General features: G+C 45.8%; 57 protein-coding genes and 1 other annotated feature (1 of these 58 running past the window's edge). Of the genes, 47 read left to right on the forward strand and 10 right to left on the reverse strand.

The features are described from left to right. Positions 1–97: 97 nt before the first annotated feature. A complete protein-coding gene (locus tag J2Z28_RS27470) occupies positions 98–616 on the reverse strand; it encodes a MogA/MoaB family molybdenum cofactor biosynthesis protein (RefSeq protein WP_211085319.1) in 519 nt (172 codons plus the stop codon). A 171-nt stretch (positions 617–787) separates the two neighbouring features. Between J2Z28_RS27470 and J2Z28_RS27475 the strand changes: the two genes are divergently transcribed. From J2Z28_RS27475 to J2Z28_RS27505, 7 genes are all read left to right on the forward strand, one after another. Then, positions 788–1,900, forward strand: coding sequence for a CobW family GTP-binding protein (locus J2Z28_RS27475; protein ID WP_211085320.1), 1,113 nt, complete (start codon positions 788–790; stop codon positions 1,898–1,900). A gap of 73 nt (positions 1,901–1,973) precedes the next feature. Beyond that, entirely contained in the window at positions 1,974–2,309 is a 336-nt protein-coding gene (locus J2Z28_RS27480; protein ID WP_036609230.1) for a four-helix bundle copper-binding protein, read from the forward strand. 179 nt (positions 2,310–2,488) lie between these two features. Beyond that, positions 2,489–2,780 (forward strand) — a binding site (T-box leader). 63 nt (positions 2,781–2,843) lie between these two features. Beyond that, positions 2,844–4,574, forward strand: coding sequence for an arginine--tRNA ligase (gene argS, locus J2Z28_RS27485; protein WP_211085321.1), 1,731 nt, complete (start codon positions 2,844–2,846; stop codon positions 4,572–4,574). 6 nt (positions 4,575–4,580) lie between these two features. Further along, positions 4,581–5,636 (forward strand): ATP-binding cassette domain-containing protein, encoded by a 1,056-nt coding sequence (locus tag J2Z28_RS27490; protein WP_211085322.1) that lies wholly within the window; start codon positions 4,581–4,583, stop codon positions 5,634–5,636. Beyond that, positions 5,633–6,343, forward strand: a complete 711-nt coding sequence (locus J2Z28_RS27495; RefSeq protein WP_211085323.1) for a hypothetical protein — start codon at positions 5,633–5,635, stop codon at positions 6,341–6,343. Before J2Z28_RS27490 ends, J2Z28_RS27495 begins: the two co-directional genes overlap by 4 nt. A 99-nt stretch (positions 6,344–6,442) precedes the next feature. Beyond that, positions 6,443–6,988 (forward strand): hypothetical protein, encoded by a 546-nt coding sequence (locus tag J2Z28_RS27500; RefSeq protein ID WP_074094604.1) that lies wholly within the window; start codon positions 6,443–6,445, stop codon positions 6,986–6,988. Then, positions 6,985–7,605 (forward strand): YdcF family protein, encoded by a 621-nt coding sequence (locus J2Z28_RS27505; RefSeq protein WP_074094605.1) that lies wholly within the window; start codon positions 6,985–6,987, stop codon positions 7,603–7,605. The genes J2Z28_RS27500 and J2Z28_RS27505 overlap by 4 nt, the downstream gene beginning before the upstream one ends. A gap of 191 nt (positions 7,606–7,796) precedes the next feature. On the opposite strand, the gene J2Z28_RS27510 is transcribed toward J2Z28_RS27505, so the two are convergent. Continuing rightward, positions 7,797–9,887, reverse strand: coding sequence for an ABC transporter ATP-binding protein (locus tag J2Z28_RS27510; protein WP_210107807.1), 2,091 nt, complete (start codon positions 9,885–9,887; stop codon positions 7,797–7,799). Positions 9,888–9,899: 12 nt separating this feature from the next. Further along, a complete protein-coding gene (locus J2Z28_RS27515; protein WP_017689087.1) occupies positions 9,900–11,645 on the reverse strand; it encodes an ABC transporter ATP-binding protein in 1,746 nt (581 codons plus the stop codon). Positions 11,646–12,130: 485 nt separating this feature from the next. Here J2Z28_RS27515 and J2Z28_RS27520 point away from each other — a divergent pair, with 485 nt between their 5' ends. Continuing rightward, on the forward strand, positions 12,131–12,427 hold the full coding sequence (locus J2Z28_RS27520) for a HesB/YadR/YfhF family protein (protein ID WP_036609218.1): 297 nt from the start codon (positions 12,131–12,133) through the stop codon (positions 12,425–12,427). Between the two features lie 56 nt (positions 12,428–12,483). Beyond that, positions 12,484–12,933 carry an NUDIX domain-containing protein gene (locus J2Z28_RS27525; RefSeq protein ID WP_211085324.1) on the forward strand — a complete coding sequence of 150 codons (450 nt, stop codon included), beginning with the start codon at positions 12,484–12,486 and terminating at the stop codon, positions 12,931–12,933. 99 nt (positions 12,934–13,032) lie between these two features. On the opposite strand, the gene J2Z28_RS27530 is transcribed toward J2Z28_RS27525, so the two are convergent. The 3 genes from J2Z28_RS27530 to J2Z28_RS27540 form a co-directional block, all read right to left on the reverse strand. Beyond that, positions 13,033–13,545, reverse strand: a complete 513-nt coding sequence (locus tag J2Z28_RS27530) for a hypothetical protein (protein ID WP_036609214.1) — start codon at positions 13,543–13,545, stop codon at positions 13,033–13,035. A gap of 192 nt (positions 13,546–13,737) precedes the next feature. Then, positions 13,738–14,181, reverse strand: a complete 444-nt coding sequence (locus J2Z28_RS27535; RefSeq protein WP_036609212.1) for a DUF441 domain-containing protein — start codon at positions 14,179–14,181, stop codon at positions 13,738–13,740. A gap of 5 nt (positions 14,182–14,186) precedes the next feature. Next, positions 14,187–15,185, reverse strand: a complete 999-nt coding sequence (locus J2Z28_RS27540; protein WP_211085325.1) for a YpdA family putative bacillithiol disulfide reductase — start codon at positions 15,183–15,185, stop codon at positions 14,187–14,189. Positions 15,186–15,363: 178 nt separating this feature from the next. Between J2Z28_RS27540 and J2Z28_RS27545 the strand changes: the two genes are divergently transcribed. The 6 genes from J2Z28_RS27545 to J2Z28_RS27570 all read left to right on the forward strand — a co-directional run bounded on the left by J2Z28_RS27545 (position 15,364) and on the right by J2Z28_RS27570 (position 20,605). Continuing rightward, a complete protein-coding gene (locus tag J2Z28_RS27545) occupies positions 15,364–15,957 on the forward strand; it encodes a DUF2087 domain-containing protein (protein WP_211085360.1) in 594 nt (197 codons plus the stop codon). 448 nt (positions 15,958–16,405) lie between these two features. Beyond that, the gene (rsgA, locus tag J2Z28_RS27550; protein ID WP_211085326.1) at positions 16,406–17,515 is read left to right on the forward strand and encodes a ribosome small subunit-dependent GTPase A; all 1,110 of its coding nucleotides are present in this window, start codon (positions 16,406–16,408) and stop codon (positions 17,513–17,515) included. 56 nt (positions 17,516–17,571) lie between these two features. Continuing rightward, positions 17,572–17,910, forward strand: coding sequence for a L,D-transpeptidase (locus J2Z28_RS27555; protein WP_211085327.1), 339 nt, complete (start codon positions 17,572–17,574; stop codon positions 17,908–17,910). 112 nt (positions 17,911–18,022) lie between these two features. Beyond that, complete coding sequence (locus tag J2Z28_RS27560) at positions 18,023–18,559, forward strand: GNAT family N-acetyltransferase (protein ID WP_244988573.1); 537 nt, start codon at positions 18,023–18,025, stop codon at positions 18,557–18,559. A gap of 172 nt (positions 18,560–18,731) precedes the next feature. After that, positions 18,732–20,207, forward strand: coding sequence for an aldehyde dehydrogenase family protein (locus tag J2Z28_RS27565; RefSeq protein WP_211085329.1), 1,476 nt, complete (start codon positions 18,732–18,734; stop codon positions 20,205–20,207). Between the two features lie 245 nt (positions 20,208–20,452). Beyond that, the gene (locus J2Z28_RS27570; RefSeq protein ID WP_164783094.1) at positions 20,453–20,605 is read left to right on the forward strand and encodes a hypothetical protein; all 153 of its coding nucleotides are present in this window, start codon (positions 20,453–20,455) and stop codon (positions 20,603–20,605) included. 122 nt (positions 20,606–20,727) lie between these two features. Here J2Z28_RS27570 and J2Z28_RS31400 read toward each other — a convergent pair whose 3' ends face one another. Beyond that, a complete protein-coding gene (locus tag J2Z28_RS31400; RefSeq protein WP_074094612.1) occupies positions 20,728–20,967 on the reverse strand; it encodes a hypothetical protein in 240 nt (79 codons plus the stop codon). Between the two features lie 422 nt (positions 20,968–21,389). On the opposite strand from J2Z28_RS31400, the gene J2Z28_RS27575 reads away from it, so the two are divergent. The 11 genes from J2Z28_RS27575 (at position 21,390) to J2Z28_RS27625 (ending at position 36,635) form a co-directional block, all read left to right on the forward strand. Further along, the gene (locus J2Z28_RS27575; RefSeq protein ID WP_074094613.1) at positions 21,390–21,710 is read left to right on the forward strand and encodes a hypothetical protein; all 321 of its coding nucleotides are present in this window, start codon (positions 21,390–21,392) and stop codon (positions 21,708–21,710) included. 54 nt (positions 21,711–21,764) lie between these two features. Next, on the forward strand, positions 21,765–25,769 hold the full coding sequence (gene essC, locus J2Z28_RS27580) for a type VII secretion protein EssC (protein WP_211085330.1): 4,005 nt from the start codon (positions 21,765–21,767) through the stop codon (positions 25,767–25,769). 16 nt (positions 25,770–25,785) lie between these two features. After that, entirely contained in the window at positions 25,786–26,616 is an 831-nt protein-coding gene (locus J2Z28_RS27585; protein WP_047842537.1) for a hypothetical protein, read from the forward strand. A 6-nt stretch (positions 26,617–26,622) separates the two neighbouring features. Then, entirely contained in the window at positions 26,623–27,171 is a 549-nt protein-coding gene (locus tag J2Z28_RS27590; RefSeq protein WP_017689072.1) for a WXG100 family type VII secretion target, read from the forward strand. Between the two features lie 186 nt (positions 27,172–27,357). Beyond that, complete coding sequence (locus J2Z28_RS27595; protein WP_017689071.1) at positions 27,358–27,633, forward strand: WXG100 family type VII secretion target; 276 nt, start codon at positions 27,358–27,360, stop codon at positions 27,631–27,633. Positions 27,634–27,791: 158 nt separating this feature from the next. Further along, on the forward strand, positions 27,792–29,867 hold the full coding sequence (locus tag J2Z28_RS27600; protein WP_211085331.1) for a protein kinase family protein: 2,076 nt from the start codon (positions 27,792–27,794) through the stop codon (positions 29,865–29,867). 35 nt (positions 29,868–29,902) lie between these two features. After that, a complete protein-coding gene (locus J2Z28_RS27605; protein WP_211085332.1) occupies positions 29,903–30,655 on the forward strand; it encodes a vWA domain-containing protein in 753 nt (250 codons plus the stop codon). Between the two features lie 10 nt (positions 30,656–30,665). Next, positions 30,666–31,508: a protein phosphatase 2C domain-containing protein gene (locus J2Z28_RS27610; RefSeq protein WP_211085333.1), complete on the forward strand. Its 843-nt coding sequence runs from the start codon at positions 30,666–30,668 to the stop codon at positions 31,506–31,508. Between the two features lie 189 nt (positions 31,509–31,697). Continuing rightward, positions 31,698–32,504, forward strand: coding sequence for an SDR family oxidoreductase (locus J2Z28_RS27615; RefSeq protein WP_211085334.1), 807 nt, complete (start codon positions 31,698–31,700; stop codon positions 32,502–32,504). A gap of 155 nt (positions 32,505–32,659) precedes the next feature. Continuing rightward, positions 32,660–35,179 carry an ATP-dependent helicase HrpB gene (gene hrpB / locus J2Z28_RS27620; RefSeq protein WP_211085335.1) on the forward strand — a complete coding sequence of 840 codons (2,520 nt, stop codon included), beginning with the start codon at positions 32,660–32,662 and terminating at the stop codon, positions 35,177–35,179. 850 nt (positions 35,180–36,029) lie between these two features. Then, positions 36,030–36,635, forward strand: coding sequence for a general stress protein (locus J2Z28_RS27625; protein WP_211085336.1), 606 nt, complete (start codon positions 36,030–36,032; stop codon positions 36,633–36,635). A 177-nt stretch (positions 36,636–36,812) separates the two neighbouring features. On the opposite strand, the gene J2Z28_RS27630 is transcribed toward J2Z28_RS27625, so the two are convergent. Continuing rightward, positions 36,813–37,205 carry a YidH family protein gene (locus tag J2Z28_RS27630; RefSeq protein WP_017689063.1) on the reverse strand — a complete coding sequence of 131 codons (393 nt, stop codon included), beginning with the start codon at positions 37,203–37,205 and terminating at the stop codon, positions 36,813–36,815. Positions 37,206–37,279: 74 nt separating this feature from the next. Between J2Z28_RS27630 and J2Z28_RS27635 the strand changes: the two genes are divergently transcribed. The 7 genes from J2Z28_RS27635 to J2Z28_RS27665 all read left to right on the forward strand — a co-directional run bounded on the left by J2Z28_RS27635 (position 37,280) and on the right by J2Z28_RS27665 (position 43,694). Further along, on the forward strand, positions 37,280–38,428 hold the full coding sequence (locus tag J2Z28_RS27635; RefSeq protein WP_211085337.1) for an acyltransferase: 1,149 nt from the start codon (positions 37,280–37,282) through the stop codon (positions 38,426–38,428). Positions 38,429–38,934: 506 nt separating this feature from the next. Then, positions 38,935–39,309 carry a replication termination protein gene (locus J2Z28_RS27640; protein WP_036609188.1) on the forward strand — a complete coding sequence of 125 codons (375 nt, stop codon included), beginning with the start codon at positions 38,935–38,937 and terminating at the stop codon, positions 39,307–39,309. Between the two features lie 2 nt (positions 39,310–39,311). Further along, on the forward strand, positions 39,312–40,319 hold the full coding sequence (locus J2Z28_RS27645; protein ID WP_211085338.1) for a Gfo/Idh/MocA family protein: 1,008 nt from the start codon (positions 39,312–39,314) through the stop codon (positions 40,317–40,319). A gap of 270 nt (positions 40,320–40,589) precedes the next feature. Continuing rightward, positions 40,590–41,030 (forward strand): ribonuclease, encoded by a 441-nt coding sequence (locus J2Z28_RS27650; protein ID WP_017689059.1) that lies wholly within the window; start codon positions 40,590–40,592, stop codon positions 41,028–41,030. 14 nt (positions 41,031–41,044) lie between these two features. After that, entirely contained in the window at positions 41,045–41,320 is a 276-nt protein-coding gene (locus J2Z28_RS27655) for a barstar family protein (protein WP_211085339.1), read from the forward strand. Positions 41,321–41,578: 258 nt separating this feature from the next. Then, positions 41,579–42,868 (forward strand): MFS transporter, encoded by a 1,290-nt coding sequence (locus J2Z28_RS27660; protein ID WP_211085340.1) that lies wholly within the window; start codon positions 41,579–41,581, stop codon positions 42,866–42,868. 133 nt (positions 42,869–43,001) lie between these two features. After that, positions 43,002–43,694, forward strand: coding sequence for an ArsR/SmtB family transcription factor (locus tag J2Z28_RS27665; protein WP_211085341.1), 693 nt, complete (start codon positions 43,002–43,004; stop codon positions 43,692–43,694). A 191-nt stretch (positions 43,695–43,885) separates the two neighbouring features. On the opposite strand, the gene J2Z28_RS27670 is transcribed toward J2Z28_RS27665, so the two are convergent. Continuing rightward, complete coding sequence (locus tag J2Z28_RS27670; RefSeq protein WP_211085342.1) at positions 43,886–44,452, reverse strand: TraR/DksA C4-type zinc finger protein; 567 nt, start codon at positions 44,450–44,452, stop codon at positions 43,886–43,888. Positions 44,453–44,651: 199 nt separating this feature from the next. Between J2Z28_RS27670 and J2Z28_RS27675 the strand changes: the two genes are divergently transcribed. From J2Z28_RS27675 to J2Z28_RS27700, 6 genes are all read left to right on the forward strand, one after another. After that, positions 44,652–45,029, forward strand: coding sequence for a DivIVA domain-containing protein (locus J2Z28_RS27675; RefSeq protein ID WP_017689054.1), 378 nt, complete (start codon positions 44,652–44,654; stop codon positions 45,027–45,029). 42 nt (positions 45,030–45,071) lie between these two features. Further along, the gene (locus J2Z28_RS27680; protein ID WP_211085343.1) at positions 45,072–45,506 is read left to right on the forward strand and encodes an Rrf2 family transcriptional regulator; all 435 of its coding nucleotides are present in this window, start codon (positions 45,072–45,074) and stop codon (positions 45,504–45,506) included. A 245-nt stretch (positions 45,507–45,751) separates the two neighbouring features. Further along, a complete protein-coding gene (locus J2Z28_RS27685; RefSeq protein WP_211085344.1) occupies positions 45,752–46,249 on the forward strand; it encodes a metallophosphoesterase family protein in 498 nt (165 codons plus the stop codon). A 345-nt stretch (positions 46,250–46,594) separates the two neighbouring features. Further along, complete coding sequence (locus tag J2Z28_RS27690; protein WP_211085361.1) at positions 46,595–47,509, forward strand: sugar phosphate isomerase/epimerase family protein; 915 nt, start codon at positions 46,595–46,597, stop codon at positions 47,507–47,509. After that, complete coding sequence (locus J2Z28_RS27695) at positions 47,506–48,678, forward strand: Gfo/Idh/MocA family protein (RefSeq protein ID WP_076330735.1); 1,173 nt, start codon at positions 47,506–47,508, stop codon at positions 48,676–48,678. Before J2Z28_RS27690 ends, J2Z28_RS27695 begins: the two co-directional genes overlap by 4 nt. A 61-nt stretch (positions 48,679–48,739) precedes the next feature. Further along, positions 48,740–49,837: a Gfo/Idh/MocA family protein gene (locus J2Z28_RS27700; protein ID WP_036609170.1), complete on the forward strand. Its 1,098-nt coding sequence runs from the start codon at positions 48,740–48,742 to the stop codon at positions 49,835–49,837. A 774-nt stretch (positions 49,838–50,611) separates the two neighbouring features. Here the strand turns inward: J2Z28_RS27700 and J2Z28_RS31405 are convergent. Further along, complete coding sequence (locus tag J2Z28_RS31405) at positions 50,612–50,899, reverse strand: hypothetical protein (RefSeq protein ID WP_244988569.1); 288 nt, start codon at positions 50,897–50,899, stop codon at positions 50,612–50,614. Between the two features lie 171 nt (positions 50,900–51,070). Between J2Z28_RS31405 and J2Z28_RS27705 the strand changes: the two genes are divergently transcribed. The 8 genes from J2Z28_RS27705 to J2Z28_RS27740 all read left to right on the forward strand — a co-directional run. Further along, positions 51,071–51,274, forward strand: coding sequence for a helix-turn-helix domain-containing protein (locus tag J2Z28_RS27705; protein ID WP_211085345.1), 204 nt, complete (start codon positions 51,071–51,073; stop codon positions 51,272–51,274). Between the two features lie 182 nt (positions 51,275–51,456). Beyond that, the gene (locus tag J2Z28_RS27710; protein WP_211085346.1) at positions 51,457–52,686 is read left to right on the forward strand and encodes a DUF5677 domain-containing protein; all 1,230 of its coding nucleotides are present in this window, start codon (positions 51,457–51,459) and stop codon (positions 52,684–52,686) included. 545 nt (positions 52,687–53,231) lie between these two features. Next, a complete protein-coding gene (locus J2Z28_RS27715) occupies positions 53,232–53,657 on the forward strand; it encodes a GNAT family N-acetyltransferase (RefSeq protein WP_211085347.1) in 426 nt (141 codons plus the stop codon). A gap of 229 nt (positions 53,658–53,886) precedes the next feature. After that, entirely contained in the window at positions 53,887–54,381 is a 495-nt protein-coding gene (locus J2Z28_RS27720) for a hypothetical protein (RefSeq protein ID WP_211085348.1), read from the forward strand. Between the two features lie 158 nt (positions 54,382–54,539). Continuing rightward, complete coding sequence (locus J2Z28_RS27725) at positions 54,540–55,424, forward strand: GNAT family N-acetyltransferase (RefSeq protein WP_211085349.1); 885 nt, start codon at positions 54,540–54,542, stop codon at positions 55,422–55,424. A 383-nt stretch (positions 55,425–55,807) separates the two neighbouring features. Further along, entirely contained in the window at positions 55,808–56,446 is a 639-nt protein-coding gene (locus J2Z28_RS27730) for a GNAT family N-acetyltransferase (protein WP_342357560.1), read from the forward strand. A gap of 174 nt (positions 56,447–56,620) precedes the next feature. Beyond that, on the forward strand, positions 56,621–57,340 hold the full coding sequence (locus tag J2Z28_RS27735) for a ferritin-like domain-containing protein (RefSeq protein ID WP_211085350.1): 720 nt from the start codon (positions 56,621–56,623) through the stop codon (positions 57,338–57,340). A gap of 239 nt (positions 57,341–57,579) precedes the next feature. Continuing rightward, positions 57,580–57,671, forward strand: the start of a protein-coding gene (locus J2Z28_RS27740) for an HAD hydrolase-like protein (protein WP_211085351.1). It continues 568 nt past the right edge of the window; 92 of the gene's 660 nt are visible here — the first part of the coding sequence; the start codon lies at positions 57,580–57,582; the stop codon falls past the right edge of the window.

Raw genomic sequence — 57,671 nt, forward strand, 5'->3', positions numbered from 1 at the left:
CATTTCCGCTCCAACATCGTTTTTTTTCATTATAAACAAAATACCCTATAAGATGGACTTTTTTCAAAGTGTCCATCTTATAGGGTACATTTTACTTTCAGACGGGTTTATATATTTCACGCATCACATGCCGCAGCTCGGGCAAAATGAGTTTTTCCATGGCCAATTTGACGGCTCCTTTGGAACCCGGCATGGAGAATACGGCTGTTCGTCCAATCGTTCCAGCGACGGCTCTGCTCAGGATGGCAGCGGAACCGATATCTTCGGTGTAACTGAGAAAACGGAAGATCTCACCAAAGCCCGGGAGTTCCTTGTCCAGTAGTGAGGACACCGCTTCGTAGGTTGTATCTCGGGGTGCAATCCCTGTTCCGCCGCTAAGCAGCACGGCTTCAATATCATCACGAACAGCTGCATCTTGCAGGATGCTTCGAATGTTCTCCGTTTCATCTGGTGTGATGATGTATTCTACGATCTGATAACCCGCTTCATTCAGAAGCTGGTGCATGAGCCGGCCACTGGCATCGGTGTCTTTAGTTCGTGTGTCAGACACTGTAACAATCATGCACGATACCGTGGTTGGAGCTTCCTGGCGATGTTGTTCCACTGAATTAGTCATGAAACTTCCTCCTTCAATCAACATGTCCTCATAGCATAGACCATCCGGTAGAATCAGGCAATGTACTGGTGAAGAGTTGAACGTTATTGCACAACGAATGCGGGATGGTGTACACTCGCTAGATATAGATAGACTAGGTTACAAGAAGGACAATCAGAGAGGTGTATACGCATGAATGAAACGATTTTAAAAGAACAATCCATACCTGTATATATACTGTCAGGTTTTTTGGGGAGTGGCAAAACAACACTGCTTGTTCAGTTGATTGAACATTGGCAACAGCAGGGTTTGCGTCCTGCAGTGGTTATGAATGAGTTGGGCGAAGTCAATCTGGATGGTCAGATTGTGGATTCCACCGTTCCGATGACAGAGATGTTAGGTGGATGTATCTGTTGTACCGTACGTGGTGACTTGGGATTGCAACTTGCTGATCTCGTTCAGGAGGAATCACCTGATGTTATCATCATTGAAGCAACTGGTGCGGCGAATCCAATGGAGATTCTGGATGCGGTAACGGAGACTTCACTTTACATGCGGTTGGAACTGAAAAGTCTCATTACCGTTGTGGATGCAGCACATCTATCTGGTCTGTATCAGGAGCAGAAGGGGCAGACCTTCAAGCTAATGCAGGAGCAGATTCGTTGTGCGTCTGTGCTTCTCTTGAATAAAACGGATCGGGTGAGTGCACAGGAACTGAAGGATCTGGAGCAGCTTTTGGCAAAATGGAATGGCTTCGCACCTGTAATTCCTACAGTGAAATGTGAGGTGGAGATGGATCTGCTGCTTCGCAGCGGGGCAGACGTACACGTGCGTGATTCAGCTTCTGAAGCAGGTAAGCCGGCTCACCAAGAGCATCATGAGCATACGGAAGCTTGTGGTACACATGGCTGCAATCATGGTCATGAACATACAGATCATACAGTCCAAGGCGATGATACTAATACTGACGCATCCCATAGCCATGCCCACGGTCACGAGCATTCCGCTCCTCATGCATCACACGAACATGTCATGGTGTATACGCATTATTTCAGTCATCCGGTGAACAGCGAAGCATTTGAACAATTTGTATCTGCTTTGCCACGGGATGTATATCGAGCAAAAGGCATCTTATCGTTTAGTGACACGGCGAGCCGTTTCTGGTTCCAGTATGCCTACCGTGAATCGGATTACATGAAGATCACACCTCAGGGAGAGGTCCCTAATGTTGCTGTGTTTATAGGTGAACATTTTGACCAAACTGTCATTCGTGACCAATTACTGGAATTGGAAGCGATAAAGTAGGTTAGATGATTCAATATTCCTCCGAACTGGGTATTAAGATGCATAGCAAACTTTGCCTGGGAGGTAACTTTAAATGACACAACAACAATATCAACAATGTATCGATGCTTGCCTGGAGTGCATGAATGCATGCAACGTATGTTACATATCGAGTCTGAAAGAATATGATCTGGCGATGCTGCGTGATTGCATTCGTTTGAATCGGGAATGTGCGGAGATCTGCAGTTTTGCTGCACAAGCGATGACACGTGGAAGTGATTTCATTGCTGAAATATGCGAATTGTGTGTGAAAGCTTGTGAAGCTTGCGCCGCTGAGTGTGGCAAACACCACCATGATCACTGCCAAGCATGTGCAGAGGCTTGCCGCAGATGTGCAGAAGCTTGCCGGTTGATGGCAGCAGTAGCGTAAATATTATTTCACTGGAATATATAAATAAAACCGATAATGACCGTTGTCCCCTAAGGGAAGGCAGTGAACACAAGCATCTGAGACGATGTGCCTATGTGTTGCCTTTCAGTAGGGGATTTTTAATGCAGGTTGCCAAGTCTGATCGTGGTATGTATAATGATGGCAATGAATTGAATCGAAGAATATCAATGATCGGGAGAGTAGCCAGATCCATACATGACAGCGAGCCGGGAGAGGTGGAAGCCGGTATGACATGACCTGAGTGAAACGCACCCGTGAGATGGTTATCCGAAAAGATGTACGTATCCCGATTGGGATAGGCCATATCTGTCTGAGGGTAACCCGGCTTGCGACCGTTATACGCATCGAGCGGAACAGGTTCTACTGGTATGCATGTTGATGCATATTAAGAGTAAGCTGTTCACTTAGAGTGGTACCGCGGGAACTGTTAAGTCAGCTCTCGTCTCTTATTTAGAGACGAGAGCTTTTTTGTGTTTATTTTCAGCCAATAATGAATTATAAGGAGTGTTCGACATGTTGATGAAGCAGGCTGCGGCCGATATTGCCCCTTTAACGGGATTGAATGAAGAAGAGGTTCTGAGATTACTGGAAGTCCCACCACAGGCGGAGATGGGTGATGCAGCATTCCCTTGTTTTGCATTAGCGAAGTCATTAAAGAAAGCACCGGCAGTCATTGCAACTGATCTCGCAACGGGATTGCAGGCATCTGGAATTGAAGCGACTCCCGCCGGTCCGTATGTAAATATCCGTTTTAACCGGGAGAAGCTCGCGCCGAATCTGCTGAAAGAACTGGGGAATGCGGCATTTGGTAAGCTTCAGCTTGGTCAAGGTTCACGTGTTGTGATTGATATGTCTTCCCCTAACATCGCAAAACCCTTCGGAATCGGGCATTTGCGTTCTACTGTAATCGGTGCAGCACTGTATCGGTTGTATAACGAAGCGGGTTATACCTCCGTAAGTGTGAATCATCTGGGAGACTGGGGAACCCAGTTTGGCAAGCAGATCGCAGCGTATAAACGGTGGGGCAATGATGAAGCGTTGCAGGCAGACCCGATCCGTACTTCTCTGGAGCTGTATGTGCGCTTCCACGATGAGGCGGAGAACGATCCTTCACTGGAGATTGAGGCACGCGAGTGGTTCCGCAAGCTGGAGCAGGGAGATGATGAAGCACAGCGGTTATGGGCGTTTTTTGTGGAAGTGAGCATGAAGGAATTCAACCGGATGTATGAACGTCTGAATGTACAGTTCGACCATACACTGGGGGAGAGCTTTTACAATGACAAGATGGGTGCAGTGGTTGAAGAACTCAAGGCAAAAGGTTTACTTGAAGAGAGTGAAGGAGCACTTGTGGTACGTCTGGAAGATGAGAACATGCCCCCGTGCCTGATTATCAAAAAAGACGGAACAACAATCTATCCTACACGGGATTTGGCTACGGCAGTCTATCGTCATGAGGTGATGAAGGCAGATCGGTTGTTATACGTGGTCGGAGGCGAGCAGAAGTTACATTTCCGGCAGGTATTCACGGTCCTATCCCGTATGGGGCATGAATGGTCTGCGAAGTGTGAACATATCCCGTTTGGCTTAATGCGTTTTGAGGGAAGGAAAATGTCTACCCGCCGCGGTAAAGTCGTCTTTTTGCAGGAAGTGTTGGATGAGGCAGTTGCTCGTGCACTACAGATTATTCAGGAGAAAAACCCGAATCTGGAGAACCCTCAGAAGGTGGCTGAGGCGGTCGGTGTAGGTGCCATTGTCTTCGGTGATCTGCGTAATAATCGGTTAAACGATGTGGACTTCTCATTGGAAGATGCGGTGAGTTTTGAAGGGGAGACCGGACCTTATGTGCAATATACCCATGCCCGGATTCAAAGTGTACTTGCCAAGGCAGAAGAGGCGATCCGCGTGGAAAATGAAAACACTCTGACTAACGGCACGATTGCAGATGATGTAAATGACACAGGGACTACTTCATCCAGTATCGGAGATACCTCATGGGCATTGCTGAAACTGCTCGGTGAATATCCCGAGTATCTTGAAAAAGCAATTCATCGGAATGAGCCTTCGGTCATTGCCAAATATACAATAGATGTCGCTCAGGCGTTCAACCGCTTCTATCACGCCGAACGGATTGCGGATGCGTCATCTGATGTAAGATCCTTCCGGGTGGCATTGGCCAAACGTACTGCCGAACGCCTAGCGTACAGTTTACATTTGCTGGGTGTGCAAGCTCCAGAGCGGATGTGATCCCAGGTGATAAGGAGTAAACGTGGACTTTTCAAGAAAGCCAATCAAGATGTACCAGACTCATTAGGTCGAGGTATGTTGCTTCAACAAGTGAGCAAGCGAATAGGTAATGCTCAAGTACTTGATGAAATTAATCTGGAAGTGAAGCAGGGAGAATGTGCTGTACTTGTTGGCAGAAACGGTTCTGGCAAAAGTACGTTGCTACGTATGTTGGCAGGTATTTTGTTACCCGATACAGGATCGATCCAGCGCACAATGAAGGGTTCTGATGGGTATGCAGTAGATGGCCTGCCACGTTTACCCTTTACCTCCGGAGAGTATTTGTGGGACATGGGTCGAATTCGGGGCATTCGCCCCGAGATACTGCGTGAGCGGATTAGAGAACTTAGTGAACTTTTATATCTGGATACCGCGATCGATCAGAAGTTACCCTTATTATCGAAGGGCACACTGCAAAAAGTAAATTTGATTCAGGCCCTGTTACCTGGACCGGGTGGTCTTTTGCTACTGGATGAACCTTTATCGGGCTTGGATATTCCAGCTCAAGAGGGCATTGTATCCTTATTGCGACAATGGAAGGATGAAGGGACATCCATTGTTACAGCTTGTCATGAACCGTTGCTTATTGAACGTTTGGCAGACCAGGTGATTGTGTTGAAGAAAGGCGGCGTGCTCCGCTACTGGAGTCGTGAAGATATACTACAAGCTGGCGAACCCGTTGTACGTATTCAAAGTCTGACGAAAGCTGGAGAGGATCTGGCTAACGATCTATCGATTGTACAACAACCGGGAGTACTGTCTTTAGTTCGTAATACAAGCTCGGAGATATCCAATGCTTGGTTGTGGGATTGGAAAGTGGTTCAACAATCAACATATGATGTCCTCAGAATGATTCTGGCATCCGGAGGTTCGGTTGTGTCTGTACAACAGGAAGAAAGTCAATTACATATGGAAAGTCTGCTGGAAGGACAACATCCAGCTGTACATGCGAGGCGTGGAGGTGTCACAGAATCTGTGGACTTAAGCTCTTCCATGGATGATGCGGGGGGAGAAGCCAAATGATCTATCAGACCCGATATTTGTTAAGGCATCACATTCGCTCACAGAAATATATTGCACCGGTTATCTTTTATATCATCGCCATGCTGCTGATCTATTCCTACAAACCCAACCCTATTGCGGACAGTTACAGTGTTACGGCTATGCTGTTATTTCTGGCAGCTGCTTGGCTCGGAGTAATGGTGATGAATACCGAACCTGCTAAGCAGTATCAATTACTTGTCCTTCATACAGGAAGCAGGCGTAAGGTTGTAACAAGTCAACTCATCTGTGCCTGGATCATGCAATTCATGCTCACCGTAATCACTGTGCTGTATCCCGTGTTCGCAGGAATGTTTGAGAGACAACCCACAGGTGAGGAGTGGATGATGACTTGGTTAGGACATCTGGGGTTATCGTTGCTGGGATTGGGCATCAGTGTATTTTTTCAAAAATCGTACATTCCCTTGCTTAGTCGCAGTATGCCTGCCCTCATTATTGTATTATTACTATCGTTTATCCAAGGTTCCTTAAGTGAACGTTTGCCTGAATCGTTAGAATGGCTTGGCCGCATTCTTCCGCCAGCTTTTTATCTGGTTCGTGAGATGATGTTATTTGATGAATCAAAGATGGACTCTTTTGTTTCGGTTATGCTGTGGACTGTGCTCTATGCATTAGGGTTACTAATCATCCATGTGTGGCTGTCCGGAAGAAGAGATCTGCGGAGTTAGAAGACGCGCTTCCCGATAACTTGAATGTTGCTCTTGGTTTGGTTAGGATAGAGGGACATGGAATGGTTAACATTGTACGGTTGAAGGGGGCGCTCGCATATGCAAAATACAGATATCCAGAATGGTGACATGCTGGACAGCGAACACTCCAGGGAATTGTTTGCCTATTACGGATTGGCAGTGTACTACGGGCAGGCGCTTGAACAGCAGCTGGTCAATCTGATTTTATTAATGAAAATGTCTCAGGGCAAAGCTGTGTCTGAAGAGGATCTGGAAGATCTGTACGAACGAAAGATGAGCAGTTCACTGGGGCAGCTCATTCACGAAGTGCGCCATCATTTTACATTCTCTGAGGAAGAGACTCGCCAGTTGAATGAGTTATGGCAGCAACGTAACCGTATCGTACATCATTATTTCAAGGAACGAATTCACGAGACATTCAGTCCGGAAGGACGATCACGCATGATTAAGGAATTGGAGGATTTCAAAGACCGTGCACAGGAGTTGGAGATCCGTCTTCAGCAATATACGGGTGCCTGGATTGCAGAGCTTGGTCTGGATGCCGAATCGGCAGCAGCTCTGCAAACGCTGGAGCGTATGCATACCGAGAGTATGCAAGCAAGGGATTTGGAAGAGGATGAATGACAAGCAAACGGATAACGAAACGCTGGATATTAATGACGGTTCTGGCTGTAGTATTAGTTGGAATCCTGTGGACTGTGGTTACCGCAATTCGTATATCAGCATATACGGATGAGGATTCATCCAGGATATCGGATGCAGCAATCATTCTGGGCGCAGCCGTGGCGGGGGATAACCCTTCACCTGTATTTCGCGAACGTATTGAACACGGGATTGAACTATACCGTCAGGGTACCGTTCGTAATCTGCTTTTCACAGGTGGATCAAGTGGTGATGGAGAACATACGGAAGCTGAAGTGGGTCAGAAGTATGCCATCGCACATGGAGTAGATCCTGCGGACATTCGCATTGAGACCACATCCAGAATTACCGAGGAGAATCTGGTCAATTCAATTCCAATCGGTGAACAGGCCGGTTATCAAACGTATACGATTGTGAGTGATCCTTTACATATGAAACGAGCCATGAAGCTGGCTGCTGGACTGGGTATGGATGCCGTACCCTCTCCGACACGAACGACGGCGTATCGAACCTGGCGCAGCAAGTTTCCTTTTCTCGCAAGAGAGACCGTGATGTACATGGGATATACAATCAAAGGATGGATAGACAATCCGCAGTAGCCCATGAGGTTGCACGCGGATTGTTTTTTTGTCTGGACGAAATAAACAGTAACGGAACATGAATCCCGATGAAAATACAAAAAACCGATCTACACCGCAAACCCTGAGGTAGCTGTGTAGATCGGTTTTTGTTTTGCCGTCAAGTACATCATTTTTGACTGGTTACTTAAAGAGTTTTCTGTTTTACTCTGTTATGCATTGCCTCCGGCAAAGGAGGTTGAGGTTGGAATGATCTCACCCGACGGATTCTCGCTGGTTGCACTCGCTGCTGCTTGCGCACCTTGCTGGAGCTGATACATTTTATAATAGCGGCCTTTAAGCTCCATCAGTTCATCATGTGCACCTTGCTCAACGATACGCCCACGATGCAGAACCAGAATTTGATCTGCCGAACGAATAGTGGAGAGACGGTGAGCAATGATGAAGGTGGTACGTCCTTTTTTGAGGACTTCGAGTGCATTCTGAATCAATGCTTCCGTTTCCGTATCAATATTGGCAGTCGCTTCATCCAGAATGAGGATGGCCGGATCAAACGCCAGTGCCCGAGCAAAGGAGATCAATTGACGCTGTCCAGCGGACAATGTACTTCCTTTTTCGATGACAGGTTCGTCAAAGCCTTGAGGCAAATGAGCCAGGATACGTTCAGCGCCTACATCACGCAGCGCCTGTTCAATTCGTTCACGGGAAATCTTCTCATCGCCGAGACTGACGTTGGAAGCAATGGTGCCTGTGAACAGATACGGGTCCTGCAATACAATCCCCATATGCTCGCGAATCCACTGTTTAGGCAGATCTTTGACGTTCTGACCGTCAATCGTGATCTTGCCTTTTTGCGGATCATAGAACCGGAACAGCAGGTTGATGATTGAGCTTTTACCCGAACCAGTATGACCGACCAGAGCGACTGTCTGACCTTGGGATGCTTTAAACGAGATATTGTTGAGCACATAATCCTTTTTATAGGCAAAGGATACATCGTCGAAGACAACATTCCCTTTGTATCTTGGCATGGAGCCATCGGTTACGGCTTCTCCTTTTTCATCCATCAGCTCAAAGACGCGACCAGCGGATACGAGGGAGGAGTCTAGGTTGGCGAGCTGATTTACCATGCCGGTAATCGGCTGGAACAAGCGGCCCAGGACATCGACGAAGGCATATAGAACACCTAATGAGATAATACTTGTGCCATCCAACACGCTGGAACCGAAGTACCACAGGACAACCGCAAAGGCGATATTCCGTAATACGTTCACCAGGTTGTGTGAGGTGAAGGCATTCAGGTTCAGCATTTTGTTCTGGTGTTTCATATAGTCATCATTCAGATCTTCGAATTCCTGTTTGGTTTGTTTCTGATGGCGGAATACGCGGATAATGGACATCCCCTGAATGGACTCGTTAATGATTGCATTGATCTCACTCAGTCGGGATCGAATGATCGTGTTGTAACGAGTGGCGAATTTGCGATAGAGCACAATCCATGTAATGAGCATCGGCACAACGAATAATGAGATTAGACCCAGGCGAACATCAAGCAGGAAGAGTGCGACATACACACCTGTAATCGTGATGATTCCTGAGAAAAAGTTCGAAAGAACAGCAACGAACAGATCTTTTACGGCTTCTGTATCGTTTGTGACCCGAGATACAACTTTACCTGCGGGCAGGTTATCAAAAAAGTGCACCGGCAGTCGCTGAATATGGGCATACACATCGTTACGCAGTCTTTGAATGACCTTGTTGGCCGAGGATTGCAGCCAGAATGTTTTACCAAACTCCATAATGACCGAGATCACGAGGAAGATCATGTAATACACAATTAATTGATAGATGCTGGGCATCTCCGGTTTGTAAAAAGCAAACAGTTCACCAGCGGACAGGGGTGTTGCCGCATATTGGCCTGTTACCTCACCTGCGCGTGTAACCGTGAGGGTTCCATCCGTATATGTGCGGTCCCCGTCAGGTGCATTGACTGGTTCATTTACAAAATAAAAACTTCTGCCGGCTTGTAATACCCGCACTTCGGAACCTTTGTTTTCATCCGGTTCGAACAAGCCTTCGCGTTTGTAATTCTTACCGTTGTAGACTGCGGCTTCATCTGAAGCTGTCGTCTCATAGAAAGGCTGCTCAATCGCGAGCAAGTGATTGTCGATCATGGATTTGGCGATGAACGGCCCGGCAAGCTCGGCCGCAACACCAATAGTAAGCATAATTAATGCAGCGATAAATGTTCCTTTGGCTTTCAAGGCGTAATCAAGCAGCCTTTTGCCTGTATTAGACTTCAATGAATTGACCTCCTACGTGGACAGATTGGACTCGACCTGTTGCCGTTCATACTGTTCACGGTACCAGCCGTTCATGGCTAACAATTCCTGGTGAGTGCCTTCTTCCGTAATTTTCCCGTGCTCCAGTACGATGATTCGGTCAGCATGTTCAATAGCAGACAGGCGATGAGTCGAGATCAGCGTGGTTTTGCCCGAGCGTTTGTTGCGAATATTTTCAATGATTTTAGCTTCAGTACGTGCATCAACAGCAGATAAGGCATCATCCAGGATCAGAATATCAGGATTAGCAATAAAGGCACGCGCCAGCGATACCCGCTGTTTCTGTCCACCGGACAGAGAGATTCCTTTTTCACCAACAAGTGTATCCAGTCCATCGGACAATGTTCCCAGATCACCGTCAAAAGCGGCGGTACGAATGGCTTCCATGATGACTTCATCACTGGCCCCAGGTTGACCGAATTGAATGTTCTGACGAACTGATTTGGAGAACAGAACTTGTTCCTGTGGTACGTACCCGATCCAGCTGTGCAAGTCATCTTTGGCGATATCCTGAATCGGATGACCCGAGATGCTTAATGTGCCCGAACCGGCAGGGTATTCATGAAGCAGTTGTTTGAGCAAAGTAGACTTACCGCTACCCGTACGGCCCACGATACCCAATGTTTGACCCCGTCGCAGCGAAAAGCTGATATGACTGAGATTGTCGACAGTGGAACTTGGGTAACGGAATGTAACATCCTGCATCGCAATTTCTTCCGGATTCGTAACGTGAGCAGGTTGCTCCACATCTTGTACGGCAGGTTCTACCGATAAAGTCTCGTTGACCCGATCAAGCGAAGCGCTACCACGTTGCATCAGGTTAATTAATTCGCCGATGGCAAACATGGGCCAGATCATCATCCCCAGGTACATGTTAAACGATACGAGATCCCCCAGGGTAATTTCATTATGAAATACAAGATATATGCCGTAGGCAAGTGCAATCACATAACTGAGTCCAACGAAGAGGCGGATGGTGGGTTCAAATAGGGCATCCATTCTGGCAACAGCCAGGTTTTTGCGATACACATCCTCGGTCACGTCGGCGAACCGTTTCTCGTCCAGACGTTCCTGCACATAGGCACGTACGACACGGATCCCGGCGATGGATTCCAGCACCTGGTCGTTCATATCTCCGAATGCATCCTGTGCCAGGGTGTAACGTTGATGTACAGCTTTACCATAGATCATCATGGCAATGGCGATAAAAGGTAATGGCAGGATTGCCGCCAAGGTCAGTTTCCAACTAACCAGGAAACCCATGGCGAACAATACGGTGGCCAGAAAGGCTGTAGAGTCTGTTAAGGTCAGCATGCCGAAGCCTGCTGTAGTGGCAATGGAACGAAGATCATTGGTGGCCCGAGCCATCAGATCTCCTGTTCTGTTTTTCTCAAAAAAGGGAGGAGTCATCCGTAACAAGTGGTCCATAAAGCGTGAACGAAGCAGCCGCTCCACTAGGTTGGCACCACCAAACAGTTTGTGCATCCAAACGTATGTAACCAGATAGATAATGATGACCGTTCCCAGAATAAGCAAAATATAACGCGTAAGTGAGGTGCCGGTAATGGAACCGCGCACAATCTCGTCGATGGCATTACCAAGAAGACGAGGAGGCAGCAGTTCGGCAATGCCCACCAGAATAAGCAAAATGACACCGGTTAGGTATCGTTTGCGTTCCAGCCGGAAGAACCAGGCCAGGTTTTTAAGTACAGAGAACAAGTGTTATCCCTTCCTTTCGATGTCCGAGAAATGCAGATTCCGTTCATGTATGCCGAAATGTACCCACAAAAAAAGACATACCGCACGCAGGCGGTATGTCTTCATATAATCATACGGCAGCATGGCTCCGAGAACAGAGCCGCAACCATACATAAGTTCGATTGTGAGTAAACATCACAGAGGTTCTAATGAAAGAACGCCTTGTCATGCCGACTTATGAACGGAATAATGATTTCGGGTGTGCTCCGGTATTTAGTTGTGTGCTGAATTGACCTATCATATGTTTGTTAAACACCGTAATCACCCTTTCTTTTTTGGAAATAAATACAATGTAGACCTCGTATGTTTGCATCTTAACACCGGCTTTTACAATCTGTCAAACATTTTTCACAACTTATTTTGTCTTTATGTGGTCACCCGGGTTTGTATTCAAGTCCCTGTCGAGATATGATGGAACATATATATACAGAAGGAGCTGACACCAAATGAGTACCATACATGTATCCGATCAAGCTGCTCGCTGGTACAAGGAAGAACTGAATTTGAACGAGGGAGACAGCATTCGATTTTTTGCCCGTTATAGCTCTGGCGGAGGTCTTCACCCTGGATTTTCGCTAGGTATTGCTGTGGAGAAACCAAGACATCCTGCGGATCAAACCGAAGTGTCGGGGATTCAATTCTTTATGGAAGATCACGATTATTGGTATCTTAAAGGGCACCAACTGCATGTGGATATCGTTGATGAAGGTCAGGATATCGAATACCGTTATACGGAAGTCTAAGCAATAGATGGATTACAGGTCGCCACCGGCTTCCGAGTAGGAGGAGGGGATAAGCAGTGAATCTGCCACCACGAGATTTGGCCCAGTATATCGCAAAACGCTCTCATATTGTTGTAAAAGCGGCGGTGCGGGCTGAGAACGAACAAGGTGAATTACTGCTGATTCAGCATGCTGAACATGGTCACTGGCGGTTGCCATCAGGTGAGATGCGCCCGGGTGAGGCTATTGAAGGTGCTGCACATCGGGAGTTATGGGAAGAGACAGGTTGGACTGCTGATACCATGACACTGGAAGGTCTTTATTCGGGGCCTGACCTTCGGTATTTGCATTCAAGCGGAGATGAAGAGTATTACGTCATTGCCCTGTTCCGGACAGTGATTATTCAGGATGACCTTGTGGAGTCGCGTGTAAATAGTGATGCAGGTCTGAAGTTTTTTTCTTTGGAGTCGTTACCACCTCTGAATCAGATTAGCCGAATCCTGTTAGCGCGGGATATTGCAGAATAAAATTAGTGTTGAAGCAAAAAAATGACCTTGGCATGCACGATACAGTGGATGCCAAGGTCATTTTTTTAGAAAATCCGATTTACGTGCTCAGAGCATGAATTACACCTGATCTAGTGGTTCATCATCCATCGCAAAATCAAAATCATCAATATCGAATACCTGTACAGGTGATTCAGACTCAATTATGCGTGCAATCAGTTCAACCTGATCGGTGAGAATCGGGATACTCAGGCGCTGAGATGTCAGCAGCAGTTCGGTCTCAATGGGATCGAAATATTCCCCGTACTGTGCCGTATCTATTGCATTGATAATGGCAATGGATACTTGGTCACCAAATAAAATGGAGGGGCTTTTGGCCCATGGAACAAGTAACGCACGCTCTATTTTTTTCTTATTCAGCGGTTCCTCGAAATAAGAAATCATTTCATTGATTTTGGATTTCACATGCTGATCATCTGCCGGGTTATCCATCATGGGATCAGGACTGGTCTGGAATTCATATAGCTCAAGGATGGTGGTATAAGGAACAATATATTCAACAGGCGCGGGCGGCGCTAGCAATTGACCGTAAATGGCCACCATCACGGCTTCTGTAATAAACTGACGTGACATGGTTCCTTAATCCTCCTGCGCCATTAATAGTTGCAAAGTGAATCTATATTTCATGCAACAGCATAACCACAATATGGATTATTCTGCTGTAGACTCGTGTACATAATTTGCATGAATAGAAGTATATCACACAACGGTGGGAAATACAGCCAATCTGCATAGCATGTCAGGTCACAACCTTCACAACTTGAATCAGGATTTGCCCAGGAGCAATGATAAAATTCCCGCCGCAATTAATGGACCCACAGGTACACCCTTGAATAGGGCAACCCCAAGTACCGTTCCGATTAACAGCCCTGCAACGACAGTTGGCTGAGTACCCATCAACGTAGCGCCACGTCCTCCGAGATATGCCACCAATAAACCTACTCCAATGGCGAGCAGTGATTTCCAGTGCAGGAAAGACTCACCAATCGTCTGCAGACTCATCTTGCCACTGGCAAGAGGTGCCATCACGCCAATGGTCAGAATGATAATGCCCAGTGTAAGTCCGTATTTTTCAAGCCATGGAAATGCCTGATTCAGGTTCAGGACTCGTAGCAACAACAGAAATACCATCGCTACGGTCACAGGTGTGTTGCTGCTGATAATCCCGAGAGCCGCAAATACGAGCAACAGCAGGGAAGTCATATCCATTGTTTTCATTTCCCTTCAGTCTGTCCACGTTGTTTGCTAACGATATGTTCCGCAATGTAACGTCCATGCCAGCGCCCGGATTCAATAAAGACTTCATTGGCATTACGCCCCGAAGCGATGACTCCACCCACATATACACCAGGTACGCTGCTTTCCATCGTTTGTGCATCATATAGAGGTTTATCCATATCATCAGACATCTCCACACCTACCGACGTGAGTAGTTGACGATCTGGACGGAAACCGGTCATTGCCAGTACGAAGTCATTATCCAGTTCCTGAGTGGAACCATCCGTGTGTATCAGACGAATCGAATCATCGAGTATTTCATTCACGCGTGATTCCAGGTGGAGTGTGATATGACCTTTTGTCACCATGCTCTCGAATAGCGGACGTACCCACGGTTTAATATGCTGGGACAGACCACTGCCGCGATAAACCATATCAATATGTGCTCCGACCCGAACCAGTTCCATGGCCGCATCCACGGCTGAGTTGCTTCCGCCAATAATGGCGACACGTGTACGGGTATACGGGTGGGCTTCCCGGAAGTAGTGGGTTACTTTATCTTTATCTTCTCCAGGGATGCCCAGATAGTTAGGATGGTCAAAATAACCGGTAGCTACAACTACATTGCGTCCAACATGTATGATGGCTTCCCCGCGGCGGTTGAGCGTATGTACCTCAAACGTACCATCATCCTTGCGTTTAATTTCACGGGCTTCCTCATAGTTATGAACACGCAGACCAAAATGTTCGGCTACCCTGCGATAATAGGCAAGTGCTTCATAACGAAACGGTTTATCATTAGGTGTGCTGAACGGAACGTTTCCGATCTCAAGCAGCGGGGCTGTGCTGAAAAACTGCATATGGGTTGGATACAGATAAATAGATTGAACGATATTGTATTTCTCAACGATCACAGCGGACAGTCCCAGCCGCTCACATTCAATGGCAGCAGACAGACCGCATGGGCCTCCGCCGATAATAATGACATCTTCCATGTTCTTAATCCTCCTTATTTCAAGCAATATAATCCTACCGTAAATAACGAGCCAATGCCAGTTCAAGCGTGGAGTTTAATTAGACAAGCTTACTTGAAACCAAAGGAGTTGCCGTGTAGAGAAGAAAAGACTAATATCAAATTAGATATATATCTAATTGAAAGCGAGATGAACGATGATGCAGCTGGAGAAAATTGTGGCTTATCATAAAGCGTTGGCTGACCCGACCCGGCTTCGCATGCTGCTGTTGTTGGCACAGGGTGAACTGCACGGACAGGCACTTGCCGAGCGGCTGAATCTGTCACAGCCAACCGTGACACATCATGCATCCAAGCTGAGAGAGGCGGCGCTGATTAAGGAACGACGGGAGAAAAATACAGTGTATTTCACACTCAATCCTTCGTTTATCCGCGAGAATGCACAGGCTTCGGTTGATTTTATCTTTAATCGAGAGGAGGTTGCGGATATGGGTGATGTGAACGAAACATTGAAAGCGTCGGTCATGAGGAATTTTTTCTCCAAAGATGGACGACTGCGTCAGATTCCCGCTCAATACAAGAAAAAACTGATTGTACTTGGTCATCTGGTCGAGCAGCTTGAATTTGGTCGGAAGTATACGGAAAAAGAAATCAATACATTTATAAAGCAATACCATGAAGACTTTGCCACGATTCGGCGGGAATTTATCATGCATCAGTTCATGTATCGGGAAGAGGAGATCTATGAATTGAATCCGAAGGAAATGTGGACACGCTGGGATCAGGTCAAATAGAGTAGCTGGTGGTAAAAAAAGTTTGGGCTTGACAACTGTAAAGCTCAGTGTGTAACATAATGGGTAATTCTACAAGGGAGGCGATTGTTTATGACAAATTTAAATGCAGTATACGTTAATTTGAATATGAACAGCGTCTCCGGAACGGATCAAAGCATGTAATTTTGCGTTAGCTGGATAGCAGTATCCATTGTAACGTGAAGGATCGCATGCTCAGATGAAGCTACGGGTGACGCACCCGTGGCTTTTTTGTTTGCCGATAAAAGGGTGTTCCTGAATTGTTTATAGCGGATGGTTAAGTATTTTATCCGGTTGATCTACAAGAAGGGATGATCTTTGATTCGGCTAACTACTTATTGCCGCGGGTGTATTTCTACTCGTGGTTTTTTGTTTTGATCTGAACCGGAGATGATTGTTCACTCGGCTTGAACGAAGTAAATAACTTATTTTGGGAGGAATTTTTATTTTAGTTAACCATATTGAGAAGTACGGCTGGTCTGCAAAATGGCAGGAACTGTGGCAAGAGACAGGAATGGAAGAGCAGGAGAAAAAGCCAGCCAGAATTATCGCAGACCATGGACATCTGCAACGTTTGATTACAGAAGAGGGCGAATGCTGGGGAAGAATTTCGGGACGAATGCGTCATGATAGTCTGGAGACCAGCTTGGTACCAGCGGTTGGAGATTGGGTGGCCATTACAGGTCATGCAGGTGAAGAAGCAATTATTCACAATCTGGTGCCCCGTCGGAGCAGGGTATCGAGACAGGCGGCAGGTCCGGTGACCAAGGAACAATTAATCGCCGCAAACGTAGATACACTATTAATCGTGGCTGCACTTAATCATGATTTCAACCTTAGACGACTGGAAAGGTACGTGATGATGGCTTGGAATGGTGGCGTAAGGCCAGTCATTGTTTTGAGCAAAAGTGATCTGTGCCTGAATGTGGAAGAGCAGATCCGAAGTGTAGAGGGAATTGCTCCGGGCGTTGAAGTGTTTGCGATATCCGCTGTGGAGGACCAAGGTAAATCTCTACTAGAAAGATATCTACAACCAGGGTTGACTGTTGCGCTGACGGGTTCTTCTGGTAGTGGTAAGTCTACACTTGTGAACTGGATGATGGGCGAGGACGTACAACTTACCCAATCCGTCCGTGAGGGAGACAGCCGTGGAAGGCATACCACAACACATCGGGAAATGTTTGTGCTTCCACAGGGAGCGGTATTGATCGATACTCCGGGAATGCGTGAGCTTAATCTCTGGGATGAAGGCAATGACGGACTTTCGCATGCGTTTGGAGAAATTGAAGAACTTGCGGCCACGTGCAGATTTATGGATTGCAGTCATACACGGGAAGCTGGATGCGCAGTGAAAGAGGCCATACAGGATGGTTCATTGGATGAAAAAAGACTGAATAATTATCTGAAAATGCAGAAGGAATTGCAATATCAGCAACGTAAAGAAGAGGTAGCAACGAGAAGGCGAACAGCCTCCAGTAAACCGGCGAGTAGTCGCAAACCCAAGCACTCCCGTAGTGTGAAAGAGTGGGAGGAAGCCTGAAATCAGGCGGGCATCATCCGCTATCTTGCATAAGATAGGTCAGGAGGGATGTCATTATGCCAGATTACAGGATTATTGTAGATCTGTCTGACCACATGTTGTATCTTCTGGATGGCAATCAGGTGATTAAGAGCTATCCAGTGGGCATTGGCAAGATGCTCACACAGACTCCAAACGGGGAGTTCACTATTATTAACAAACAATCCAATCCAGGTGGGCCATTTGGCGTGTTGTGGATGGGGTTGTCTGCTCCCCATTATGGCATACACGGAACCAATGAGCCTTGGTCTATTGGCAAATCCGTCTCCCATGGTTGTATACGCATGTACAACTCGGATGTACTGGATCTGTCTTCCAAGGTATCTGTAGGCACTAGGGTAACGATCCGGCCGTAGGGCCGGATTTTACTTTATAAGAGGTAGTTCAGTGGATGAATTTGGAATTAAAGAAAGAGAACATATAATATGGTAAAGCTACGGCAGTTACGAGAGAAAGTGAGTGATAACTATGCTGATCAGGCTGGCGCGTGAAGGGGATGCACAGGGGATAGCCCATGTACATACAGAGAGTTGGAAAACAACGTATCGGGGAATTGTGCCTGACGATTTTTTGGATCATTTGACTATAGAATCAAGATTGTCCCAGTGGGAGAAGACCATTCGTTCTGGCGAAAAGGATCAGATCCTGGTGGTAGCTGAACAGGATCATGGGAACATTGTCGGATTTGCTTGTGGGGGTAAGGAACGTGAAGGCAAATTACCTTATGATGGAGAGTTGTACGCTATATATTTGCTGAATGAAGTGCAACAAACGGGGATAGGTCAGCAACTCGCGACACATGTCGTTCATCATCTGCAGACCCACAATATGAAACGTTTGATCATATGGGCTTTGGAGCGTAATTCAGCTTGCCGCTTCTATGAAAAGATGGGAGGCACTCCAGTTCAGACACAGTCCATCCGCATCGGTGGTCAAGATCTGATCGAAGTTGGATACGGATGGGAAGACTTAAGCCTCTTTGGAGAGAAGAGCCTGCCCGACTGATGAAAGACGTGTAGCTAGCGACAGAATACTGCGGGTTGTATGGTTTCATTAAGCTTAAAGAATGGAAGAGCTAATTCAGGTCTGCACGTTTGCGTAATTCTGAACAAGGTTAATGATGTATTACACCGCTATGCAGGTGTGACATTTAATCTTGATTAGGAGGCGTATTCAAATGACTTTAATGGACACTGAACATACAACATGGACGAAACAATATATTAATGGCCAATGGGTAGATGGCTCCGGTGAGAAAACAATGGAGAATATCAACCCTTATACGGGAGAAGTTATTGCCACATGGCGCTCTTCCAATAAGAAAGACATAGATAAGGCTTATGAGTCAGCTCAGAAAAATTCGATTGAATGGGCGAAGTCTTTGCCCGCTGCGAAAGAAGAGGTATTGCGTAAAGTTTCATCCCTGATGGCGGAGCGCAAAGAGGAGATCATTCAACTGTTGATCACGGAATCCGGGAGTACCCGAATCAAATCGGAGGCGGAGTTTGCAGCGGCTAAACGCATTGTGGACGAAGCAGCATCTTTTCCTTATCGCATGAAGGGTGAGATTATTCCGTCCAATACCTCTGGCAAAGAGAACCGTGTGGTTCGTGAGCCTAAGGGAGTGATTGGTGTTATCGGGCCATGGAATTTCCCTTTGCATCTATGCCTGCGATCTGTAGCTCCAGCGATTGCTCTTGGTAATGGTGTGGTGATTAAACCAGCATCAGACACTCCAATTACGGCAGGTTGGCTTATTGCCGATTTGTTTGAACAGGCTGGTCTGCCTGAGGGCGTGCTGAATGTCGTTGCGGGAAGTGGCAGCGAGATCGGGGATTATTTTGTCGCTCATCCGGTTCCCAAAGTGATTTCATTTACGGGTTCCACAGAAGTTGGACAAGGGATCGGTAAACTGGCGGGTGAACATTTAAAAGAAACGGCACTGGAACTTGGCGGCAACAACGCGATGGTTGTGCTGGAAGATGCGGACATTGAACGTGCTGCCGAAGCGGCGGTCTTTGGCAAGTTTCTGCATCAGGGACAGATCTGCATGGCTCTGAATCGTATCATTGTGCATGCCGATATTTACGACCAATTCGTCGAATCATTTGTTGCCAAAACGAAGAATGTCCAGGCAGGTAATCCGGCGGATGCCAAAACACTCGTGGGTCCTCTCATTCGGGAAAAAGAGGTAACACGATTGCTCGAGCTTGTAAACAAAGCCAAGGACGAAGGGGCACGGTTAATGCTCGGGGGGACCAGTAAAGGCAGCGTGCTGTCTCCTACTGTACTTGCCGATGTTAAACCTGAACAGGATATCGTGCAGCAGGAATTGTTTGGCCCAGTGGCAGTGATCATGAAGGCTCATGATGAGCAGGAAGCTGTACGTTTGGCGAATGATACTCCTTATGGACTTAGTGGTTCCGTATTCACCAAAGATCTGAATCGAGGATATCAGGTTGCCCAGCGCATTGAATCGGGTATGGTGCATGTAAATGATCAGTCTGTGAACGATGAAGCGCATGTGATGTTTGGCGGTGAAAAAGCTTCAGGGATTGGACGTTTCGGTGGGGATTGGGCCATTGAGAAGTTTACACGTACGCGTTGGATCAGCATTCAGCACCAATATCGGGAATATCCGGGAGTGAAATAAGTCGAAAAAGAGTGAACTAGCAGGGGCATTTATGAATGATTAGAGTGGGTTATAAAAAGATCGACAAATCATGCGAAAGTCCGTTTCCAGCTTGGTGGGACGGGCTTTTTGCACAATATTACACCTCGGAAAAATACGGCTTAATATAAGAGTGGAAAAGCTGTTTGGGGCTGACGCTATCTGGTTATTTATGGATACACGGAAGAATCGATCCGTAAATCCAATGGCAAAGGGGCTTTAAATTCATGTCCATTGACCGCTTTATTCTGAGGAAACTGAATACCTGTCAGGAAGAACATACACGTGCCAATTTGGTTCGGCTGTTTGTCATTCGTATTCGTAAAGCCGAGATTGCGGAAGAACATGATGCCGCCTATGTCCTGAGCAAACTGCACTGAGTGATGGCTGATAATAATTGCGATCCGCTGTTAACGTGTATACAACTCAAAAAAGGAAGCTTGTCTGTAACGACAGCTTCCTTTTTCATGTCTTGTAATGAATGTGGCTTGGTCGACTCCTTTTAATATAACGATAAAGCAAGGGAGTCGTTTTCACTTCGACTGTGGAGAATGGCTTCTCCATTAACAATCTCAATACTAATTAAAGAATGCAGACATTTTTGAATGGCGCGTTTACCGTTGCTAATTTTATGCTCAAGAGCACTGCTGAGCAATCTTAAAGTCTTCTGCATAGGTTGTTTGTTTTCTTGATTAAAATATACAGGGATTGATTTGTTTTGAAAGGTTATTAGGGTTCTCACTTGAAATCACCTCACGGTTGTTATTTCATACAGCTAATATTAAATTCCAATGCTTAAAATTACCTTAAAATCAGCTTATGAAAACATAAAGGTGGGTAATGTTTGAAAAGTGTTCACAATTCAATTGTGAGCGAAGGAATAAAAGTCCTGAAAAACGTAACTTAATTACCATTTAAATGGAACAAAAAACGATAGTTTTCGTATCCTCGCAATATTTAATTGCATAACTGCCACGAAAGTTCTGAGTCGAATGTACGATATTTTAATATATACGTGGGTCATATGTAACAAAATTACAGGTGGTACATTGCAAACAGGGTGTTTATGTAAGAAAATAGGGTTGATATAACGATTCATTCTCTTTTTTTTGATTTAATCTGACATTAGGACAATTTACATATGAGACCATGGGAGGTATTCGGATGATTCTAACCGTGTATTCCGGCCGCGAGGAAGGAGAATGGTTCGACATCGATGTTCCGGACGAATGTACCATTGAACATTTGAAGACATTACTCGGCGTTCGCATTTTTGGACAGGCACCGGGAGACGGCATTCAGTACATCCTTGAAGCCAAGTTTCCGGAAGGTCTGTGGTTCTCTCCGCAGAACGCACAGCAGTTAATGGAAACAGGGCTGCGACAAGGCAGTTGCGTACGTGTCCAGCGGGCTTTTTCAACGACTTCGGAAGAAGCGCCTGTATATGGAAGGCGTTCATTGTTTCAACAGGACAGCAACGAATAGGGCTTTTGAACGTATACATTCATTATTGAACGAACTAAAGGAGGTCTTTTCTTCGTGAATGTGTTATATCAGCGTTCTCCAAGAATGACACCGGTTCTCAAGGAAGAGAGACTCGAAATACTCAGGCCTCCAACAGAACCGAGCAAACCCACGTTTTCCATGATATCCATTATTGTGCCGATCATGATGACCATGGTTAGCATTGGTTTCTACGTATATATCAATATGACCGGCAAAATGAATAACAGCAATTATATGATGTTTCAGATGATGACGGTCATGATGATGCTTACTTCTTACACCATTCCATTCTTCGTGTATCTGAGCAACAAGAAATCATATCGCAAAAAATTGGAAGAACGAAAAATAATGTATCTTGCCCAACTGGATAAACACCGGGAAGAACTGAAAGAAGCTCAGGCGGAGCAAGTGAAGAGCCTGTACGAAATTCATGGTGATCCGGGTGTGTGTCTTCAAGTGGTGAAGAACCGAAACAGTTCCTTGTGGGAGCGTTCACCAGAGGATGATGATTTCCTTCAGGTGCGTATTGGTACGGGAGAGATTCCATTCCGCATCAAACTTCAGGTTCCGCGGATTGATGGTTACGAGAAGGATGAGCTGATTGAAGCGGCCCATGAACTTGCGGCTGAATTCCAGACGGTACCGGATGCTTCCATTACATTGCCTTTGTTCCAATCGAAGGTTATGGGACTTGTCGGTGATCGGGAGGAAGTGCTTGCTTCCCTGCGAGTCATCATCTCACAACTGACGGTCCGCCATTCCCCGGATGAACTGAAGCTTGCTGCTTTCTATGAAGAAAAGGACAGCAAGGAATGGGACTGGCTTCGCTGGATGCCCCATATCTGGGATGAAGACCAAGGACAACGCTATATGGCCGACAGGCACAGCGGTGCGCATCAATTGGCGGACAGCTTGTTTTCCGTGTTGAACCGGCGTCGTAACAATAAGGAAGACCGCTACAAGAAAAGCGTACAAACGCCGTGTTACGTTGTGATTCTCTCCGATACGCAATTAATTGAAGAAGAACCGTTGCTTCCGCTGCTGCTGGAATCGGCTCACGAGATTGATGTATGCACCATCGTACTGGCTAATCGCAAGGAGTCTCTACCGATGCATTGTCAGTTGATTATGGATGCCTCCAAAGGCAAAGGGGTTTATATCAAAAAAACGGAAGATGCGGATGTTATTCAACAAACGTACAAGCCTGATGTGATCTCGAAAGAGATGGCAGAGGCGCTTTCCCGTTATATGTCACCGATCCGGTTAAAGCGGTCATCTGCTTCAGATATCCCGCAAGTGCTTCCGTTATTCGATATGCTGAGCACATCACGCGTGGAAGATCTGGATGTGGTGTCCAGGTGGGGACAGACGAGATATCCTGATACGCTGCCCGTACCAATGGGTGTACGCGCTGGCGGCAAAAAAATTGCAATAAACCTGCATGACAAAATTGAACGTCAGGGTCATGGTCCCCATGGTCTGATTGCAGGTACAACTGGTTCAGGTAAAAGTGAAGTCATCCAGTCCATCGTAGCTTCACTCGCTGCTGAATTCCATCCACATGATCTGGCCTTCATGCTGATTGACTATAAAGGTGGCGGTATGTCCAATACATTTGTTGATCTGCCTCATGTGGTAGGGACAATCACCAATCTGGATGGGAATCTGATCGAGCGGGCGAATATTTCACTTCGTGCCGAACTGGTCAGAAGGCAAAAAATATTAAATGATGCGGGAAACCTCCAGCATATTGATGAATATTACAAGATTCTGCGTTCCAGACATGAACAGCCACTTCCACATCTGGTTATTATCATTGACGAGTTTGCTCAATTGAAGCGAGACCAGCCGGAGTTCATGGATGAATTGATCAGTATCGCGGCCATTGGCCGGACACTTGGGGTTCATCTAATTTTGGCAACCCAAAAGCCAGCTGGCGTTGTGGACGATAAAATATGGAGTAACTCGCGCTTCCGGATCTGCCTTCGCGTACAGAGTGAGGGAGATAGCAGGGATATGATCAAGATTCCAAATGCTGCCTGGATTACGAAGCCTGGTCGCGGATATTTTCAGGTTGGTAGTGATGAAGTGTTTGAAGAAATGCAATTCGCCTGGAGTGGTGCACCTTATAACCAGCAGGAGGATTCAACGACGGTATTGCCTGTTATGGAAGTGCGCCTGAACGGTAAGCGGGAGCCTCTGTTAACTGGAGAGCGTAGAGCCGTTCTCAAAGGTGAAGATGTTCCGAAACAGCTTCAGGTATTTATTGATTATGTTGCGCAGTCTGCAGCGGATGCGGGTATCCGTCGTTTGCCAGGACCATGGTTGCCACCTTTACCAGAGACACTGGAATGGGAAGGTCTTCAGGACTGGCAGGAAGAAGAGAATCGGGATCTGCTGCTTGATGGCGGAGCGAGTGGTCTGAAACCACTGGTTGGTTTGCTGGATGATCTTCCGAATCAGCGCCAACAACCGCTCGTATTGCCTGTGGACCAAGGACATTTGGTCGTGTACGGCATGCCAGGACTGGGCAAAACAACATTTGTTCAGACCTTGCTTATGTCCCTGGCGCGTTCCCACAGAACTGAGCCTTGGCATGGTTACATTATCGACATGGGCCGCATGATGAAGGACTTTGCAGCACTACCTCAGATCGGTGGCGTGATGATGGCTGAAGAGGAAGATCGGATCAAGCGGTTATTCCGCTATATTCTTAAGCTGTCAGCACAACGTAAAGATATCATCTCGGAGGCGGGGGTTAAAACGATTTCGGCCTACCGCCGGACAGCTCACGCGGCTGTCCCGCAGGTTGTGGTCGTTATTGATGGTTATCTTTCATTCCGCAATGCCTATCCGGAAGAGAATGAACTTCTGGAGACAATCCTGCGTGAAGGCGGAAGTCTGGGTATCACCTTTGTGCTCACCGCCAATCGGGTAACAGATGTATTTGAAAAATTCAGAAGTAATATTCCCAATGCGGTTTCATTTGAGTTATCCGATCCAAGCGATTATTATTATGCCGTGGGAAGACCATCCAAGGCCCCAAGCCAACTTCCGCCAGGAAGAGGTCTGGTCAAAGGGCAAGTGCCTCCGTTAATGTTCCAGGCGGCATTACCTTCATCCGGGGCAGATGAGGGCAAGCGTTCATCGGCACTGCGCCGTACGATTGCTGAGATTCGCCAAGGCTGGACAGGGGAAGAAGCTCCGCAGATTGCTCCACTTCCGGAAGAGATCAAACTCAAGGATCTGCTCATTCGGACAGGATCATATGGTCAGGCTTGGGATACATCGTCTGTAACTGTACCTGTGGGACTGCTTACGGATGATCTGGAACCATTCGAGCTTAATCTGCGTGAAGGTCCGCATTTCATGGTAACGAGTCCGATGGAAGGCGGAAAAACGACATTTTTATTGACATGGATGTTATCACTGGCTTATCATGCTTCTCCGGAAGCTGTGCAAATATACACAGTAGATATGCGTTATGGCTCAGGTGGGCTGGGGGAAATCAGCAGTTTGCCCCATGTCCGTGGACATGTATCGCGAGAAGAACAGCTTGCACCTGTGATTCAACAGTTGTACGATGAAGTTCTGAAAAGAGGCGAGATTTCCGGTGGACCGGAACTTGTGCTCGTCATCGACGATGCGGACACCTTGTCCAAGCAGCTAAACGATTTTAATGTAAAAGATCAATTGGGAGCGATTGTTCGTCAAGGAAGGGATCGCGGTGTACACGTGATTCTATCCGGAGTTCCGGCAGACTTCCCAACCTTTGGTTCTGACTGGGTAACGGATGTGAAGGCTTCCCAGAGTGGAATGCTGTTCGGGACTTTAGACCCTAACGATCTCTCGTTCTTCCGTATACCTTATTCCGAATCTGGAGGTAGTTCAGGTGGGCTGAAGGTACTGCCTCCGGGTCAAGGTTATTATGTAAAACGTAAATATTCCAGGGTTAAAGGTGCAGTTCCATGTGATGACAGCTGGAAAATGACCGATTGGATTTCTGAAATTCGTGACCGATGGCATGTTGTAGTTTGAGGGGAGGTGGCTCATAATGTTGACGGTTCATGATTCTAAGCAAAAGGTAGTCACGTTGCAAACAAAGGAACTTTTTTTCCTGGCTGGTATTCTCGGTTCAGACCGACTGCTTGGTGTGGAAGATCCGTTTCGCGGCTATATGGCTGAGGATATCGCGATGGAGTGGGAGCGTGTCAAAACCTCCTTGCTTGATAAAGGATATCTGATTCGGGATCAGGATACCGATGAGCTGATCATGACACCGACCGTTTTCTCCAGGGTAGCCATTGCCGGATTGTCCGACAGAGCTTGTTGGATTCGCTACACGATCAACGGCAAGTCGTATGAGAGTTATATCCATTGCACGGATGAGCGGGTCGTTGAAGTTTCACGTGTTGACGACGTACCGGACTCGTTCCGGCTCAGCGATCTGGGAAGTGTTCGTGAAGCCATTGATGTTCTGATAGAGCGGATGAAATGGAGCGGCCATTCTCCTGCGGAGAAACCGGCCCTAATGTGCTCCAAGAAAAAATTTTATGATGTCATGAATGAGCTCGAAAACAGCGGAGTACAGACCGTAGCAGCGGAACTCGAACAGGAGACAAGTGATCCTGAGGGCTCACTTGCACTGGCACGCTGTCTGGTGGGTAAGGAGTCAGACGGGGAGCTTAGGTTGCTTGTATGGAATGAAGACGGGTGGAAGTCGCAGTCGGCAGCATTTGCTGCAAGTGCGGTATCCAACTGGTTGTTCCGGATGAGCACTGCGGCTTCAGATGATTGGCTTGTTGCAGCACTAACGACTAGAGAACAGTTTCACGAGATGCTGCTGGACTGGCTTAAACAGCCTGCAGGGGAAGAGGAAAGGTGATGGTAAATGCGCATTCGTGTGGAACCGGATGTGCTTCGGGCACTGAGCAAGCAGATTCAGTATGCAGCGGAGCAAATACAGCAAAAGATGACAGTGTTGGATCAGGCGATTCATTCGCTGGAGTGGGAGGTTGAATCCCGCGCAGCGGTGATGAATGAATGGAATCACAGTAAACGACTGGGCGAGGATGCGCTGCGTCGATTAATGGACTTAAGCGTACAGCTGGGACGCAAAGCGTTGTTATTCCAGCAGGCAGACATGGAGTATCGTTCCGTGCTGAGTCATGTGAACACAGCCTATGGTAATGCGGTCAATATGCTGAATGTTCTTCAGAACAATCGTACAGGAGAAATCATGCCTGCACATTCTGCAACTGTAGCTGTAGTATCCGATCCCCTTTCCGCAATGGCGGCCGTATATCGTGTACAGGATGCCGCTCCGCCTGATGGCTCCCCGGCTACACTGGTGCAGGCTATGCAGCCTGAGCCTGTAGCATGGAGATTCACAGATCCTTCCTTTCGGGGAAGAAGAGGGACCGAGCCTGTTGTTTCCTGAACAGGGTGAATAAAAGTAACAGCAGAAAGTGAATCTTTTTTTGTAAATAGGCTGTTAGGAGAAGTTTCAAGTGCTAAAAATGGGGTAAATAGGATTAGGTCCTTCGGCTTTTGTCCGATCGATCCTGGTATAGTACAATTTGAACAAGTAAAAATTTAATTGCACAAACCAAGGAGGAATTTACAAATGGCAGGACGTATTTTAGTTACCCCAGAGCAGCTTGATCAGGTTTCCAACCAATTTAAACAAAGCGGTGAGCAAAGTCAGCAAATCGTATCTACATTGACTCAATCCATCACAAGCATGGAAGGACAATGGGAAGGTATGACAAAGCAACGCTTCTTCCAAGAGTTCCAAGAAGCTAGCAAACAAATGCAATCATTCGTTCAAACGCTGAACAGCATCAGCGCTGAACTTACAGCTATTGCTAACAAATTCCGTACAGCTGACCAAGCTCGTTAATCTGCTTTACATAGATCAGGCCGATGTGAAGTCTGAATTCGTCCTGAATTATAGGTGGATAGCAAGCTGAAGATGTACAACTACAGCAAAAACCGGGCGTTTTCACAACACCCGGTTTTTGTTGCAACTATGACACTAGGACAGAGAGAGGGATAAGCATGTCTTTTCAACCAAATCCCGGGGATGAAGTGGTGATTAACGACATTGCCTATACGATTGGGCAACATCCGGCAGCGCCGGGTCTGGCTTATGCCCAAGCCGGAAGGCAGGGGATTGTTTATCAGTTGTTACCCCGAAATGGTTCCATTCATGGGGCTAAAGCACTAAAAGTATTTTTTCCTAAATTCCGTATTCCGGCTATGGTATATCAGTCTGAGCATATGGAGTCTTATAGTGAACTGCCAGGTTTGCAAGTATGCAAGCGTGATGTGCTCACTCCGGAAAGAAACGGAGCGCTCATTGGAAAACATCCCGATCTGTTATATGCGGTGTTGATGCCATGGGTGCAAGGTCAGACCTGGTTCGATGTGATTAGCGATCAGAGACAGTTGACGGCTGAGGAGAGCCTGAAGCTGGCCAGAGCGCTTGCTGGAACGGGTTCGGCTATGGAACAACGTGGACTGGCTCATTGCGATATGTCCGCTCCCAATGTAATGATTCCGTTTTTTTCCGAAGTGGAGAACCTGGGGAAGACGTCTGCGGTAGAACTGGTGGATGTCGAGCAGATGTACGGTTCCAAGATGGATCGTCCGGATGCCCTGCTTGCCGGGTCACCCGGTTATGCGGCCCATCGAACAGTGCACAGTGGTTTGTGGAGTTCATATGCCGACCGATTTGCCGGAGCCGTTATTATTGCTGAGATGTTAAGCTGGTCGGACCCTGTGATTGTAGAGAAAGCCTGGGGCGAAAGCTATTTTGATCAGCATGAAATGCAAACGGTGAGTGAACGGTATTATGCGATGCGGGAGTCCCTTGAGAAGCGTTGGGGTTCCAAATTGTCTGAGCTGTTTATTCGAGCTTGGGAAAGTCACGATCTGAGCAGCTGTCCGACGTTTGGTGAGTGGTATGTTGCATTGGCTGCGGTAGACGTTCATCAGGCTAATGCGGTTGCTGCTGCGACAGCGGAAGAAGAAGCTGCCAATCCGTCCGAAGCTGATGTGAATCTGAAAAATAGCTCAGAACCAGTAAATGAACCGGTGAATACACAAGACGGGAACCGTCCCCAAACGCCGCACTCTCCCGATCAGGAAGCGGTTGTGAACCGTCTGTTCCTGCAAGCAAGAGCCCTGGAGGATGAAGATAAACCGGCTGCAGCACTGGAAGTGTACCGCTCGCTTTATCACTTTATTCCTCATAACAGCGCGATGCAGATGGAAGTCGAGGCTGCAATTAAGGAACTGGATGCCAAGCTTAATCCAAAAGAAGACACAGACAAACCTGTACCTGTGCCATTCTACAGATCCAAAAAGTTCATGATTTCCTCCGCTGTGCTTATTGTATTGCTGGCAGGTGGCGTGCCAACGGTCAAAATACTCGCCGATCAGGCAGAAGTGAAGCAGAAAGAACAGCAGGAAGCCACACGACTGGCAGAGGTCAAAGCTGCGGAAGAGGCTGAGGCAGCAAAGGCAGCTGCGCTCAAACAACAGGAAGAACAAGAGAAGCAAAAGGCCGCAGATGCTGCAAAACTGGACGCAGAGGAAAAGAAAAAGCTTGCTGAAGCCAAGCAGAAGGCAGCTGAAGCAAAGAAAAAAGAAGAAGAACGTCAGGCGTTACAGGCCAAGTACGACAAACAGGCGAAATACGAGGCCTTTCTGGTGAAGCAGGAGCAGCAGAAGAAAGAAGCGGCTAAGAGAGCGGAGCAGGAAAAATACGATAAACAGGCAAAATATGAAGCTTATCTGGTCTGGAAAAAAGAGAATGATGCCAAGCTTGCAAAACAGGAAGCGGAGCGTAAAGCGGCAGCTGAAGTTAAACGTCAGCAGGAGATTGCTCAGAAAGCAGCTCTGAAGAAAAAACGTGCCCAGAATGTGGTCACGCTGATTGCTCATTACAATAAAACGTATAACGCGCAAAAAGGCAGAAAAATTGAAAATGCGGAAGCGTATGCCCGTGATTTCAAAAATCTATACAGTACCGATGCTGCCTATTTCAAAGGTGTTGGCAAAGTGGCCGCTCGAATGAGTGCCATTAACAAATTCCTGAGCAACAACAGTTACAAGTTGCCCAACTTATAAAATAACACGTGAATGATGGAGGTGACTCACCCTAGATGAACTACACGATTCAAGCATCACAGCGTACACCTGCACTTATTATATATTTAATTGATATTAGCGCCTCCATGAACATGGTTCTGGATAATCGTCGACGGATTGACGTCGTCTATGATGCTTTATCTCTCGCGATCCGCCAAATGGTGTTTCGGTCTACCAAGGGAAATCGTCTGACACCTCGCTATCGTATAGCCATATTGGCTTACAGCGATGATGTATATGACTTGTTGAACGGTATCAAAGGAATTGACGAGATCGCTGCAGTTGGTTCTTTGCCTGACCTGACGCCGAGACGGTTTTCGGATTCTGCGAAGGCTTTCCTGCAGGCGGAAAAGATACTACAGGCCGAAATTCCGAATATGCAGGACTGTCCTGCGCCACTTGTATGCCACATGACCGATGGGGTAGCCACAGGTGAAGATCCGGAGCCTATTGCGAAAAGAATCATGGGGATGAGTGTACCTGACGGCAATGTGCTGGTGGAGAATATTTTTATATCGGATCATCTGCTGGAAGGTCCAATTGCTGAACCTAGAAGATGGAAGGGAATCTCTTCGGAAACGAATCTACAGGATGAGCATGGAGAGAAGCTACGCAACATGTCATCCGTCCTACCCGAAAGTTATCGGGAAATGCTTGTTGAAGCTGATTATTTGCTTGCACCCGGTGCACTCATGATGCTGCCAGGTACATGTGCAGAATTGGTATCAATCGGATTCCAGATGTCCGCTGCTACGCCTGTGAGATAGGAGGGGAATCATGAGAGCGATGCGTTTGGCAACATTGTCTGCTGGAGATAAGGGGGGCCATGCCGAGCAACGGCATGGCAACTTTCGCTATGTGAGTGTACAGACCGGTGAACAGCCGCTAACTCGCTATCAGGGCACATTCAAGTGCAGATATGGTTATGGCAGAGCGGCTGAGACGGTACATCAGGGAGATACCGGACAGGACTTTGCTGCGGTACGTATGAAAGGGAATATCTGCAATTTTGTTTTGTGTGATGGCGTAGGCATGAGTTACCTGGGCGATTTTGCAGCGCGTTTTCTAGGGAATGCTCTGTTGGATTGGTTGGAAACGACGCAACACACAACGGTAGAGGGTGTTGAGCGTCTTCTCCATGATCTAACCCTTCCCGCATCGGAGCAATTGGAGAAATTACAGCCACTGGAAAGTTCCCCTTTGTTGCTGCGTGAAGTGTTGATGGAAAAGCGAAGTCGGGGCAGTCAGGCCATGTATGTGTGTGGACGGATCGAGCTTACGGGAGGCGGCCGCAAAAGTCGGGTGTGGCTTGCGTGGCAAGGAGATTCCCGTATTCGCCTGTGGCGTAATGGTCAGGAACAGTCTGAATTATTTCAGACTCACTGCAAGACAAATGAGCGTTGGTCTACACTTGAAGGACCTGTTGGTGGTAAGCCGCACATCTACGAGATTAAAGGTTCAACAGGTGATTCGCTGCGGCTCCAGTTATATACGGATGGATTAAATGATCTGGATGCGATTCAAGCCTATGTCCCCGATGAACACATTCAGGTATTGCTGGATGCGACACATACCGGCGGTCTTGAAGATGATGCCGCTTTCATTGAGCTGGAATGGTGAGTGCGGGATATCAAGTTGTGGATCGATCCTGATGAAGCTGTGACAGCGGCGAAGATCAACTGTGAAAAAACTTGTTGGTGTTGATTTAAAAGACACTCTTTTTGGGTAATCTTGTGAAGAATTGACTTTAACTATGAGCTTGAACGTACATTCTTACATAATTGCTAAATCAAAGGAGTGGGATGGATAATGACACAACATAACGGCAAGTCACGGTTCCAAGGCAAGGTTGCGATTATTACCGGAGCAGGATCCGGGATTGGGAAAGCCACTGCGGTCAAGCTGGCTAAAGAGGGTGCACATGTTGCATTGTTTGATCTGGTGAATGATCGGATCTCGGAAACGGAAGCAGAGATTAATGCGCTGCACCCCGATGCGGCAAGAGCATTTGATGTAGACATTTCTGACCCGGCACGTGTGGAAAAGGCTGTACTGGAAACCGTTGAGTTATTCGGCGGTTTGGATATTGTTTTTGCCAATGCGGGCATTAACGGTGTATCGGCACCCATTGAGGAAATTCAGGTTGAAGATTGGCAACAAATTATTACAACCAACCTGAATGGTACATTTTTCACGATTAAATATGCATTGCCTCACGTGAAAAAACGGGGTGGCGGCAGTATTATCATTACGAGTTCCATCAATGGCAATCAACGCTTCTCAAGCTTTGGCATGTCGGCGTATAGCACGTCCAAGGCAGGGCAGGTTGCATTTGCCAAGATGGCTGCGCTTGAGCTGGCGAAGTTCAAGATACGTGTGAACGTGATCTGCCCAGGAGCAATTGCGACGAATATCGATCAGAGTACGGTCAAAACGGATGAACTGCAGCAGATCATTATTCCGATGGAGTTCCCGGAAGGACAGCAGCCGCTTGCGGACGGGCCGGGTCAGCCGGAACATGTTGCCGATCTGGTAAGCTTCCTCGCATCGTCCGAATCCAGACATATTACTGGAGCAGAGATCGTCATTGATGGTGCCGAATCATTGCTCAGCTAAGTGAGCACTCTGGATAAATTTCATTTTTGCTAAGGCGTGTCTTAGGGTGTGTCTGCGATAGTCGTTCCTCTGGAACGGCTTTTTTTGTTATAATGCTAACATTCGAATAGAGAGATACTGAAGAGCAGTAGGGTACATTCATTAGGAGCGATTATATGCATATAGAGTTACCGATACAAGAGGTTATTCCTGAGTTAAGACAGTTATTTCGGGATCAAGATACAGGTGTGTTAATTGCAGAGCCAGGAGCGGGAAAAACAACTGTTGTACCGCTGGCTTTGCTGGAGGAGTCGTGGGTTGCGGGACGGAAAATCATTATGCTGGAACCCCGAAGGCTGGCCGCGCGTTCGGCTGCATCGAGACTGGCGGCTACACTAGGGGAAAAGGCGGGTCAGACTGTAGGATATCGTGTACGCATGGATACCCGGGTGAGTCAGGCGACGCGTATTGAAGTTGTGACGGAAGGGGTATTGACCCGGATGTTGCAGCAGGACCAGGGTCTTGAGGATACGGCGATGATTATATTTGATGAATTCCATGAGCGGCATCTACACGGGGACTTGGGTTTGGCGCTGGCATTGGAATCCCGAGCGATGTTACGTCCAGATCTGAAATTGCTGGTGATGTCGGCGACCCTTGATCCTGTTCCCGTCTGTGCATTGCTTGGCGAAGGTACAAAATCAATTCACTGTCCGGGACGTACGTTTCCAGTGGAAACTCGATATGTGCCGAGACCAACAGCCATGCCACTGGAACAATTCACGGCTCAGACGGTGACCAAGGCATTAGCCGAACAGGAGGGGGACATGCTTGTTTTCCTTCCTGGCGCAAGAGAGATACACCTTACAGAGCGGGAGTTATTAAACGGTTCTCTTCCTGGACATGTGAAAGTTCATTCCCTGTATGGCAGTATGCCGGTGGAACAACAGGATGAGGCCATACGCCCGGCGGCTGAGGGCTCGCGCAAAGTTGTCCTGTCCACCTCCATTGCGGAATCCAGCCTCACACTGGCTGGAGTTAAGATTGTGGTAGACGCGGGGCTGAGTCGTGCATCGGCATTCTCGCCGCGCACGGGCATGAGCCGGCTTGTTACCCTGCCGGTGTCCAAGGCGTCAGCCGATCAACGGCGGGGTCGTGCAGGGCGAATTGCCCCGGGGGTATGTTACCGGCTATGGAGCGAAGAGGTTCAGGGGGGACTGCCTGAGGCAGCTCGCCCGGAGATCACCTCCGCGGATCTTGCGCCGCTGGCGCTGGAGCTTGCCGTCTGGGGTGTCCAGTCCCCAGCAGAGCTGCAATGGCTGGACACCCCGCCTGACGCCGCCTACGGCCAGGCACAGGCGCTGCTGCGCCAGCTGGGCGGCCTGGACGACGCAGGCCGCATCACGCCCTTCGGGCGGCGGATGAACACGCTTGGCGTGCATCCGCGACTGGCCAGCATGCTGCTCCGCGCAGCGGAGCTTGGGCTGGCCAGCTACGCCAGCATGCTGGCGGCACTGCTGCAGGAGCCTGCCGGCCTCCGCAGCAGTGGCAGTGCAGGCGCGGGCACGGACCTCCGCCTGCGCGTAGAGGCGCTGCTGACCGCGGACAGCAGCGGCATGCCGCAAGCGGCAGCGGCTGTCGCAGACGGCGCGGCCGTGCGGCGCATGCTCCAGGAGAGCCGCCAGCTGCGCTCGGCGCTCGGCCCGGCGGCCGATCCGGTGCGGCCGGATGAGGACAGCTGCGGATTGCTGCTGTCCTTCGCCTATCCGGACCGGATCGGGCAACGCCGGGAGGACGGCCGCTATCTGCTGAGCAGCGGCCGCGGCGTACGGCTCGCAGCGACAGAATCGCTGAGCCGTGCAGCGTATCTGGTCGCAGCCGAGGCAGACGACCAGGGCGCAGATGCTCGCATCCTGCTGGCTGCGCCGTTGCAGGAGCAGACCTTGTTGCAGGCAGGTCAGCACTTGCTGCGCGATGAAGTGCAAGTGGCTTGGGATTCCAATACCCGCAGCGTGCGGGCACATAAGAGACTTCGTATTGGAGCCCTTGTGATTAAAGAGAGCAGTATTGCACAGCCGCCTGAAGATCAGGTGCTGGAAGCACTATTATCCGGGATACGGATGGAAGGGCTGGATTGTCTGCCCTGGACAAAAACATCCAGACAACTTGCGGACAGGCTACGGTTCCTGCATCTCCATTTACCTGAGTGGCCCGACCTGATCGAAGATGATCTGACCGAAGAGTTGGCAGAACATCTTACCCCTTATCTGACAGGCATGCGATCGGCAGCCGACCTGAAGAGATTGTCGATGCAGGATGTATTACTGGGTGGATTGAGCTGGACGCAACGACAACAACTGGACGATGAAGCTCCGACGCATATACAGGTGCCCAGTGGTTCGCGTATCCCTGTGGACTACAGTCGTCCAGAGGACCCGGCGCTGGCAGTAAGATTACAGGAGATGTTTGGACAACAGGAGACACCGCGTATAGCGGGTGGGCGAGTCCCGTTGACCATCCACCTATTATCACCGGCTCAGCGACCTGTACAGGTCACACGAGACTTGGCGAATTTCTGGCGAGAGACGTACTTTGACGTCAAAAAAGATCTGAAAGGTCGTTATCCGAAGCATTACTGGCCGGATAATCCACTTGAAGCGGTCGCCACAAATCGGGCCAAACCACGGGGCAAATAGATGAATTACTTCATTTTTTAAGACATCAACGATTTGGCTCCCAAAGGGCGCGCTTCATCAGGGTTAGAATCTGCTGAACAATTCTCAGTTTTGTAACTGATCGAATCATTCTCTGTCTTAAAGAATCACCCTTTAACCAGGACGTGTCTCAAAACTCGCTGAAGTGCATCTTTTAATATCTTTCGCTCCATGTTACGTCACTTTGCCTTTTCGTCCCATGCTGCGTCACTTTCCCTTGACGTGCCCCGGCACGCCTGCTGAAAACTTCCGGCATGGGACGAGAATGCGGCAAAATCTGCTTCCTTGGAGGTTGAAGCGTAACTGGAACGTGCCTGGAGCAGAAAATGGGGCTGAACATGGAGCAGAACATAGAGCAGAACATAGAGCGGAGCGCTAACGAACCTGTGACGTCTTATTCAGCGATTTGAAGCGCCCACAGTAACCTAAGGAATCTGAAACACGCTATATTTGAATAACCTACCGATTACAACGGGTTTGTCAGGTGATTTTGGTAAATAACGTGTCTCATGTTCCTTACAAAATAAAATGAAGACCCGAAGGCTAAATAAGACGTCCTCGGTTCCTTAGAAAATCGTCTGGGACAATCCACCAGGATCAGCCAGTCTGGACTTCAAGATGTTTTGGACGCCCACGTCCTTCAACGTAGAGCATGCCTGACAACGTATGACATGCCTGAGTTTGAAGGCACACCCTGATGAGGAATAAAAAGGAATGAACCTCAGCAATTATTTGCTATCAACACATAGTATATTGACTTGCTAGCGTTTAAAAGAAACTTAGGCGGGTAATAACATAGCGAACCACTCAATAATATGAGGAGGGATTCACTATGCAGAAGAAAATCGTAGGTGTGTTTAATACAGAACGTGAAGCATCACAGGCTATCGAGGGTCTGAAAGCACAAGGATTTACTTCAGACGAAATCTCCGTTGTTACACAGGATCGGGATGAACTGAAGGCAATTCGGGAAGAGACAGGTACCAAAGCCCCTGAGGGCGTGGCTGCTGGTGCAGCAACAGGTGGTGTACTTGGTGGTGTAGCCGGTCTGCTCGCAGGTATCGGTGCACTAGCCATACCCGGCATAGGACCGATTCTGGCCGCAGGCCCTATCGCAGCAGCATTTACCGGTGCAGCTGTGGGTGCAGGAGCTGGCGGATTGGTGGGTGGACTTGTGGGTCTTGGTATTCCGGAAGAGGACGCTAAACAGTATGAGGAGTATGTACAGAATGGTAAAATCCTGCTGCTCGTAGATTCTACGGATCGGGACTCCGATGTGTACGATGTGTTCAGTGGCAACAGCCATCTTAACCGAGACAGAGCCGAAGCAGCTCATCGCGGAGATGTGCCTGCCGAACGTCCGGATCTGGATATGGAAGAACGCAGATTGGAAGCTCAAAACAAGGCAGCGCGATTCGGTAACAATACATTCCTGTAATCTTGCCGCGAATTTATTCAATATGAAATAAAACCCAATGACTTATTATCTGCAAAATGGAATGACATATATGATCCACCAGATGGTCATTAGCCGGTTTCCTTAAGGGAGGCCGGCTTTTGTCCCTGTGTTGCATATGGGTGGGTGTCAATAATGTCGGATGGTGTTTTTACCAAGTCAAGCAGGGAATAACAATACATATAACAGTACAGCCAAAGCGAGTCCAATCACCAGTAGCATCATGGTAAGAAACCGGATTAATCCGGTCGATGCCTGAAACGTCTGTTCATTGATTTGTGTACGCTTCCGATGATACGCTGCTGCCGAATACACAATGATGGATATGCCGCCAATCAGAGAAGTGATACCCGTAATAATCGCCGCAATATGTGCAAGCCGATCATACGCCGACGAGTTGAAACCAAATCCGGCAGCAAGAAATCCGATGCCCGCCATGGCAATACCGGTGCGTACCCAGGCCAGAAAAGTTCGCTCGTTAGCCAGATGTTGCTGGACATACTTGGAATCGGTAGTGGTTACGTCTTTGTCTGTTAAAGAAATGTGAATCAACTCCGTTCATTAAATATACGGATTCATTTTCATTATATCTCTTATCGTAAAACCAAGAAAGGATGGCTGAATGTATGCCTCGCAAAGAACGAATTACAGAAATAGAGAGCTTAAGGGGAATCGCCTTTGGAGCGGTGGTTCTCCAGCATTCCATCGCACATTACTCATTAGTCCCGGAAACGAGACTGGAGGATGGCGTGTTACTGGCCATACTGCTGATGCTCTCCAAATTTGCAGTTCCTTTATTCATATTCATAACAGGTATGGTGCTCTTCTATAACACGGGAGACAAGCTGCATTACGGCAAGTTTATGAGAAAAAGAGTAAACGACGTGATCGTGCCTTACCTTATCTGGTCACTCATTTATTTTACACTTGCACCGCGGGGCTGGACCGGATTTGGATGGAATGACATCCCAGACTTAGGCCTGAAGTTGCTTACGGGCAAAACGACTTCACACTTTTGGTACATCATTATGTTGATTCAGTTTTATCTGTTATTTCCGCTCTTTTTGCATGCCATTCGTTATGTATATAACCGATATGAGGCCAAGGGGCGCTTGATCGCATTATTGATTTCTGGTGTGGTGTATCTTGTACTTGCGGATCAATTAAGAAACATCGCCAAGTTCATGGAACGGCTGAATATCCCGGTGCTGACAGATGCTTTTACAACGTATGCAGACCGCAATTTCCTCTATTTTTTTATTTATTTTGTACTTGGTGCAGCAGCGGGGTTATCCGTCCAGCACTGGAATGAATGGATTCATCGATTGCGCTGGATATACTGGACAGTGTTTATTGTTCTGGGTCTGCGGTTTACTTATTTATTAATGCTGGAGTTTCAGAAGCCGGAAGGAATCAAAATTACATTCTACACAGTCAGCTTGATCCGCCCTGATATGGCACTCTATCTGATCGCTTCCATTATGGTCATGTACCAGCTGGCTGGGAAACTGCATAACCTCAGGGCTACACGATTGCTGGGATGGATTGGTGGTGTATCGTATGGCGGTTATCTGATGCATATGTTGATGCTGCGGTATAGCTACATTCCGGATGAGTTATTGTACGTTGCTATGGGCTGGAACCCTGTCGTCCGAATGATCATCACCTGGTTGTTGGCTCTTGCATTATCCTGTGTACTGACATGGCTTATCTCGCGTGTAAGCTGGGGCAAATGGATTGTGGGAACCGTACCGAAGTCTGTCCGAAATAAATGAATCCATCAACATATGAAAAATTCACAATAGATCACCACAGCCGCACAGAAGTGTACGGGAGTACGAGAGTATACGAACACAAGATACAGAGCACAGGTATTACAGCTTCTGCACTGACTTTCTTGTCATTAAAATTCTTGCACACGACTCGCTGAGCCTTGAAATAAACAAACTTTTGAATCAATTTCATAACTCACTAAAAATGAATTTCTGTAACTGGATATAGACAAATTGAACCGTTTCGATCTATATCCAGCCTTGATTGAAGCAGCTAAAGGTATTATGAAATTGATTCTTTTGAATAAAAATTAAAATTTCATTACATGAAAAATTCACAACAGAAAGCCTTTTTCTGTGCTTCCCCTAGGTTAACGCGTATCCACACGATTTCTTGCTCGCCCTCTTTGAAGATAGATAAAAGGGAGGCAAAGCGGAGAAAGATGGCAGAACCCGAACATAAGTTTTATAATACTAGATATATAGGTTCTGACAGGAGGGGAATGAACGTGGCTTTTATGATTGCACAGCGGGCATTTATCAAGCTTTATCTGATTACGATGGTTGAACAGCACAGGGGGTATGGTTACGAGATGCTGGAGGCGATGAAGCAGGAATTCAAAGACTACGGTTATGTACCACCCCAGAGCGAGGTATATCGGGCATTACATGAATTGGTACAACAGGGTGTATTTTATCGCACGAAGAAGCTGAAGGGTAACGATCCAAAGGTCGATTTTCAGGAAATCGTTTTATATCATTTCACGGATGATGGTGCGGAAAAAGCTGAGTTATACAAGAAACAGGTCAAAACGGATCTGGATCGTTGTCTCGGCATGTTACACAAGGCAGAAGAGGACAATTACGGTACGAAAGGAAGATGAGCATGAACAGACAGTTACAGTGGGGTGTACTAGGTACGTCAACCATTGCCAAAAATGCAGTCATTCCAGCGATCCAGCAGTCCGAACGTGGTGAGGTGTTGGCAATTGCCAGCCGTAGCAAGGAAAAAGCGGGAACCCTTGCCGAAGAACTCGGCATTGCCAGATCGTATGGCAGTTATGAAGAGCTCATCGCTGATCCGGACATTGAAGCCGTCTATATTCCTTTGCCTAACCATATGCACAAAGAATGGACCATCAAAGCGGCACAGGCTGGCAAACACGTGTTGTGTGAGAAACCGGCTGCCCTGAATGCTGATGAATCGGCAGAAATGATTGAGGTATGTCATCAGCAAGGCGTTCTTTTTGCAGAAGCAATTATGTATCGATATCATCCCAAGCACAGACGTGTACAAGAGATTATAGCTAGTGGAGAGATTGGCATCGTCAGAGCCATCCATGGTAACTTTACCTGTAATACCGCTGATGACAAGGAGAATGTAAGGTTCAAAAGAGAGATGGGCGGCGGATCATTATTCGATCTTGGCGTGTATCCGATCTCGGCGGCCCGGATGTATCTGGGACAGGAACCGGAAGCGGTAACAGTTCACGCTCTATTCTCGGACGAGCATGATGGCGTGGATATGATGGCGTCGGGACTGGTAGAATTTCCGAATTCGGTAGCTTTAACTTTTGACTGTGGCATGTGGGCTTCAGGTCGAGCGGAGATGGAGATTCTCGGGACGGAAGGGCGGATTGAACTGCCAAAAGTGTTTGGCTGGGAGAACAGTGATATTCCACCTCAGATTATTGTGCACACGGATTCGGTCAGTCGTGAGGAGCGTGTATCCGTGTCGAATTCCTATGTGCTTCAGGTGGAGACGTTTGCAACGGCTGTGCTTGAAGGAGAGGCCTTACCTTTCAGTCCGGAAAATACTATTCAAAACATGCGCGTGATTGATGCGTGCCTGGAATCGGCTCGAACTCGTCAACGTGTGCAACTGATCGATTAGATTAGGTTAAGTCAGTTTACACATACTAGAAAACGCAGACTCCATCTTTAGGATGAGAGTCTTTTTTTCTGTCTTAAAATGTTACCATTATAATATTTTACAATTTAAACGTCTGAATTTGATATTTATACCAAATTGATGTGATATAAATAGTCATGAGATGACTTGTTTACTATAATCTAGCAGAACGCACAACTAGAAAGTTACAGCTTGCACTTATGCATATCGTGACAACGTTCATCTACTTTGAAGGATCGGGAGGCCGGATTGATGAAAAAGTTGATATCCACCGCATTACTGGCATTGTTGTTAACGTTTGTTTTCCTCACAGGTTCACAGTTCACTCCAGTCGGACAGCAGAAGGCATCTGCTGCAACATGTACCATCATCAATACGTTTACAGGTGTAGCAAACTATTTGAGTGCAAACGGAACGTTGCCATGTAACTTTATTACCAAATCACAAGCAACAGGACTCGGCTGGGTAGCTTCACAAGGAAACTTGGCTGTAGTGGCTCCTGGGAAAAGCATCGGTGGAGACGTATTTGGCAATCGGGAGGGGCTTCTGCCTTCAGCAAGTGGACGTACATGGCGCGAAGCAGATATTAACTATACTTCCGGCTTCCGTAATTCGGATCGGATTGTGTACTCCAATGATGGACTCATCTACAAAACGACAGATCACTATGCATCATTTACACGTTTGAAATAGAGGAAGGAGCAGCCATGAACACCGTGATTCTGGATGGAGAAGACTTTGCTAGTAGCGCTGAACTTCATCAACAATTAAAGGATAAGCTGGCTCTGCCGGATTTTTATGGCGGTAATCTCGACGCTCTGTGGGATTGTCTGACGGGTACGATTGAACTTCCACTAGAGTTAAAATGGACCAACTATCAAATCAGCGAAGAACGACTAGGGAATGAAGCAGACCGGGTACGTGATTTGATGTTGGAGGTACAGGCTGAACAGTCTGGATTTCAATTGCATGTTGAGAAGTAGGCAGCAAATAAAGGCAGTTCAAATATAATCCGTCCAGCCGAGCAGACCACATGTGGTCTGTTTTTTTGTTATAGGAGATTGTTAAAAAGGTTGTTCAAAAAGTCTTTGTGTTGATTACGAATCATCTGAAAGTAGAGCGAGATTTTACTTTGTTTACTTGTCGTTAAAATTATTTTCACGAAGGTATTGATTTCTGCATAACTTACGTTAAAATAAAATTAACATGAAAAATATTTTAACGTTGAGGAGTGAAAAGGGATGAGCGATAACACAGCAGTTGGCAAGCAAGGTATGGGTGAGTTAATACGAATCAGACCGTACATGCAATTTATGCTTAGTAAAGTTGTATCCAGATTTGGTGATTCGATTGACTCGATTGCCTACAGTTGGATGGTGTACATTCTAACCGGTTCGAAAGTGTTGATGGGTACGTTGCTGGCGGTGAATTTTTTGCCCAATATCCTTCTGGGTCTGTTCGCCGGGGCTTTGGTTGATCGCATGTCTCCCAAAAAAGTGATTGTGATTACGAATACGGGTCGCGGGTTGTTGGTGGGTATTACAGCTCTGCTGTTTGGATTGGGCCAACTTGAAGTCTGGCATCTGTTTGTCATTACAATTCTGAATTCTCTGCTGGAATGTTTCACTACGCCTGCGGAAGTGTCCAGTGTCCCCAGATTGCTTCCCACATCGATGCTGCTTTCGGGTAATGCCATGTCCTCTTCCGCAACCAGAGTGGCCGAACTCGCAGGACTTGCAGTGGCGGGTGCCCTTATTGCTACAATAGGGATTGCCTGGACGATCTTGATTGATGCGGGGTTGTTTGCGCTAAGTGCTTTAATTATGAGCCGAGTAGGCTACCCTGAAGTCTTAACATCTGCTAACAATGAAGATAAAACATCAATTGAAATGAATTCTCATCTATCCGACAAAAGTAGCATATTTTCCGAAATGGCGGAAGCTTTTCATTTTCTCCGTAAACATGCCTTATTGTTAATTGTCTCCATCCTGTTTGCCTTCGTTAATTTCTGCCTGATGCCGTTTAATGTTCTCCGTACACCCTATGTCATTGAAACGTTGCATGCTGGCGCTGGGGGATTAAGTCTGCTCAGTGGGCTAATGGTGGGAGGTATGCTGCTTAGCGGTGTATGGTTGACACAAAGGGGAGCGAATTATCGTAAAAGTGTGCTGGTCATCAGCGGTATTGTCATGTTGGGTCTCAGTTATGCGATGACGGCACTACCCGCTTATATGACTTCCTTCCAACTGCCGGTTGCAGCGGCCTTTTGTCTACTGATGGGTATGGGGATCCCTCTCGCTACAACACCGCTGGCTACCTATCTTATGGAAGTTACCCCCTCGGAGATGCTGGGCAGAGTGTATGCCCTTCAGACTATGCTTGTCTTGAGTGTTGCGCCCCTTGGCAGTCTGGTTTCGGGAGCACTTGCAGATTGGTTGACTATGCCTGTTCTTTTTATCGTCTTTGGTATTATGCTTGCCATGTCAGCAGGTATGCTGTTATTTAGCAAAAGTTTTCGAAGTGCTCTGTGAAGATATTCAGATGTGATCATTAGCCGATTTTCTGCATCAAGTCATTTCTCGCTCGTTTTGACCGAAGTCCTGACGCAACGTTATAATAGAGATATCGATGGACAACAGGTACCCCGGAAATGAGGATACAGGGATGGCGCGCAAGGTTCTTTCAACAATTGAAGAAATTAAAATCTACTCCGATCCGTATCGGATACAGATCATGAATATGTTTAACAAGCAGGGCAGACCATCCACTGTCAAAGAGATCGCCGACCAGATGGGTGAGGTGCCAGCCAAAGTTCACTATCATGTGAAAAAGCTGGAGAAAATTGGTCTGCTGACCATCGTTTCCACGCGTGAGATTAATGGGATTATCGCAAAATATTATGAACCATTCACCGGAGAGATCCATCTCCGTCATGAAGATGAAGACAAGGAAAACTCACCATTGAAACAGGTGTTTCGGTCCGAGACGCTCAAATTATTAAATGAAATGTTCGAACAGAGTCGTCAGCGATTCATGCATCAGGCGGAAAACGAAGATCGGATGTTTCTCTCGGACATCACGCTGTATGCAACCCGTGAGGAAGTAGAGCAGTTGTATAAAAACATCATAAAACTCTGTGAACCCTATACTACAAAAGAGAATCGACAAGGGGAACATGAGGTCTTTCAGTTATTCTCTGCTCTCTCTAAACCTATAGTGAAAATACCTGCTTCTAAGACAGATGCAAAAGAGAAAAAGAAAGCTACGTCTGATAAGGGTAAAGCAACTCCGAAAACGTCTCGATCTGTGTCTAAGCGGCAGGAATCTGCATCATCTGGTAGTGAGTCGGAAGAATAAATGGATGGAATACATGGGTTCAGCGTTATCGCTGGAAGCAAGTAACCGCAAACGTGAGAGACTGCTTAGAAGAAAACTAGAAAAAGCCGCCCAATGGCGGCTTTTTAATGCGTGATAAGGAAGGCTAATGGTAGAGCAGCCTATTGAATCCAATTCAATTTTGACGCTTCCCGTTTCAGTTCATAACGAAGTTACATGTTCTCATCGTAGCCCTTCACATCACGTTTGGCTGCGGTTGCGGGGGAGTTGGATGTACCATATTCTTCGACCGCTTCCCAGGCATCTGCGTTATCGAACTTGCCAGCCCGTTGCTGTCTTCCTTCTCCAGCACCACTCGGAGGCATGGTCATTACCTCTTCTTCAACGGGCCGATCGTTGCTGATCTCCCGATTAGGTGTGTCGTCAATACAGTAAGCCGTATAGGGGATAGCTTCAAGTCGTTCGAAGGGAATATCTTCGCCGCACGTTACACAGGTTCCATATGTACCTTGCTCCATACGTTCCAATGCGTCGTTCACTTGATTGAATTCGTCTGTTAATGTATCGTCGATCGCCAGATCACGGCTACGTTCAAATGTTTCCGTACCAGCATCTGCCGGATGATTATCATAGGAGGACAACTCACCGGTTGAATCTTTCAGCGACTCGACTGGAGCACCGTCTTCCATGCTGGATTCAAAATGATGCTGCAAGTTTTCACGTTGCTGCAAAAGGGCGTTTTTCAGTATTTGATGTTGATCTTTCGTTAATGTACTCATAAGGACATGCTCCTTTCCCGTTGTGGGGTGTAGTGAGTCTTTACCCGAAATGGATGAAAAGCAATCATTTTCGTGAGGAATAGGGCTGTATCGTTTTATATCTGACGGATTATGTGTTATAAAAAATAGAGAGAGAAAATGCCGTATGTTCTTCACAGGAAATAGAAACACGGCTTGGCTTATAATGGAGGTTGTCAATATGGATGAACATATGAAACGAAGATTGGATAAACAGAGACAATTGTTTAAACAATTGGGTGTGCAGCTAGATGCGTTATCGATACATGAAAAACAATTTAATTATAAACTTCGTGGCTATGATCCGGATGAGGTAGATGCTTATCTTGACCTAGTCATCAAAGATTACGAACGTTTCTATGCCAATATCGCAGATCTGATGGACAAATGGCAAGAACAGCAGTTAACGATCCGCGATCTTAAGTCGTCCGCGAAACCGGTGGAAGATCCAACCAAGATTGATCGCAAACAACTGGATGATATTGTGAAACAACTGGAATACAGTGTGCGACAGCTCAAGATCAGAGCACGTCCCGAAAAGGATCTGTTCTCTGAATAAGGTCGGCATGTCCTGGATTATATTAAATAAAGGTGGTTAATCATGAGTACTCATTTTTCGGTCAGTGTGCATTGTTTGTTGTTATTGTCACTCAGCGCGCCTGAACGAATCACGTCTGCACATATTGCAGGTAGCGTGAATACCAACCCTGTCGTCGTCAGACGTATTCTGGGCGGGCTGAAAAAGGCAGGATTGGTGAACTCCTCTCCTGGAACAAGAGGTTTCTACTTAGCGAAGCCATCAAGTGAAATCACATTAGCCATGATCTATCAGGCTGCCAAGGACGAAGGTCCATTGTTCCCGATTCACGGCAATTGTAACCCGGATTGTGAAGTGGGCTTGCATATAGACAGCTTGCTGACCAATCTGTATCAGGTTGCCGAGGCGAAGGTGGAGCAGTTCTTTGCATCCATTACACTTGAAGATATGGAACGTTCCTGTGCCCAGATGCAAGCTGTTCCATCACAGACAGAGTAGTTTGCAGTAAGACGAAAAGTTCATGTTGGTTTTCAGTACCGAGAAGATGGGATGAAGCTAGAAATGGAGTAGCGGAGCGTAGGAAACTACGTGAGCAACTACAATGTTTCCTAAGGAAACAACCTTCGTAAGCATATGCTTATTTCGGCTGAATTCCATATTCGATGTTGCGATGCCGTTAGGCATCCTTCGTAATCAAAAGTGGACTTTTTGAACGACCTCTTAAAGAAAAGGTGGGTTGTTATATGAAAATTGTAGTCATCTCCGACACGCATTGTTCACGTAAATCACGGAAGTTACCGACTAGGCTCCTGGATGTATTGCCGAGTGCAGATCTCATTCTTCATGCCGGTGACTGGTCGGATTGGAGTGTATACCCATTGCTTAGTGAGTATGCACCAGTTGAAGGGGTAGCGGGTAATACAGACCCGTCCGAAATCGCTGAAAAATTGGGGTATTCCCGTATTGTTGAAGTGGAAGGACTTCGTTTGGGTCTTGTACACGGTCATCTGGGATCAAAGGGTACGGAGCAGAATGCAATTCATACGTTTGCAGGCCAGCATGTGGATGCTGTGATCTACGGACACTCACATATCCCGGTGATGCATACCGTCGATAACACGCTGGTATTTAATCCGGGGTCGCCTACGGATAAACGTTTTCAGAAGCAATACTCATTTGGCATCATGACAATAGATCAGGGGAAAATACAGGCTGAACACGTGTTCTTTGATCGGGATTAGAGAGATATGCGCTGGTTGCAAGTTGGACGAGTACAAGAGCCAGAACCAACTACTGAAGTGGCGACTGGATAACTGATAGGGAACCTTTTCCTCAAATTTCATCTTATAGATAAAAAAGATTATTGTACAAGGCATCTTTGAACAGAATTGAAATCTGTTCCAAGGATGTCTTTTTTGATTTGAGATCACATCATTCTTTTGGAAGTTATCTCTGAATGGGGAATGTGCTCAGTTCGTTATCTGTCATTCATCTGTTGGCCTTTTCCCCTATGGTGACGTTCAGTGGAGTGATACAATGCCTTTACGACATGAAATGAATACGTTTACATAAGGAGATGGATCATGATGAAACTGTCTGTATTCACGGTGGCTACCCCTGATCTGAATGCAGAAGAACTGGCATCGGCTGCGGCAGCAGCGGGAATTGATGGAATTGAGTGGAGATTCCGTGGTATTCCTGAAGATGCTATATCTGAAGAGCCTTCTTACTGGAGAAATAATCGATGCTCGGTAGATCCGAGCCGCTGGGAGGAACAGGTTCCTGTTTTTCGTGAAGCAGCGTTAGGGCAAGGTAGAAAATCCATCGCACTTGTACCGTATCTGAACTGTGGAGATCTGTCTGCGACAGAGCAGGCATTTCAGGCTGCGGCTGGATTGGGAGCATCTATGATGCGTGTAGGTGTTCCTGGATATGATCGCAAGACCAGTTATCCTGAGTTGTATCGTAAAGCCGTTGATTACCTGAGTGAAGTACAGGATTTGGCCAAACAGTACAACATCAAGGCGATTGTAGAGACACATCATCAGACGATAGCACCGACGGCCTCGCTGGCCTATCGGCTTGTGCAATCGCTCGACCCGCAGCATGTGGGTGTATTGTACGATCCAGGCAATATGGTGCATGAAGGATATGAGAATCATCGGATGGGACTTGAGTTGCTGGGGCCTTATCTGGCTCACGTACATGTAAAAAATGCCGGGTGGTTTGAACCAGAAGGGAAAGATTCACAAAAGGCTAATGTGACTGAGAAGAGCAGCGGAGTGGCTCTGAATACAGCCTGGAAATGTCACTGGATGCCGCTGACTGAAGGCATGGTCGATTGGGTACAGATGGTGCGGGATCTTCGTGCCGTCGGGTATGACGGATATTACGGAATAGAGGACTTTAGTGGTGCCTTGGAATCCAAGGCGATGTTACAGCATTTTGCAGACGTTTTCGCCGAAATTGAGCGTCGTGTGGACGAGGAGGAGCAGTCATGAGTATCGTACGAGTAGCGGTGATTGGCATTGGAAACATGGGGGCAGCACATGCCAGAACGTTGGTGGCTGGAGAAGTACCCGGTGCGGAACTGGTCGCCGTATGTGATGTAAGAAGAGAGATGGAGAGCTGGGTATCCAGTCATCTTCCGGCAACGGTCACCTATTGGCAGGATGCTGAGCAGATGATGGCTTCGGGTACGATTGATGCAGTCATTATTGCAACGCCTCACTATGACCATCCGGAACAAGCCATTCAGGCGTTCCAGCATGGTTTGCATGTCATGATCGAGAAGCCGGCCGGTGTGTATACAAAACAGGTACGCAAGATGAATGAAGCGGCCGCAGCCAGCGGTAAAGTCTTTTCCATGATGTACAACCAGCGGACCAACCCACTCTACATTAAGCTTAGAGACTTAATCGCTTCGGGAGAACTAGGAGAGGTACGGCGTACCAATTGGATTATTACGAACTGGTACCGATCCCAAAGTTACTATGATTCCGGCGGCTGGCGGGCAACTTGGGCAGGGGAAGGTGGCGGTGTACTGATTAACCAGGACCCGCATCAACTGGATCTGTGGCAGTGGACCATCGGCATGATGCCGGTGCGAATGCGTGCTTTCTGTTCGTTTGGCAAGTATCGGAACATTGAAGTGGAAGATGATGTAACGGCTTATGTGGAGTATGAAAATGGAGCAACAGGTGTCTTTGTAACGACTACGGGTGAAGCACCGGGTACAAACCGATTTGAGGTCAACGGAGACCGAGGTAAAATCGTGATCGAAGACGGAAAACTTACGTTCTGGCGACTTCGGGAATCTGAGCCTGAATTCAATCAGCGGTTTACCGGAGGTTTTGGACAGCCAGAATGCTGGAAATGTGAGATTCCGATTACAGGTGTGGAAACGGGTCACCCGGGTCTGATACGCAACTGGGTTGATGCGATTCGTACAGGCGCACCACTTATTGCTCCCGGTGAGGATGGTATACACGGATTAACATTGTCAAACGCTATGCTGCTGTCCACCTGGACGGATAACTGGGTGGATCTGCCGATCGATGAGGATCTGTTCTACGAGCATCTGCAGGAACGCATTGCTGGATCAACAACGAAGAAAGACAAGGCATTCAGTGGCAGTCAACCTGCTGATTTGAGTCAGACGTTTAAATGAAGACGATTTTGTATAAAACGAGTTCATTGTAATCAACATTTTATAATAAGGATGGGATGACATGGCTAAAGATGGAATGTTCTATGCACCAAAAAGTGTTACAAAAGAGGTCGTATGTGGTCCGGGTGAGTTCACGATTGCTGCAGTTGCGCTGGATCATGGACACATCTACGGCATGGTTGGGGCATTGTTGGAGGCTGGAGCTACTCTCAAGTGGGTGTATGATCCGGACCCGGCGAAGGTAGAGGCATTTCGGAAGCAGTTCCCACAGGCTCAAGTCGCTGGATCTGAAGCAGAGGTGCTTGCAGATGATGAGGTGTTATTGGTGGCAAGTGCAGCGATCACTTCAGATCGTGCACCGCTTGGCATGAGAGTTCTGGCCGCAGGCAAGGATTATTTTACAGACAAAGCACCGTTTACCACACTGGAGCAATTAAAGCTTGCACGAGAAGAAGTGAAGCGAACAGGCAAAAAGTACATGGTGTATTACAGTGAACGACTGCATGTAGAAAGTGCGATCTATGCGGGGCAGCTTATCGAACAAGGGGCAATCGGCAAAGTAGTGCAAGTTATGGGTACAGGCCCGCATCGCCTGAATGCTGGAGGAAGACCCGACTGGTTCTTCAAGCATGAGCAGTATGGCGGCATTCTCTGTGATATCGGGAGTCACCAGATCGAACAATTCCTGACGTTTGCATCATGTACGGACGCTGAGGTAGGGTTCAGTCGTGTGCATAACTTCAATCACCCACAGTTCCCGGAACTGGAAGACTTCGGCGAAGCTTCTCTGATCGGGGACAACGGAGCGTCCGGTTACTTCCGAGTGGATTGGTTCACACCCGATGGTCTGGGCACATGGGGCGATGGGCGTACAGTTATTCTGGGAACGGACGGTTATATTGAGCTGCGGAAGTATATCGACATCGCAAGGGAACCTCAGGGGGATCAGGTGTACCTGGTCAATCATGAAGGGGAGTACCGCTACAATGTAAAAGGCAAGGTCGGTTATCCGTTCTTCGGTCAGCTCATCCGCGATTGCCTGGACCGGACCGAGACAGCCATGACACAAGAACATGCATTCAAAGCGGCAGAACTCTGTCTGATTGCACAGCATAAAGCGATGAGCGAACGCGTGGTGTGGAGTAGTGGAGCGAAGTAAATGTTTTAGGTAAAGGAGAGCAAAGGTTGGTTACTATAGATTATCCGTAAATCTTCTTTTGTTGAGTGAAGAAAGAGCAGCCCAAATGTTAAACTGCATCCAAAAGGTTAGTCTTTTCTAACAAATGGAGCAGTTCGCACTGGGGCTGCTTTTTTGAGTACGTTCGTGACTTCGCAGATGGATTAATATGGGTTATATTATAAGTAGTTCGGATATTCGTTAAAAAGAGAAGTGTATACGAAGTTCGTAGATATGATGTTATACGACAGAATCAACAAATAGAAAAATCTTGAAAAGGAACTCTTGTTCTCTTTTTTAGTAGGTGCTAGAATATATTTGAAATCAAATTATGATAACGGAGGTGAATTTTCATGGCGGTTAAACATATTCCAACAAATATTGTGCACAGTGGAAGTAAAGGGTGGAACTACTGGATGTGGCACGAATACCAATGAACATTCGGATCATTGGATGAGTACTGGTGCAATTGTTACTTGCAATAAAAATGGTTGTAAGAACTAAAAACGATAAAACAATGACTGCCTGCGATGAGTGTTAGGGCAGTCATTGTTTTAAACTGAAGAAGATGAATAATAAAGGTATATTCGAGAAGAGATTTCTAGTCGTATAACATAATATCCAAGCACCGAATCCTTGGGGGCCTTGGTCTGCTGGATGGATTTCCAAGAGGTACATCGGCAGAGAATCCCGTTAGAGTTATTAATACAGGAACGTTATAGAATAGAATCAAATGAAAAGAGAGCCGTTTGGCTTTCAATTAGAATTTATATTTAATTCATTATGTAATTGAAGGGCATCTTTAAAACCTTGTAAGTAGATTTCACGTTCTAGAATTGTTTGAACTGAGAGGTCTGCATCATCGTAAAGAAATAGAGTTTTATGCATATCCTGAGGTAGAAGTTCATGTAACTGTTTGAAGTAAAGATTTCGCTCAGAAGAGAATTGATTGTAAATAGTGTTGTTCTTGAGAAGGTCGCTATATAAGGCTTCAATTCGGTTACGTATCAACGAATCAAGTAAGACTTCTAAAGAATTGTACATAAATGATCACCGTCCATTATATTTTATTTTGCGAACAAAAATTTAACTTATTGAATATTATTTTATCATAATGAAAATTATAGTCAAGACATATCAAAGATATTTTTGATTAAAAAAATATATTTTCATATAATTAAAGAAAAATTCAATTTGGATACAAAGGAGTACCAGATGATAAGTTATAAACCATTCCAAAAATTATTGATTGACAGGGAGATTAAGAAACAAGATTTATTAAGAATGACGGGAATTTCATCGGCAACGATGGCAAAGCTCAACACAAATGAGTATGTATCTTTAGAAGTCATTGATAAATTATGTACGGCATTGGAATGCCAACCTGGAGATCTTTTGGAACATCTAACAGACCAATGAAAGAATAGAATGTAAGAGGATGTTGGTTAACTCGAAGATTCGATTCCGCCGTATAACATAATATTCAAGCTGTAGCTTCTTTAGAGCTTTGGTCTTGTGGAAGCGTTTCAGCAGACACATCCGACTTCGTCGGACGTCTTGAATACAACAACGTAAGACGAAATTTATTGAGGAGAGAAAATATGAAAAGAAGACCCTCACGAAATGCTGAATGTCCATGTGGAAGTGAAAAGAAATTCAAAAAATGTTGTATTAATAAAAATTTCAGTTGGATTTTAGATGATGACGGCATTTATAAACGTTCAATACCTATCAAAGATCCAGATATGATTGCAGCTATGGAGGAACATGAGAAAAGATTCATTGAGATATATGGTAGAGAACCAAAGGACGACGACCTTTTCTTCTATGATCAATATGTATCACCAATGGATGAATATGAAGTTGAAAACATGACGGTGAAATTATTAGAAGAAATAAACGCAGACCCAGCATTTATCTATGCCTATAAGAAGACTGGTAGATTAGTAGTCAAAGAGTACGAAGGGAATTTAACTGATGCAGAGTTAAGTGAATGGCGTAGTGCCTTGGCAGAGTACTATGATTTGAATGAGGAACTTCAATTTGAAGAAGTTGTATCAGATAGTGAGCAAAATAGTTTACTGGTAGAATTTGAATCTGCACTCTACTTGTTTGGAATGATCATTGCAAAGTATGACCAAGTTAAGGGGATAGACCTCACTCATAATGATTTTATTATGTTTTGTGTCACTAAATCGTTTAAGACCTTTAAATCTATTCAAGTTCAATTAAAAGCCGGACTGATTGAAGATTCACTCAATCTATTAAGATCGGTTTATGAAAACTATCTTAACATAATATATGTTTTAAGATATCCCGAAAGATTAGATGATTTGGTGGCAGCAAGAATCGGTATGGAAGAAGGAACCCACCAGTATTTAATTCATAGTAATGGTAAGTTTGATAAGAGGACTATCGTTGATAAAGTAACTGGGCAACAATATATAGGTCATATCTCTAATTATTCAATGGCCACTGCAAGTCCCTATAAAGAGGATATTTTTATCTTTGATAAATTGTATGAAAAACTATCGAGATTCACTCATCCAAACATATTAGTTTCTAAGCACTATATAAGTAACGAAAAATTTAATCCTCACCATCGGGGCAAATCTGACGATGCAATTATACTTTCTATATTTATTAGCATACTTCTGTTAGAGCAACTGCTGGCTATCAACGCAGACGAACAAATGCAACAAGATATAAGAAACCGTCTAGTAAAAATGAAAAATATTATTACAGAAATATTTAGTGATTTTGTTACTGAAGAAGATGAGAAGTATATTCTTGAAAAATCAATTTATGAAAGAGTCAATAATATTGGGTGAACTCGATGAGGATCCAATAAACTTCGTCCAACAACATTTTTACGCTTTTGCCCATTCTGCTCTCGGTCCGGCCTGATGAAGAAAAGATATGGATGATTTCAGTCGGACACATCTTTTCCCTAAGATAAGAGCTATCTAAGGGGAAAGGTGTCGTGAACACAAGAACGTTATATGACAGAATCAAATGAAAAGAGAGCCGTTTGGCTCTAATTAGAATTTATATTTAATTCATTATGTAATTGAAGAATATCTTTAAAACCCTTGCAAGTAGATTTCACGAATGCCAACCTGGAGATCTTTTGGAACATCTAACAGACCAATGAAAGAACAGAGTATAAGAGGATGTTGGTTAACTCGAAGATGTGATTCCGTCGTATAACATAATATTCAAGCTGCGGCTCCTCTGGAGCCTTGGTCTGCTGGATGAATTCTGTGGAAGCATTTCAGCAGACAACCCCTTCGGGGATCGTGAATACAGGAACGTTATATGAAATCTGTGTAGAGCTTAAAACCCACAATATTAACAATAAAATGGAGGTGTTTTCATGGAGATGATCTATAAAGATTATTTAATTTCTGATGATAAATCTAAGCTTGACAAGCAAGTGATTTTAGATTTTTTAGTCCAAAGCTATTGGGCTAATAGGAGACCACAAGAACGTATATTAAGATCTATAGAAAATTCACATTGTTTTGGAGTTTATCATAATGACAAGCAAATTGCTTTTGCAAGAGTAGTTACAGATAATGCTACTGTCTATTATCTCTGTGATGTATTTGTATTGAAAGAATATCAAGGTCAGGGGATTGGAAAGAAATTGGTAGAACAAATTGTAAATTCTGATGAATATGAATGGATGAGTGGAATTCTTGGGACATTAGATGCACATAGTTTATATGAACAATATGGATTTGAAAGAGACTTAGAACGATCAATGAGAAGAATACCTCAGGGAAGAAAGACAATGTGAGCAATTCAAGAAGACACAGACTTCATATAACATTATATCCACGCTTCGGGCCTAAAAGCCCTCGGTCCGCTAGAAGCGATTGGCAGGGAAGCAGAATCAGCGGACACATCCGCACCGACTAACCGCATCGCGGCCGGCACCTGGCGGAGCCTTAAGTCGGTAGTACGTCGTGGATACAGGAACGTTATCTGAAATCACTACAAATTCAACATTTTGAGGGAGCTATTACGTGGAGATCAACCAAGAAATAATAAAAATGCTATATCAAATTCAGTGGTTTAGTAAATGTGGAATAAGAGATTATCAAAGTGATACCGTAATATATACTAATTCTTGGGTTGAAGCGTCTGAACATTATAATTCTCGAGAATGGGAAGAAACAACTTTGAAGGCCAGGAATCAGTTGACTTTGTATTTACATAATAATTTTTCGAAAGAGTATTTACATTGGAATGCCATAGTCAAAGAAGCAAAGATAATTATCAATACGATGTTAAGCGAGCAACTGGATAGAACTCGAAATGAGTTCCAACTAGAGGATGTATTCAGTGAATGTGTTAGATGGGATATCTTAAATATAATTATGGAATACAGTTATTTAAGTAAGTTGAGAAAAAAATATAATAGATTTTACTCGGAACAAATATTATATATCTATTCTATAGGCCATCTGCCTTGTGGATGGGAAGGGAAATGGCCTTCAGGTAAGTTAGTGATTTTTTAAATATTGTTGAAGGCTTCTCGGGAAGGCAGTGACATCAGCTAACATAATATTCACGCTGCGGACATTCGTCCTTGGCCCGGCATTCGCCGGACACCTAGCATTCGCTAGGTCGTGAATACAGGAACGTTAGGTAAAATTCAGGGAAAGAAGGTAAGGTAATGACAGTAGAAACTCAATATTCAATTAAAAAAGCTGATCAAACCAAATATTCGAAGTGTTTTGCTACTTATAGAAAGAATATATGGTTTAGACCAAGTTGGTCTTTTTTACAACAGATGATGCTAGATGCAAGCGATTGTTTTTGGATTTATAGAGATGATAAACGAGTAGCTGGAATCTCTTTAAGTAACAATGAGTTGGGATCATTTTTTATGATACCTCCATTTGCCTTAACAGTTGATATAGTCTCTTTTCTAAAAGATGTTGTAGTCAAGAGTTCTGAAGGCAGTCACAGAGTAGAGGCTTATAATGTTTTAAGCGAACATATAGAAGTTTTTATGAACGAGGGTTTTAATATTTTGAGTACAAGGAAGTGTATGATTAGACCAACAGAGAAGATTGAGACTTCTCTTCCTAGTGATATTACTTGTGTCAAACCTAATCTGGAACACATTACAAGTATTACTCAGTTAATGAATGAAGCCTATTGTACAGGACCAGATAAAAGGGATTTAGATACATATAGACGAGATTTAATATATTATTTTGAACACAATAATCAAGAAGAAGTACTAGATGCATCAACTATCCTAGTTCAAAAAGAAACTAATGAGATTGTGGGTGTTTGTCTGGTCTCCATTTGGGAAGGTATCCCTCTTATTTATGAAATTGCTGTTAAACCAAACTACAACAATCAAGGATTAGGGAGATATATGTTATGTAAGGCTATTACTCATTTAGAGTCAGTATATCCGGTAATTCGATTATTTTTAACTGCAGGGAATAATGCTGAATATTTGTATTCGAAGCTTGGTTTTCTGTCAGGGGAGGAGACTTCTCACTTAGTTTTTGAAACTGAAGAAACACCGATAGCAACTCAATGATGTCCTGAACTCCACCTAACACCGTATCTACGCTGCGGGCTACGCCCTTGGTTCGTTAGAAGTGGTAAACGGGGAAGCTGACTCAGCTCACAACCCTGCGAGGCTAAGTCCGTCGGACCTGGTCACGTTGCTCCCTTAAGCCTCTCGGGTTCGTAGATACAACAACGTTCGGCGAAACCACCCAGGAGTAATTGTATAATTGTATGCGGATCAAGGAAGGGGATAAATTGAATGATATTGAATTTGGAATTAGCGGATATTTTAGAAAAATCTGAAATTAATTATATGGTTGATCGAATGACTGCAATCAGAGAACGAGAAGGAAACCCTGAGGGAATTGAAATAAAACGATTCGGGAGAGCACGGCGTTTTATAGTAAAACCATGCCATGGGGTCTTTTTAATAATGTAAAGGGAAGGATTTCTGAAGATGTCATTGAAGATATCTTAGACTTTTATAATGAGCGGGAAAGGAATTTTGAGATTCAAGTCATCCCGGGTAATATAAATCAAGAAGTTATGAAAAAACTCCATAATATAGGCTTTTATCAATCAGGATTTCATACAACGCTTTTTTGTGAACCTGGAAATCTAAATTCGTTTGATCATCATAAACTGGAAATTCGTGAACTACTTGAAGATGAGTTCGATACATATGCAGAAATTCATTGTTTAGGTACAGGATTATCTCTTGATGGGAAAGAACACGTAGCTGCAAATAACCGAGTACTGTTTTCCCGTCCTGGATGGCACTATTATTTGGGGTTGGATCAGGGCTATCCAGTTGCAGTAGCTGTAATGTATATAGAGAACAATGTTGCTTCATTAACATTTGCGACAACACTACCTGAATATCGAAATAAAGGATTTCAAACAAATTTATTACTTAGACGAATTCATGATACCTACAACAATTGTAATCTCATTGTTAGTCAGTGCTCATTTGGCTCGCAAAGCCATCGGAATATGGAAAGAGTGGGTATGAGAATTGGATATACCCGAGCAACATGGACAAGGGATTAATTGTGAGGGGAAATTTAGGCTGGCATCGCCTAACATAATATTCAAAGCCGCGGCCCTTCGGAGTCTTGGTCTGCGAGGTGGATTTCGAAGAGGCATTTCAGCAGACAACTCCGTTGGGGTTCATGAATACAGGAACGTTATCTTACATAAACCTATTACATTTAGGAGCAAATAATGAAGATCACTTTCTCGAAATGGGTTCAATATTATCGAAAAAATAATCAAAACCTCAAATATATTCATTGGGATGACAACTATAAATTAACAAATAATGAAAGAGAAATAATCATTAAGTCAATTCAACAGTTTCAATTAGGAGAAAACTCTGAAGGTAAATATCTAATTAAACGTGCACAAGAATATGTACATCAGACACAAGATCAGGATTACTATGAAGCGCTTATAGAATTCATTAAAGAAGAACAGAGGCACGCTAGAGATCTAGGCAGATTTATGAAGGTACAGGGAATCCCACTCCTTCGTAGACATTGGGTGGACAATGTATTTAGAAGATTACGTCGATATGCAAGTCTAGAACAATCAGTCATTGTTCTATTAACTGCTGAGATCATTGCTAAGTTGTACTATAAAGCCTTGCAAAAATCTACAAAGTCAGAAGTATTAATAGATATATGTAATCAAATTTTAAGTGATGAGGAGAAACATGTTCAGTTTCAATCTGAAACACTTCATAAATTTGCTCAAAATAGAAGTGTTTTCTTTAACAGAATAGTTTATATCCTTCGTAGAATCCTTTTTGAAGGAACGCTAATTATCGTGTGGTATCAACATAAGCGTGTATTTAAAGCTGGGGGATATAAACTCAAAAGTTATTACTATGAATGCCGTCATGAGTTTAACTTAACAAAGAAGATTATAGCTAATTCACAGTAGAGGTTTACGTCAGATAACATTATATCCAAGCTTTGGGTCCTGACGCTCCCTCGGTCAGCCCGAAGGGAATTGGCAGGGAAGTGGAATCTGGCGGACACATCCGCACCGACTAACCGCATCGCGGCCGTCTTTTGACGGAGCCTTAATTCGGTGGGACGTCGTGAATACAGAACTTTATAGGTTATCAGCGTAAAAACAGTATAACAATTCATAATTTTATTTTGAATAGGAGAGAAACCATGCTGGAGGCAGTCATTTTCGATATGGATGGAACACTATTTCAAACAAACAAAATCTTAGAGTTATCGTTAGAAGAAACATTCTCTATCTT

The sequence above is a fragment of the Paenibacillus xylanexedens genome (assembly GCF_017874615.1).
Classification (GTDB): Bacteria; Bacillota; Bacilli; order Paenibacillales; family Paenibacillaceae; genus Paenibacillus; species Paenibacillus xylanexedens.

Coding starts and splice junctions, on each gene's coding strand:
- J2Z28_RS27560 (WP_244988573.1), top strand. CDS start 18,023: ATGCTGATCAGGCTGGCGCGTGAAGGGGATGCACAGGGGATAGCCCAT.
- argS (WP_211085321.1), top strand. CDS start 2,844: ATGTTGATGAAGCAGGCTGCGGCCGATATTGCCCCTTTAACGGGATTG.
- J2Z28_RS27730 (WP_342357560.1), top strand. CDS start 55,808: ATGCCATGGGGTCTTTTTAATAATGTAAAGGGAAGGATTTCTGAAGAT.
- J2Z28_RS27710 (WP_211085346.1), top strand. CDS start 51,457: ATGAAAAGAAGACCCTCACGAAATGCTGAATGTCCATGTGGAAGTGAA.
- J2Z28_RS27650 (WP_017689059.1), top strand. CDS start 40,590: ATGAAAAAGTTGATATCCACCGCATTACTGGCATTGTTGTTAACGTTT.
- J2Z28_RS27670 (WP_211085342.1), bottom strand. CDS start 44,452: ATGAGTACATTAACGAAAGATCAACATCAAATACTGAAAAACGCCCTT.
- J2Z28_RS27595 (WP_017689071.1), top strand. CDS start 27,358: ATGGCAGGACGTATTTTAGTTACCCCAGAGCAGCTTGATCAGGTTTCC.
- J2Z28_RS27540 (WP_211085325.1), bottom strand. CDS start 15,185: ATGGAAGATGTCATTATTATCGGCGGAGGCCCATGCGGTCTGTCTGCT.
- J2Z28_RS27505 (WP_074094605.1), top strand. CDS start 6,985: ATGACAAGCAAACGGATAACGAAACGCTGGATATTAATGACGGTTCTG.
- J2Z28_RS27700 (WP_036609170.1), top strand. CDS start 48,740: ATGGCTAAAGATGGAATGTTCTATGCACCAAAAAGTGTTACAAAAGAG.
- J2Z28_RS27635 (WP_211085337.1), top strand. CDS start 37,280: ATGCCTCGCAAAGAACGAATTACAGAAATAGAGAGCTTAAGGGGAATC.
- J2Z28_RS27535 (WP_036609212.1), bottom strand. CDS start 14,181: ATGGATATGACTTCCCTGCTGTTGCTCGTATTTGCGGCTCTCGGGATT.
- J2Z28_RS27610 (WP_211085333.1), top strand. CDS start 30,666: ATGAGAGCGATGCGTTTGGCAACATTGTCTGCTGGAGATAAGGGGGGC.
- J2Z28_RS27705 (WP_211085345.1), top strand. CDS start 51,071: ATGATAAGTTATAAACCATTCCAAAAATTATTGATTGACAGGGAGATT.
- J2Z28_RS27585 (WP_047842537.1), top strand. CDS start 25,786: ATGTTGACGGTTCATGATTCTAAGCAAAAGGTAGTCACGTTGCAAACA.
- J2Z28_RS27690 (WP_211085361.1), top strand. CDS start 46,595: ATGAAACTGTCTGTATTCACGGTGGCTACCCCTGATCTGAATGCAGAA.
- J2Z28_RS27655 (WP_211085339.1), top strand. CDS start 41,045: ATGAACACCGTGATTCTGGATGGAGAAGACTTTGCTAGTAGCGCTGAA.
- J2Z28_RS27725 (WP_211085349.1), top strand. CDS start 54,540: ATGACAGTAGAAACTCAATATTCAATTAAAAAAGCTGATCAAACCAAA.
- J2Z28_RS27715 (WP_211085347.1), top strand. CDS start 53,232: ATGGAGATGATCTATAAAGATTATTTAATTTCTGATGATAAATCTAAG.
- hrpB (WP_211085335.1), top strand. CDS start 32,660: ATGCATATAGAGTTACCGATACAAGAGGTTATTCCTGAGTTAAGACAG.
- J2Z28_RS27575 (WP_074094613.1), top strand. CDS start 21,390: ATGATTCTAACCGTGTATTCCGGCCGCGAGGAAGGAGAATGGTTCGAC.
- J2Z28_RS27685 (WP_211085344.1), top strand. CDS start 45,752: ATGAAAATTGTAGTCATCTCCGACACGCATTGTTCACGTAAATCACGG.
- J2Z28_RS27470 (WP_211085319.1), bottom strand. CDS start 616: ATGACTAATTCAGTGGAACAACATCGCCAGGAAGCTCCAACCACGGTA.
- J2Z28_RS27480 (WP_036609230.1), top strand. CDS start 1,974: ATGACACAACAACAATATCAACAATGTATCGATGCTTGCCTGGAGTGC.
- J2Z28_RS27660 (WP_211085340.1), top strand. CDS start 41,579: ATGAGCGATAACACAGCAGTTGGCAAGCAAGGTATGGGTGAGTTAATA.
- J2Z28_RS27520 (WP_036609218.1), top strand. CDS start 12,131: ATGAGTACCATACATGTATCCGATCAAGCTGCTCGCTGGTACAAGGAA.
- J2Z28_RS27475 (WP_211085320.1), top strand. CDS start 788: ATGAATGAAACGATTTTAAAAGAACAATCCATACCTGTATATATACTG.
- J2Z28_RS27625 (WP_211085336.1), top strand. CDS start 36,030: ATGCAGAAGAAAATCGTAGGTGTGTTTAATACAGAACGTGAAGCATCA.
- J2Z28_RS27565 (WP_211085329.1), top strand. CDS start 18,732: ATGACTTTAATGGACACTGAACATACAACATGGACGAAACAATATATT.
- J2Z28_RS27530 (WP_036609214.1), bottom strand. CDS start 13,545: ATGTCACGTCAGTTTATTACAGAAGCCGTGATGGTGGCCATTTACGGT.
- J2Z28_RS27555 (WP_211085327.1), top strand. CDS start 17,572: ATGCCAGATTACAGGATTATTGTAGATCTGTCTGACCACATGTTGTAT.
- J2Z28_RS27600 (WP_211085331.1), top strand. CDS start 27,792: ATGTCTTTTCAACCAAATCCCGGGGATGAAGTGGTGATTAACGACATT.
- J2Z28_RS27605 (WP_211085332.1), top strand. CDS start 29,903: ATGAACTACACGATTCAAGCATCACAGCGTACACCTGCACTTATTATA.
- J2Z28_RS27665 (WP_211085341.1), top strand. CDS start 43,002: ATGGCGCGCAAGGTTCTTTCAACAATTGAAGAAATTAAAATCTACTCC.
- J2Z28_RS27495 (WP_211085323.1), top strand. CDS start 5,633: ATGATCTATCAGACCCGATATTTGTTAAGGCATCACATTCGCTCACAG.
- J2Z28_RS27680 (WP_211085343.1), top strand. CDS start 45,072: ATGAGTACTCATTTTTCGGTCAGTGTGCATTGTTTGTTGTTATTGTCA.
- J2Z28_RS27500 (WP_074094604.1), top strand. CDS start 6,443: ATGCAAAATACAGATATCCAGAATGGTGACATGCTGGACAGCGAACAC.
- J2Z28_RS27570 (WP_164783094.1), top strand. CDS start 20,453: ATGTCCATTGACCGCTTTATTCTGAGGAAACTGAATACCTGTCAGGAA.
- J2Z28_RS27695 (WP_076330735.1), top strand. CDS start 47,506: ATGAGTATCGTACGAGTAGCGGTGATTGGCATTGGAAACATGGGGGCA.
- J2Z28_RS27590 (WP_017689072.1), top strand. CDS start 26,623: ATGCGCATTCGTGTGGAACCGGATGTGCTTCGGGCACTGAGCAAGCAG.
- J2Z28_RS27645 (WP_211085338.1), top strand. CDS start 39,312: ATGAACAGACAGTTACAGTGGGGTGTACTAGGTACGTCAACCATTGCC.
- J2Z28_RS27675 (WP_017689054.1), top strand. CDS start 44,652: ATGGATGAACATATGAAACGAAGATTGGATAAACAGAGACAATTGTTT.
- J2Z28_RS27735 (WP_211085350.1), top strand. CDS start 56,621: ATGAAGATCACTTTCTCGAAATGGGTTCAATATTATCGAAAAAATAAT.
- J2Z28_RS27545 (WP_211085360.1), top strand. CDS start 15,364: ATGCAGCTGGAGAAAATTGTGGCTTATCATAAAGCGTTGGCTGACCCG.
- J2Z28_RS27615 (WP_211085334.1), top strand. CDS start 31,698: ATGACACAACATAACGGCAAGTCACGGTTCCAAGGCAAGGTTGCGATT.
- J2Z28_RS31405 (WP_244988569.1), bottom strand. CDS start 50,899: ATGTACAATTCTTTAGAAGTCTTACTTGATTCGTTGATACGTAACCGA.